This window comes from Mycobacterium sp. E2479 (genome assembly GCF_001667925.1).
Lineage (GTDB): Bacteria > Actinomycetota > Actinomycetes > Mycobacteriales > Mycobacteriaceae > Mycobacterium.
The window spans coordinates 55,646-113,316 of record NZ_LZJR01000068.1; the positions used below are offsets into that span (position 1 = coordinate 55,646).

General features: G+C 65.9%; 47 protein-coding genes, 2 pseudogenes and 1 riboswitch (1 of these 50 cut by a window edge). Of the genes and pseudogenes, 24 read left to right on the forward strand and 25 right to left on the reverse strand.

Going from position 1 to position 57,671, the window contains the following annotated elements:
* Nucleotides 1–10 precede the first annotated feature (10 nt).
* Nucleotides 11–1,126: an acyl-CoA desaturase gene (locus A5686_RS08150; protein WP_067932898.1), complete on the reverse strand. Its 1,116-nt coding sequence runs from the start codon at nucleotides 1,124–1,126 to the stop codon at nucleotides 11–13.
* Nucleotides 1,127–1,158: 32 nt separating this feature from the next.
* Entirely contained in the window at nucleotides 1,159–2,262 is a 1,104-nt protein-coding gene (locus tag A5686_RS08155) for a ferredoxin reductase (protein ID WP_067932900.1), read from the reverse strand.
* A 43-nt stretch (nucleotides 2,263–2,305) separates the two neighbouring features.
* Between A5686_RS08155 and A5686_RS08160 the strand changes: the two genes are divergently transcribed.
* Nucleotides 2,306–3,007 carry a TetR family transcriptional regulator gene (locus A5686_RS08160; RefSeq protein ID WP_197520515.1) on the forward strand — a complete coding sequence of 234 codons (702 nt, stop codon included), beginning with the start codon at nucleotides 2,306–2,308 and terminating at the stop codon, nucleotides 3,005–3,007.
* Nucleotides 3,008–3,041: 34 nt separating this feature from the next.
* Here A5686_RS08160 and A5686_RS08165 read toward each other — a convergent pair whose 3' ends face one another.
* Both A5686_RS08165 and A5686_RS08170 read right to left on the reverse strand, forming a co-directional pair.
* The gene (locus tag A5686_RS08165; protein ID WP_067932905.1) at nucleotides 3,042–3,395 is read right to left on the reverse strand and encodes a hypothetical protein; all 354 of its coding nucleotides are present in this window, start codon (nucleotides 3,393–3,395) and stop codon (nucleotides 3,042–3,044) included.
* A gap of 61 nt (nucleotides 3,396–3,456) precedes the next feature.
* Nucleotides 3,457–4,062 carry a GNAT family N-acetyltransferase gene (locus A5686_RS08170; RefSeq protein WP_067933034.1) on the reverse strand — a complete coding sequence of 202 codons (606 nt, stop codon included), beginning with the start codon at nucleotides 4,060–4,062 and terminating at the stop codon, nucleotides 3,457–3,459.
* A 51-nt stretch (nucleotides 4,063–4,113) separates the two neighbouring features.
* Between A5686_RS08170 and A5686_RS08175 the strand changes: the two genes are divergently transcribed.
* The 3 genes from A5686_RS08175 to A5686_RS08185 all read left to right on the forward strand — a co-directional run bounded on the left by A5686_RS08175 (nucleotide 4,114) and on the right by A5686_RS08185 (nucleotide 7,357).
* Nucleotides 4,114–5,211: a F420-dependent hydroxymycolic acid dehydrogenase gene (locus A5686_RS08175; protein WP_067932907.1), complete on the forward strand. Its 1,098-nt coding sequence runs from the start codon at nucleotides 4,114–4,116 to the stop codon at nucleotides 5,209–5,211.
* A 52-nt stretch (nucleotides 5,212–5,263) separates the two neighbouring features.
* Complete coding sequence (locus tag A5686_RS08180) at nucleotides 5,264–5,965, forward strand: GAF and ANTAR domain-containing protein (protein WP_067932909.1); 702 nt, start codon at nucleotides 5,264–5,266, stop codon at nucleotides 5,963–5,965.
* 96 nt (nucleotides 5,966–6,061) lie between these two features.
* A complete protein-coding gene (locus A5686_RS08185; protein ID WP_067932911.1) occupies nucleotides 6,062–7,357 on the forward strand; it encodes an acyl-CoA dehydrogenase family protein in 1,296 nt (431 codons plus the stop codon).
* 93 nt (nucleotides 7,358–7,450) lie between these two features.
* Here A5686_RS08185 and A5686_RS08190 read toward each other — a convergent pair whose 3' ends face one another.
* Nucleotides 7,451–7,906 (reverse strand): MaoC family dehydratase, encoded by a 456-nt coding sequence (locus A5686_RS08190; protein ID WP_067932913.1) that lies wholly within the window; start codon nucleotides 7,904–7,906, stop codon nucleotides 7,451–7,453.
* A gap of 145 nt (nucleotides 7,907–8,051) precedes the next feature.
* On the opposite strand from A5686_RS08190, the pseudogene A5686_RS28390 reads away from it, so the two are divergent.
* A pseudogene (locus A5686_RS28390) lies at nucleotides 8,052–8,228 on the forward strand (alpha/beta hydrolase); the annotation flags it as partial.
* Between the two features lie 336 nt (nucleotides 8,229–8,564).
* Here A5686_RS28390 and A5686_RS08200 read toward each other — a convergent pair.
* Genes A5686_RS08200 through A5686_RS08210 form a run of 3 tightly spaced genes read right to left on the reverse strand, consistent with a single transcriptional unit; the run spans nucleotide 8,565 to nucleotide 9,987 of the window.
* Nucleotides 8,565–8,966: a DUF302 domain-containing protein gene (locus A5686_RS08200; RefSeq protein ID WP_067932918.1), complete on the reverse strand. Its 402-nt coding sequence runs from the start codon at nucleotides 8,964–8,966 to the stop codon at nucleotides 8,565–8,567.
* A 52-nt stretch (nucleotides 8,967–9,018) separates the two neighbouring features.
* Entirely contained in the window at nucleotides 9,019–9,633 is a 615-nt protein-coding gene (locus A5686_RS08205) for a hypothetical protein (RefSeq protein ID WP_067932920.1), read from the reverse strand.
* 33 nt (nucleotides 9,634–9,666) lie between these two features.
* The gene (locus A5686_RS08210; protein WP_067932922.1) at nucleotides 9,667–9,987 is read right to left on the reverse strand and encodes a metal-sensitive transcriptional regulator; all 321 of its coding nucleotides are present in this window, start codon (nucleotides 9,985–9,987) and stop codon (nucleotides 9,667–9,669) included.
* 232 nt (nucleotides 9,988–10,219) lie between these two features.
* Between A5686_RS08210 and A5686_RS08215 the strand changes: the two genes are divergently transcribed.
* From A5686_RS08215 to ag85C, 7 genes are all read left to right on the forward strand, one after another.
* Nucleotides 10,220–10,651 (forward strand): MmpS family transport accessory protein, encoded by a 432-nt coding sequence (locus tag A5686_RS08215; protein WP_067932924.1) that lies wholly within the window; start codon nucleotides 10,220–10,222, stop codon nucleotides 10,649–10,651.
* Nucleotides 10,648–13,560, forward strand: coding sequence for an RND family transporter (locus tag A5686_RS08220; RefSeq protein ID WP_067932925.1), 2,913 nt, complete (start codon nucleotides 10,648–10,650; stop codon nucleotides 13,558–13,560). Before A5686_RS08215 ends, A5686_RS08220 begins: the two co-directional genes overlap by 4 nt.
* A gap of 24 nt (nucleotides 13,561–13,584) precedes the next feature.
* On the forward strand, nucleotides 13,585–14,100 hold the full coding sequence (locus tag A5686_RS08225) for a metallophosphoesterase (RefSeq protein ID WP_067932928.1): 516 nt from the start codon (nucleotides 13,585–13,587) through the stop codon (nucleotides 14,098–14,100).
* A 44-nt stretch (nucleotides 14,101–14,144) separates the two neighbouring features.
* Entirely contained in the window at nucleotides 14,145–14,597 is a 453-nt protein-coding gene (locus A5686_RS08230) for a MarR family winged helix-turn-helix transcriptional regulator (protein ID WP_067932929.1), read from the forward strand.
* Nucleotides 14,594–15,424 carry an ATP-binding cassette domain-containing protein gene (locus A5686_RS08235; protein ID WP_067932931.1) on the forward strand — a complete coding sequence of 277 codons (831 nt, stop codon included), beginning with the start codon at nucleotides 14,594–14,596 and terminating at the stop codon, nucleotides 15,422–15,424. The genes A5686_RS08230 and A5686_RS08235 overlap by 4 nt, the downstream gene beginning before the upstream one ends.
* Nucleotides 15,414–16,232, forward strand: a complete 819-nt coding sequence (locus A5686_RS08240) for an ABC transporter permease (protein WP_067932933.1) — start codon at nucleotides 15,414–15,416, stop codon at nucleotides 16,230–16,232. The genes A5686_RS08235 and A5686_RS08240 overlap by 11 nt, the downstream gene beginning before the upstream one ends.
* Nucleotides 16,233–16,467: 235 nt before the next feature.
* Nucleotides 16,468–17,481 (forward strand): diacylglycerol acyltransferase/mycolyltransferase Ag85C, encoded by a 1,014-nt coding sequence (gene ag85C / locus A5686_RS08245; RefSeq protein ID WP_067932935.1) that lies wholly within the window; start codon nucleotides 16,468–16,470, stop codon nucleotides 17,479–17,481.
* Nucleotides 17,482–17,555: 74 nt separating this feature from the next.
* Here ag85C and A5686_RS28395 read toward each other — a convergent pair.
* From A5686_RS28395 to A5686_RS08260, 4 genes and pseudogenes are all read right to left on the reverse strand, one after another.
* Nucleotides 17,556–17,719 (reverse strand): annotated as a pseudogene (locus A5686_RS28395) (DUF1275 domain-containing protein); the annotation flags it as partial.
* An 86-nt stretch (nucleotides 17,720–17,805) separates the two neighbouring features.
* Nucleotides 17,806–19,155, reverse strand: coding sequence for a maltokinase (locus tag A5686_RS08250; RefSeq protein ID WP_067932937.1), 1,350 nt, complete (start codon nucleotides 19,153–19,155; stop codon nucleotides 17,806–17,808).
* A 148-nt stretch (nucleotides 19,156–19,303) separates the two neighbouring features.
* Nucleotides 19,304–21,076: a maltose alpha-D-glucosyltransferase gene (treS, locus tag A5686_RS08255; RefSeq protein WP_067933036.1), complete on the reverse strand. Its 1,773-nt coding sequence runs from the start codon at nucleotides 21,074–21,076 to the stop codon at nucleotides 19,304–19,306.
* A gap of 121 nt (nucleotides 21,077–21,197) precedes the next feature.
* A complete protein-coding gene (locus A5686_RS08260) occupies nucleotides 21,198–22,274 on the reverse strand; it encodes a S1C family serine protease (RefSeq protein WP_067932939.1) in 1,077 nt (358 codons plus the stop codon).
* 173 nt (nucleotides 22,275–22,447) lie between these two features.
* On the opposite strand from A5686_RS08260, the gene A5686_RS08265 reads away from it, so the two are divergent.
* Both A5686_RS08265 and A5686_RS08270 read left to right on the forward strand, forming a co-directional pair.
* On the forward strand, nucleotides 22,448–22,864 hold the full coding sequence (locus A5686_RS08265) for a TIGR03668 family PPOX class F420-dependent oxidoreductase (RefSeq protein WP_067932941.1): 417 nt from the start codon (nucleotides 22,448–22,450) through the stop codon (nucleotides 22,862–22,864).
* Between the two features lie 143 nt (nucleotides 22,865–23,007).
* Complete coding sequence (locus A5686_RS08270; RefSeq protein WP_067932942.1) at nucleotides 23,008–25,167, forward strand: elongation factor G-like protein EF-G2; 2,160 nt, start codon at nucleotides 23,008–23,010, stop codon at nucleotides 25,165–25,167.
* A 6-nt stretch (nucleotides 25,168–25,173) separates the two neighbouring features.
* Here A5686_RS08270 and A5686_RS08275 read toward each other — a convergent pair whose 3' ends face one another.
* Nucleotides 25,174–26,766 carry a FadD7 family fatty acid--CoA ligase gene (locus A5686_RS08275; protein ID WP_067932944.1) on the reverse strand — a complete coding sequence of 531 codons (1,593 nt, stop codon included), beginning with the start codon at nucleotides 26,764–26,766 and terminating at the stop codon, nucleotides 25,174–25,176.
* A gap of 239 nt (nucleotides 26,767–27,005) precedes the next feature.
* On the opposite strand from A5686_RS08275, the gene oxc reads away from it, so the two are divergent.
* On the forward strand, nucleotides 27,006–28,748 hold the full coding sequence (gene oxc / locus A5686_RS08280; RefSeq protein ID WP_067932946.1) for an oxalyl-CoA decarboxylase: 1,743 nt from the start codon (nucleotides 27,006–27,008) through the stop codon (nucleotides 28,746–28,748).
* Here the strand turns inward: oxc and A5686_RS08285 are convergent.
* The gene (locus A5686_RS08285; protein WP_067933039.1) at nucleotides 28,732–29,664 is read right to left on the reverse strand and encodes a LysR family transcriptional regulator; all 933 of its coding nucleotides are present in this window, start codon (nucleotides 29,662–29,664) and stop codon (nucleotides 28,732–28,734) included. The genes oxc and A5686_RS08285 overlap by 17 nt on opposite strands.
* A 395-nt stretch (nucleotides 29,665–30,059) precedes the next feature.
* On the opposite strand from A5686_RS08285, the gene A5686_RS08290 reads away from it, so the two are divergent.
* Both A5686_RS08290 and car read left to right on the forward strand, forming a co-directional pair.
* Nucleotides 30,060–30,815, forward strand: coding sequence for a L,D-transpeptidase family protein (locus A5686_RS08290; protein ID WP_067933041.1), 756 nt, complete (start codon nucleotides 30,060–30,062; stop codon nucleotides 30,813–30,815).
* A 142-nt stretch (nucleotides 30,816–30,957) separates the two neighbouring features.
* A complete protein-coding gene (gene car, locus A5686_RS08295; protein ID WP_231986319.1) occupies nucleotides 30,958–34,539 on the forward strand; it encodes a carboxylic acid reductase in 3,582 nt (1,193 codons plus the stop codon).
* A gap of 10 nt (nucleotides 34,540–34,549) precedes the next feature.
* Here the strand turns inward: car and A5686_RS08300 are convergent, their stop codons facing one another.
* Complete coding sequence (locus tag A5686_RS08300; protein WP_082947533.1) at nucleotides 34,550–35,164, reverse strand: hypothetical protein; 615 nt, start codon at nucleotides 35,162–35,164, stop codon at nucleotides 34,550–34,552.
* Between the two features lie 180 nt (nucleotides 35,165–35,344).
* Between A5686_RS08300 and A5686_RS08305 the strand changes: the two genes are divergently transcribed.
* Complete coding sequence (locus A5686_RS08305; RefSeq protein ID WP_067932949.1) at nucleotides 35,345–36,286, forward strand: NADP-dependent oxidoreductase; 942 nt, start codon at nucleotides 35,345–35,347, stop codon at nucleotides 36,284–36,286.
* Here A5686_RS08305 and A5686_RS08310 read toward each other — a convergent pair.
* Both A5686_RS08310 and A5686_RS08315 read right to left on the reverse strand, forming a co-directional pair.
* Entirely contained in the window at nucleotides 36,278–38,077 is a 1,800-nt protein-coding gene (locus A5686_RS08310; RefSeq protein ID WP_156750004.1) for an NRAMP family divalent metal transporter, read from the reverse strand. The two genes, A5686_RS08305 and A5686_RS08310, sit on opposite strands and share 9 nt — an antisense overlap.
* 114 nt (nucleotides 38,078–38,191) lie before the next feature.
* The gene (locus tag A5686_RS08315; protein ID WP_067932952.1) at nucleotides 38,192–38,404 is read right to left on the reverse strand and encodes a hypothetical protein; all 213 of its coding nucleotides are present in this window, start codon (nucleotides 38,402–38,404) and stop codon (nucleotides 38,192–38,194) included.
* 234 nt (nucleotides 38,405–38,638) lie between these two features.
* A riboswitch (M-box (ykoK) riboswitch) is annotated at nucleotides 38,639–38,811 on the reverse strand.
* A 112-nt stretch (nucleotides 38,812–38,923) separates the two neighbouring features.
* Between A5686_RS08315 and A5686_RS08320 the strand changes: the two genes are divergently transcribed.
* Nucleotides 38,924–39,583 carry an O-methyltransferase gene (locus A5686_RS08320; protein ID WP_067932954.1) on the forward strand — a complete coding sequence of 220 codons (660 nt, stop codon included), beginning with the start codon at nucleotides 38,924–38,926 and terminating at the stop codon, nucleotides 39,581–39,583.
* Nucleotides 39,584–39,586: 3 nt separating this feature from the next.
* On the opposite strand, the gene A5686_RS08325 is transcribed toward A5686_RS08320, so the two are convergent.
* The 8 genes from A5686_RS08325 to A5686_RS08360 all read right to left on the reverse strand — a co-directional run bounded on the left by A5686_RS08325 (nucleotide 39,587) and on the right by A5686_RS08360 (nucleotide 51,229).
* The gene (locus tag A5686_RS08325) at nucleotides 39,587–41,581 is read right to left on the reverse strand and encodes an acyltransferase family protein (protein WP_067933047.1); all 1,995 of its coding nucleotides are present in this window, start codon (nucleotides 41,579–41,581) and stop codon (nucleotides 39,587–39,589) included.
* Between the two features lie 238 nt (nucleotides 41,582–41,819).
* Nucleotides 41,820–43,247 (reverse strand): aldehyde dehydrogenase family protein, encoded by a 1,428-nt coding sequence (locus A5686_RS08330; protein WP_067932956.1) that lies wholly within the window; start codon nucleotides 43,245–43,247, stop codon nucleotides 41,820–41,822.
* Nucleotides 43,248–43,262: 15 nt separating this feature from the next.
* A complete protein-coding gene (locus tag A5686_RS08335) occupies nucleotides 43,263–44,975 on the reverse strand; it encodes a thiamine pyrophosphate-binding protein (RefSeq protein ID WP_067933049.1) in 1,713 nt (570 codons plus the stop codon).
* Between the two features lie 43 nt (nucleotides 44,976–45,018).
* The gene (locus tag A5686_RS08340) at nucleotides 45,019–46,161 is read right to left on the reverse strand and encodes a CaiB/BaiF CoA-transferase family protein (RefSeq protein ID WP_067932958.1); all 1,143 of its coding nucleotides are present in this window, start codon (nucleotides 46,159–46,161) and stop codon (nucleotides 45,019–45,021) included.
* 13 nt (nucleotides 46,162–46,174) lie between these two features.
* Entirely contained in the window at nucleotides 46,175–47,125 is a 951-nt protein-coding gene (locus tag A5686_RS08345; RefSeq protein ID WP_067932960.1) for an SDR family NAD(P)-dependent oxidoreductase, read from the reverse strand.
* Nucleotides 47,122–48,969, reverse strand: coding sequence for an NAD(P)/FAD-dependent oxidoreductase (locus A5686_RS08350; protein ID WP_067932961.1), 1,848 nt, complete (start codon nucleotides 48,967–48,969; stop codon nucleotides 47,122–47,124). The genes A5686_RS08345 and A5686_RS08350 overlap by 4 nt, the downstream gene beginning before the upstream one ends.
* A complete protein-coding gene (locus A5686_RS08355; protein ID WP_067932963.1) occupies nucleotides 48,966–50,366 on the reverse strand; it encodes an SRPBCC family protein in 1,401 nt (466 codons plus the stop codon). Before A5686_RS08355 ends, A5686_RS08350 begins: the two co-directional genes overlap by 4 nt.
* The gene (locus tag A5686_RS08360) at nucleotides 50,363–51,229 is read right to left on the reverse strand and encodes an SDR family NAD(P)-dependent oxidoreductase (protein ID WP_067932965.1); all 867 of its coding nucleotides are present in this window, start codon (nucleotides 51,227–51,229) and stop codon (nucleotides 50,363–50,365) included. Before A5686_RS08360 ends, A5686_RS08355 begins: the two co-directional genes overlap by 4 nt.
* A 219-nt stretch (nucleotides 51,230–51,448) precedes the next feature.
* Here A5686_RS08360 and A5686_RS08365 point away from each other — a divergent pair, with 219 nt between their 5' ends.
* The 5 genes in view from A5686_RS08365 to A5686_RS08385 are tightly spaced (at most 35 nt apart) and all read left to right on the forward strand, a layout consistent with a single transcriptional unit that may run on beyond the window.
* The gene (locus A5686_RS08365) at nucleotides 51,449–53,071 is read left to right on the forward strand and encodes an SMP-30/gluconolactonase/LRE family protein (RefSeq protein ID WP_067932966.1); all 1,623 of its coding nucleotides are present in this window, start codon (nucleotides 51,449–51,451) and stop codon (nucleotides 53,069–53,071) included.
* A complete protein-coding gene (locus A5686_RS08370; protein WP_067933050.1) occupies nucleotides 53,071–53,820 on the forward strand; it encodes a GntR family transcriptional regulator in 750 nt (249 codons plus the stop codon). Before A5686_RS08365 ends, A5686_RS08370 begins: the two co-directional genes overlap by 1 nt.
* A gap of 1 nt (nucleotide 53,821) precedes the next feature.
* Nucleotides 53,822–55,426 carry an AMP-binding protein gene (locus tag A5686_RS08375; RefSeq protein WP_067933054.1) on the forward strand — a complete coding sequence of 535 codons (1,605 nt, stop codon included), beginning with the start codon at nucleotides 53,822–53,824 and terminating at the stop codon, nucleotides 55,424–55,426.
* 35 nt (nucleotides 55,427–55,461) lie between these two features.
* Complete coding sequence (locus A5686_RS08380; RefSeq protein WP_082947534.1) at nucleotides 55,462–56,244, forward strand: SDR family NAD(P)-dependent oxidoreductase; 783 nt, start codon at nucleotides 55,462–55,464, stop codon at nucleotides 56,242–56,244.
* Nucleotides 56,241–57,671: the 5' portion of an AMP-binding protein gene (locus A5686_RS08385; protein ID WP_197520516.1), read on the forward strand. Its footprint extends 42 nt past the window's final position; 1,431 of the gene's 1,473 nt are visible here — the first part of the coding sequence; it begins with the start codon at nucleotides 56,241–56,243; its stop codon lies off the right edge, out of view. The genes A5686_RS08380 and A5686_RS08385 overlap by 4 nt, the downstream gene beginning before the upstream one ends.

Consider the following 57,671-nt stretch of genomic DNA (forward strand, 5'->3'; position numbering starts at 1 on the left):
ACCGCGGGGATTAGGCGGCGATCAGCTCGGGCTCGGGGGTCTGCTCGGCGATGGATTTGCGCGCCCACGAGTCGGGGAAGGTCAGCCGGACGATCTTGCGGACGACGGTGCCGAACTGGCGCAGCAGCGGACCACGGTTGTAGGGGATGCCGTAGCGTTCGCAGATCTCCTGCACCTCGGGCGCGATCTCGGAGTAACGACGGGCCGGCATGTCAGGGAACAGGTGGTGCTCGATCTGGTGCGACAAGTTGCCGGACAACAGATGAAAGAACTTGCCGCCGGTGAGGTTTGCCGAGCCGAGGACTTGGCGGAAGTACCACATGCCGCGTGACTCGTCCCTGGTTTCTTCGACGGTGAATTCCTGGGTTCCGTCCGGGAAGTGGCCGCAGAAGATGATCATGTACGACCACACATTGCGCATCAGGTTTGCGGTGAGGTTACCGGCGAGGACGAACGGCGCAAAGGGACCGGCCAGCAGCGGGAAGGCGACGTAGTCCTTGAGGGTCTGCCGACGGGTCTTTTTCCAGATGGCCCGGAGGACATCGCGCTTGTCCTCGAGCCGGATCTCGCCGGAGCGAATGCGCTCGGTTTCCAGTTCGTGCAGTGCGACGCCGTACTGGAACAAGACCATCAGCAGGAAGGCGTAGACCGGGTTGCCCAGGAAGTACGGCTGCCACCGCTGATCTTCGCTCATCCGCAGAATCCCGTAACCGATGTCACGGTCCATCCCCACGATGTTGGTGTGGGTGTGGTGCATGTAATTGTGCGAATGCCGCCATTGATCGGCCGGGCATGCCGTGTCCCACTCGAAGGTGCGACCGGAGATCGCCGGGTCGCGCATCCAGTCGTACTGGCCATGCATGATGTTGTGGCCGATCTCCATGTTGTCCATGATCTTCGACAGGCCCAGCATCGTGGTGCCCGCCAGCCACGCCGGCGGCAGGAACCCGGCGAACAGCAGCGCCCGGCCACCGACTTCCAGCGCACGCTGCGTCTTGATGACGCGGCGGATGTAGTCGGCGTCCTGTTCGCCGAGCTCTGCCATCACGCGTTCCTTGATGGCGTCGAGTTCACGGCCGAATGCGTCGGCCTGTTCGCGTGTCAGGATGATTTTGTCGTTCGACATTGGTTGTCCTCCAAGCGTTTCGTGATGGCTTTTTAAAGCGACAGGTCGACGTCACCGACCGGAACGGACACGCAGATCTGCACGTCCTCGTCGGGAGCGGTCGAGACCGCGCCGGTAACCAGGTTGCGCACGGTGCCGGTCGTCTTGCGGCGCGTGCAGGTGTGGCAGATGCCCATCCGGCATCCATTTTCGGGTGACAGGCCCGCAGATTCGGCCTGTTCCAACAGCGAGCGCCCGTCGTCGACGATGTCAACACCACTGTCGGAGAACGTGACTCGTCCCCCCGACGGTTTCTCCGGCGGCTCGAAAACCGGTGGCACGAAGCTCTCGGTGGACACGTTGTCACACTGCGATCGGACCGCCTCGACCAGAGGCGTTGGCCCGCAGACGAATACCGCATCGGGTGATGGCATCGCGGCGGCCAGGTGCTCTGGGCCGAACCGCCCGGTGAGGTCGCCGTCGTGTGATCGGGTATAGCCGTGCAGCACCCGCACCGACGACATGGCGGCCAATTCGTTGCGGTAGCACGCCTCGGCCGGCGTGCGAGCGTAGTGGATGAAGGCGATCTCGCCCGAATGCCCCTCGGCGAGCAGGGTTCGCACCATCGCCATCACGGGAGTGATGCCGCTACCCCCGGAGATGAAGAGGATGCGCTGCGGGCGCTGTGGTCCACGCGCCGGCAGCGTGAAGTCGCCGCCGGTGCCCGTCAAACCCACCACCATGCCGCGGTGCGCGTGTTCGTACAGATAGTTCGAGACCAGGCCGCCCTCGTGCCGACCGATGGTCAACTCGAGGTTGGGCGTCCCTTCGGCATTGGCGGGCGAATAGCAGCGGGTGTGCCGGCGGCCGTCGATTTCGACGGTGAGGTTGACGTACTGGCCGGCCTTCGGCGGGTGAGCGGACAGGAAGGTGTCGTTGGGGGTCAGGGTCAGGGTGACACTGCGCGGCGTCGTCCGGCGCACGTCGGTCACTTTGGCGCGAGCTTCGCCCAGCGTCCAGGTCGGCGCCACCAGTTCGGTGTACCGATCGACGCCGTGCGGACCGGTCAGCAGGTCTAACAGCTCTGAACCCAAGACGCGCTGCCGTAGGGTCCGCGCGAAAGCGCGGCCAGAAGTCTGAGCGGTTTGAGTGAACATATGTACACCGTGCAACCCCGGCGCCCGTGCAGTCAAGGGTTTAATGCCTGGCTGTGGTAGGGTTCACACAGTGAACAGCCGTACTCCTAGCTCACGCGGGCGCGGCTCAAGCCGCGAGCGCTCGCGCGACAGCCAGTCGCGGGAGGAACGCAAGGAGGCGACTCGCCGGGCCATCATCGCCGCGGCCCTCAAGCTGCTGCAAGACCGCAGCTTCTCCAGCCTGAGTCTGCGCGAGGTGACCCGTGAGGTCGGCATCGTTCCGGCGGCGTTCTACCGGCATTTCGATTCGATGGAAGCCCTGGGCCTCGTCTTGATCGACGAATCGTTCCGGAGCTTGCGCGACACCCTGCGCGATGCGCGTGCCGGCAAGCTCGACCCGAACCGTGTGATCGAGTCCTCCGTCGAGATCCTGGTCGCCAGCGTTGCCGACAGGCGCGAACACTGGCGGCTCATCGGCAGGGAGCGCAACAGCGGCCTGTCGGTGCTGCGGTACGCGATTCGCACCGAGATCCGGTTGATCACGTCCGAACTGGCCACCGACCTGGCGCGATTCCCCGGGCTGAACAAGTGGACCACCGAGGATCTCAACGTGCTGGCCACCCTGTTCGTCAACGCCATGATCGTGATCGCGGAGGCTATCGAGGATTCGCAGAGCACAGAGGCGACCGACGACATCCGCCGGCTCGCGGTCAAGCAGTTGAGGATGATCGCAACCGGCATCGCCGGCTGGCGAAGCACTCCTTGATTACGTCGACTGGAGTAAACAGCCGAGCACTGACTTACTCGTCGACGACGTCGTACAGCGAGTCGCCGTCCTCCGGCGTGCCGTCGATCTGGCCTCGATGGGCGCGCCGAGGGGTGTCGTCGACGGGCTCGATCGCATCGGGAACGTCGGGTTCCTCGGCGGCCAACCGGGCGTCGAGGGATTCGCCCTCACGTTCTTCCCTGGCCGTCACGCCGAACTTGTTGGCCTCGCTCCAGCCCTCGGGAGGGTCGACCACGATGTCGCCGTCGTCGTTGCGCAATTCGTCCGAGTCGGTACCTTCGCTCGCGTTCAAGGTGTCACCCGGGCCGCCCTCTTCGGGGAAGTCCGCGGGATCCACCTGTTCGTCGGCTTGGGGGTTATCGCTCATGCCGAGACGGTTGCCCGCGTATTCAGGGGGTTAAACGCGGGCGCGGAGCCGTCAAGCGCGGCTACCGCGGCGGGCGCCACATGGCCCACAGGCTCGGACCACCGTCGGGCAGCACGATCTCGCGGGTGACCGTGAAGCCGAATCGCTCGTAGTACGGCACGTTTTCGGGCTTGCTCGACTCGAGATAGGCCGGGCAGTACTCGGCGTCGCAGCGGTCCAGCCGCGACCTCATCAGCGCCTGACCGAATCCCGTGCCGCGGACGGCCGGATCGCTTCCGATCACGGCCAGATACCAGTGTGGTTCCTCGGGGTGCAGGCTCTTCATCAATTCCTGTATCGCGCGTCCGCGCATCGAGCGCACGCCGAACACCCGAATGAAGGTCGGCGTCATGGCCAGCTGCCCACCGGTTGTCTCCCGCCACTGGTTGGGCGGATCCCACAGCGCCGCCGCGCCGATACCCGCGTCGACGTGGGCTATCTCCACGCCCCCGCGTGCCAGGTGGTGGTGGCGCGTCATCGTCGCGAACAGTCGGGACAGCTGTGCGGTCCGCTTGTCCTGATCGGGAATCAGCCAGATCGTCACCGGGTCGTCGTGGAACGCGCGCGCCAGCGTGCGGGAAAGTTCGCGGATATCAGCCTTGACTGCCGGTCGGACCTGCGGGGTCATCAGCATCAGGCTAGTGCGTGTGAGCCCCGGCGGGACGGGTATGCCGATCCGGTGACCGGCATCTCGCGGCGAGCATTCGGGCGGGTGGCAGCCGGCGCGGGCGTGCTCGGATCGGTCGGACTGGCCGATGGATGCGCGAAACCGGCTGGCGAGCATGCCACGTCCCGCGGTCCAACGCCGGCGCCGGGCAAGGGCGTGGGCTTCGTGCTCTCCCACGAGCAGTTCCGCACCGATCGGCTGGTGGCACAGGCTCAGGCGGCCGAGGAGGCCGGCTTTCGGTACGTGTGGGCCAGTGACCACATCCAGCCCTGGCAGGACAACGAAGGCCACGCGATGTTTCCCTGGCTGACGCTGGCGCTGGTCGGCAGCAAGACCAGTCGCGTTTCGTTCGGAACCGGGGTCACGTGTCCCACCTATCGCTACCACCCGGCGACGGTCGCCCAGGCCTTCGCCTCCCTGGCGATCCTCAACCCGGGCAGGGTGTTTCTCGGCGTTGGCACCGGCGAGCGGCTCAACGAACAGGCCACCACCAACACCTACGGTAACTACGCCGAGCGCCACGACCGGCTGGCCGAAGCGATCGACCTGATCCGCCAACTGTGGAGTGGGTCGCGAATTTCCTTCTCGGGGCGGTATTTCCAGACGAATTCGCTGAAGCTCTACGATGTCCCGGCCACGCCCCCGCCGATTTTCGTGGCCGCCGCCGGCCCGAAGAGCGCGCGACTCGCCGGACAGCGCGGTGACGGCTGGATCACCCAGGCCCACGATGTGACGGATCCAAAACTGTTGGCGGCCTTCGCTGCCGGCGCGCAAAAGGCCGGCCGTGATGCCGGAACGCTGAGCAAGCGTGCCGAACTGTTCGCCGTCGTCGGCGACAACGCCATGGCGACCCGGGCCGCCACACTGTGGCGTTTCACGGCCGGGGCCGTCGATCAGCCCAATCCCGTCGAGATCCAGCGCGCGGCCGAGTCCAACCCCGTTGACAAGGTGTTAGCGGGCTGGACCGTCGGCACCGACCCAGCCACGCACATCGAGGCCGTGCAGCGTGTACTGGACGCCGGTGCCATCCCGTTCCTGCACTTTCCCCAGGACGATCCCGTCGTCGCCATCGACTTCTACCGCGCGAACGTTTTACCGAAGCTGCGCTGAACGCGACCGCGCGGTTACGCGCGGTCGGCGAATCATGCAGAATCGGGGTCCTATGGACGTTTCGGACCCGGGTTTCCACCACGCGCTGGCGGTGCGGATGGCCGAGCTCGCCCGCGGGCTGGCCGCGCCGCGCCGCCTCGAGCAGGTGCTTGGCGACGTGACCGCCATGGCGGTGGAGGTGATACCGGGAGCTGACGTCGCGGGTGTGCTGCTGGTGAAAAAGGGCGGCGACTTCGAATCGCTGGGCGAAACCGACGGCCTGGCCGCGCAGCTCGACAAGCTGCAGCACGACTTCGGTGAGGGGCCGTGTGCCGAGGCCGCCCTGCAGGAGACGATTGTGCGCAGCGACGACCTGCGTAGCGAGTCACGCTGGCCGAAATATGCGCCCGCCGCGGTCGAGCTCGGTGTGCTCAGCAGCCTGTCCTTCAAGCTGTACACCGCGGATCGCACGGCCGGCGCACTGAACCTGTTCGGCCACCAAACCAATGTGTGGGACACCGAAAGCGAAACCATCGGGTCGGTGTTCGCCGCGCACGCCGCCGCGGCGATCCTGGCCGGAAGCCATGCGGAGCAACTGTATTCGGCGGTATCGACTCGGGACCGCATCGGTCAGGCCAAGGGCATCATCATGGAACGCTTCGGCGTCGACGACGTCCGGGCCTTCGAGTTGCTGCGGATGCTCTCGCAGGAGAACCAGATGAAACTCGTCGACATCGCCCAGCGGATCATCGAGACCCGCGGCGAGCGCGAATAGGTCCTTGCCGGATACGAGCTGAAAGCCCCGCTCTAGGATGGGGTGGCTTCATCAACGAGTCCGGCGCGCCGTTGCGCCGGGGATTGGTTGGCCACCGTGTGGGACTTCGAAACAGACCCCGAGTACCAGGCAAAGCTGGACTGGGTCGAAAAGTTCATGGTCGAAGAGCTGGAACCGCTCGACCTGGTCGCCCTCGACCCCTACGACAAGCAAAACGCCGAGATGATGGCCATCCTGCGGCCGCTGCAACAGCAGGTGAAGGACCAGGGACTGTGGGCCGCTCACCTGCGCCCCGAGCTCGGCGGGCAGGGCTTCGGTCAGGTCAAGCTCGCGCTCCTGAATGAGATCCTCGGGCGTTCCCGTTGGGCGCCTTCGGTGTTCGGCTGTCAGGCACCGGATTCCGGCAACGCCGAGATCCTCGCGCTGTTTGGCACCGATGAGCAGAAGGCGCGCTACCTGCAGCCGCTGCTGGATGGCGAGATCACCTCGTGCTACTCGATGACCGAACCGCAGGGTGGTTCGGATCCGGGGATGTTCGTGACAACCGCGACCCGGGACGGAGACGACTGGGTCATCAACGGGGAGAAGTGGTTTTCCAGCAATGCCAAGCACGCGTCGTTCTTCATCGTGATGGCGGTGACCAAGCCGGATGCGCGCACGTACGACAAGATGTCGCTGTTCATCGTCCCGGGCGAGACACCCGGGATCGAGATCATCCGCAACGTCGCCGTAGGAGGCGAATCGGGCAGGCACGGCTCGCACGGATACGTCCGCTACAACGATGTGCGCGTCCCGGCCGACCATGTGCTCGGTGGCGAAGGCTCGGCGTTCATGATCGCCCAAACCCGACTCGGTGGTGGCCGAATCCATCACGCTATGCGAACTATTGCGTTGGCGCGAAAGGCTTTCGACATGATGTGCGAGCGCGCGGTCTCGCGCCAGACCAGGCACGGGAAACTGGCCGACTTCCAGATGACCCAGGAGAAGATCGCCGACAGCTGGATCCAGATCGAGCAGTTCAGGCTGCTGGTGCTGCGCACCGCGTGGTTGATCGACAAGCACCACGACTATCAGAAGGTCCGACGTGACATCGCGGCGGTGAAGGTGGCCATGCCGCAGGTGCTGCATGATGTCGCCCAGCGAGCCCTGCACCTGCACGGCGCGCTGGGCGTCTCCGACGAGATGCCGTTCGTCAAGATGCTGGTAGCCGCCGAATCGCTGGGCATCGCCGACGGGGCCACCGAGCTGCACAAGATGACGGTCGCGCGCCGAACCCTGCATGAATATGAGCCGGTGACAACGCCTTTCCCCTCCGCCCATATCCCGACCCGGCGCGCCGAGGCGCAGGCGCGACTGGCCGAGCGGCTGGAACACGCGGTCGCCGAGTTTTAAGGCGCGCCCCCCGTCGCGACACATAACCTGCGCACCCGACTCGCCGAGAAGAATATGCGTGGTTTATGTCTCGTGGCTGAGGCGCTGACGGCGTCAGGCGACGAAACGAACCACGCTTTCGGCCACACACGCCGGCTTGGCCGAGCCCTCGATCTCGACCGTGGTCGAGATGGTCGCCTGCACGGCGCCGTTACCGACGTCATCGACGCTGACCAACGAACTCTGCGCGCGCACCCGAGAGCCGACGGGGACCGGGGCGGGGAACCGAACTTTATTGAGGCCGTAGTTGATTGCGAGCTTGATTCCGTTGACGGTGTAGATCTGGTGCTGCAGCCGCGGCAAAAGCGCCAAGGTCATGAAGCCGTGGGCGATGGTCGTGCCGAACGGACCCGACGCGGCCCGTTCCGGATCGACGTGGATCCACTGGTGATCGCCGGTCGCATCGGCGAACAGGTTGACGTCTTCCTGGGTGATGGTGACCCAGTCGCTGTGCCCGAGGTCTTCGCCCGCGGCAGCGGCGAGTTCGGTGACTGATTCGAAGGTGCGCATTGAAGTTTCTCCTTGGTTTCGGCTGCTAACAATAGCGCCGGGCATCGATGCCCGGGCATCCGGCCGAGGCACCGACCGGTTTGTCCGAAGCAGCCGCGGGTAGTAGCCGGTGGACACAACCTCCAACCGCACGGAAGGCCACCGCATGCCCGACGTGACCGCGCACCACGGCATCTTCAAGGACACCTACCTGCACGTCGACGACACCGGCGGCGCGGGTTCGCCGCGCAGCGACAAGCCCCTCACCGGGTACACCTACGAGAACCTCACCAAAGACCTGCACTCCCTCATCGAGCCTCTCGAACTGCGGGATATCACGCTCTCGGACCGCCATGACCGCCGCCCAGTCGGCCCACGGGGGGCCGGGGCTGAGCAGCACGTCGAACAGCCGCCAAACGTGCATAAACGCGGCGGTGAGCACACCAAGTGAAACCAGCCTGCCGCCGACGTACGCGACGCTGGACACACACGGCCGCCCATGGTGAACGAGCAGCACCAACGACACCACCATGGGCACGGACGAAAGCGCGACCACCATCGCAGGTGCAGTCAACTTCTGCAGTACCAGCCCTGAAAGCGCCGGCAGGTCAACACCTTTCAGGTGAACTGGGCGCCGCGAGCGCGATGTCCGGGCGACACCGGGGGATGCGGCAGCGGGCTAGGCTAGCGCGCTAATCGCCGCCTTCAGCTTGGCGGTGGCCTGGTCCGCCACGTCCTGCAGCGCCCCCGCCTCCTCGGTCACCTTGACCATGACTTGGGGGTCCATCGCCTCGACCAGTATTGCGTCGCCGTCGCCGGCGGGGTCCGACCGCACCACCACGTTGCACGGCAATAGCTGGCCGATCTGGCGGTGGATGCCGAGCGCGCGATGCGCCAGCACCGGGTTGCAGGCACCCAGGATGAGATAGTTCTCCATATCCTCGCCGAGCTTTTGCTTCAGCGTGGCTTTCACGTCGATCGTGGTCAGGACGCCGAATCCCTGCTCGGCCAGTGCCTTTGTCGTCCGATCCACCGCGTCCTCGAACGAGGTGTGCAGCGTGGTGGTCAATCCTGATGTCATCTTTTCCTCCTCATTTCAGCGTTGAACTACCCCGGATTCCGCCCGATAGCAGCTAGGCCGCGGTGCGCGGCCGTTGCAGCTGGGCGAACTGCGGGGTTGCGGCCAAGCTGGCGACCGCGTCGAACACCGCGGTGGCGTCCTTCGCGGCCGGTACACCGGTGAGAACCGGCCCGAAAAACGTGTGTCCATCGATTCGCAGAATCGGGCTGCCGCCCATCTCACCCAGCGCGTCCTGCGCCGCTTGATGTTGCAGCCGGATCGACGCGTCCAACGATTCGTCCGTAACCGCGGCCGCCGTGGCGCCGCCGACCCCCGCCGTCATCAAAACGTGCGCAACAAGATTCGCATCGACGGGCTCGGAATGCTCGAAATACCGCTCGCCGAAGGCGAAATACGCGGCGGTCCATCCGTCGGTGCCGCCGTCACGGGCGATGGCTACCATCAGTCGGCCGACCTGCTGCGAGTCACGCATCCGGGCCTGCTGCGGGGGCGGCAGTTCGCGTCCCTCGTTGAGGACCGCCAGGCTCATCAGTTGCCAATCGATGCCCATTCCCGTCCGCTCGGCGACGGCACGCAACCAGCGTGCGGTGTTCCACGAGAACGGACACACCGGGTCCAGCCACAATGTCACCTGCGGTCCGGTCTGATCGCTTCGGGTGAAAGACATCTGCCCTTTCCTCTTCTCCTAGCAGCCGGGCGGTCAGGCCAGGCTCAGGAACAGCTTTTCCAGCTCATCCATCGACGGCGGTGACGCACCGGCCGGCCGGTCTTCTGATGACGTGATGCAGTCCCGCAGGCCGGAGGCGATGATCTTGAATCCCGCGCGATCCAGGGCTCTCGATACCGCCGCCAGCTGGGTGACGACGTCCTTGCAACTGCGTCCCTGCTCGATCATCGAGATGACACCCCCGAGTTGACCCTGCGCTCGGCGCAACCGGGCAAGGACCGCATCGATGTCACCTCGGTTATGCCCGGCGACGCCACCATTAATCGCTGCGTCGCCGCGTGCTTCCTTTGCCATACCTCCTTCATACCATACCCGGCGGGGTATACCACGGCGGTTGGCTGATACCCCCGGGGGTATAGTATTAGTTGACCTACGGTTCACGCTGCGGCTTGCCGGTACGTAGCACGCGATCCCCGCGAGGTATGCCTGCCGACCCAAGGCGGGGGCCAAATGGCTCTATTGGCTGCGCCGATGCGGGTCGAGACTCCGTACCAGAAAGACCAGGTCACGAGAGAAAGGAAACTCAATGTCCACGTTTCTCAAACGGGCTTGGGTGCCGCTCGTCGTCGTGGTGGCGGTTGCCCTCGGCGGTATTGCCGTCGACCGGCTCCGCGGTGTTTTCGGGTCCGACGCGATCTTCACCGCAACCGGCAGCAGCGCCGAACCTCTTGAGGCCTCGCATGTCAAGCACGTCACCTACGAGGTCTACGGACCCAGCGGCACCTCCGGAAGCGTGAGTTACCTCGACAAGAACGCGCAGCCGGAACAAGCGGACTTCACCACCCTGCCCTGGACCTTCACGGTCACGACGACCGTGCCGGCCGTGATCGCCAGCGTGGTGGCACAAGGCAACAGCGACGACATCGGATGCCGCATCACCGTCAACGGCGAGGTCAAGGACGAGCGATCCACAGCCGGGCGCCACGCCCAAACTTCCTGTCTGGTCAAAGCCGGATGAACACCGGCACCGACGCTCGTCCGAGGTTCATGCGGTTCGTCCGCAGGTTCGCCTGGCCCATCATCCTCGGATGGCTACTGCTGACCGTCGCACTGAATGTCCTTGTGCCTCCGATCGAGTCGGTCGCACGCAACCACGCGGTGACGATGTCGCCGCAGGACGCGCCGGCGATGATCGCCGCCAAGCGCATCGGCGCAACCTTCCACGAGTCGGACTCCGACAGCACCGCGATGATCGTCATGGAGAGCAGCAGTCCACTAGGTGACGAGGCGCACCGGTACTACGACGTCTTGGTGACAAGACTGCAAGCCGACCCCAAGCACGTGCAGCATGTCCAAAACGTCTGGGGCGACCCCCTGACCGCCGCCGGTGTCCAGAGCCGGGACGGCAAAGCCGCTTACGTCCAACTCAACCTGGCCGGCAACCAGGGCAGCACCCTGGGCAACCAGTCCGTGGACGCGGTGCGAAGGGTCGTCGACAAGTCAGAGCCCCCCAAAGGGCTCAACGTCTACGTCACCGGTCCCGCCCCGCTGACCACGGACATGAACGAGGCCGCCGACAAGAGCATGTTCAAGATGATGGGAGTCACGAGCGTGGTCATCATGATCATGCTCTTCATCGCCTATCGTTCCATCAGCACAGTGCTTCTGGTCCTTGTCATGGTCGGGTTCGAGATGGGTACGGCCAGAGGGCTTGTCGCACTACTGGGGAACAACGAGCTGTTGGGATTTTCGACATTCGTCGTGGCGATGCTGTCCTCGTTGGCGATCGCAGCGGGTACCGATTACGCGATTTTTCTCATCGGGCGTTACCAGGAGGCGCGTCAGGCCGGCCAAGATCGAGAAGCCGCCTACTACACGATGTTTCGTGGAACCTCGCACATCATTTTAGGCTCCGGGTTGACGATCGCCGGGGCCACGTTCTGCCTGCACTTGGCGCGGCTGTCCTACTTCAAGGCGCTCGGGATCCCGTCCGCCCTGGGATTGCTCGTCGTCGTGGCGGGAGCGATGACCGCCGCCCCCGCCGTCGTTGCGGTGGCCACCCGGTTCGGCTTGCTCGAGCCCAGACGGATGATCAAGACGCGCGGGTGGCGCCGCATCGGCACAGCCACCGTCCGCTGGCCCGGTCCGGTCTTCGCGGCCTCTCTGGTCATCGCGATCGTCGGCATCCTGATCATGCCGAGCATGAAGGTCAGCTACAACGACCGCTTCTACATACCCCACAACCTGCCGTCGAACGTCGGCTATGCGGCCGCCGAGCGCCATTTCAGCGCCGCCACAATGAATCCCGACATCCTCATGATCGAAGCCGATCACGACATGCGCAACAGCGGCGACATGATCATCCTGGATCGAATCGCCAAGAACGTCTTCAATTCGCCCGGAATCGCAATGGTGCAGAGCATCACCCGGCCGCTGGGTGGTCCAATCGAGCACACGTCCATACCGTTCCAGATCAGTGCTCAATCGATTCCGATCCGGCAGAACATTCAGTTCATGAAGGACCGCTCGGACGACATGCTCAGGATGAGCGACGACCTCGGCGCTTGGACCACCTCGATGCAGCGGATGCAGGGCCTGCTCGGGCAGATGAGCGGCGCGACCCATCGCATGGTCGGCGACATGCACGAGATGCAAGCCACACTGGACGAGATGCGGGACCACCTGGCGGATTTCGACGACTTCGCGCGGCCGTTCCGCAACTACCTGTATTGGGAGCAACACTGCTTCAACATCCCGGTGTGCTGGGCGTCGAGGTCGGTGTTCGAGGCGATCGACGGTGTGGACAAGTTCAGCGAGAACATGAGCACGCTCATCAAGGACGTGAACAACGTCGACGCGATACTGCCCCAGATGCTCGCCGAACTCCCGCCGATCATCGCCGTCGCCAAATCCATGCAGGGGACGCTGCTAACCATGCACAGCAGCTTCTCCGGTCTGATCACGCAAATGTCCCAGATGACCGACACGGCCAGCGCGATGGGCCAGGCCTTCGACGCCTCGCGCGGTGGCGACTACTTCTACCTGCCGCCGGAAGCGTTCCAGAATCCTGACTTTCAGCGCGGTCTGAAGCTCTTCTTGTCGCCGGACGGTCGGGCCGCGCGCTTCATCATCACCCATGACGCCGACCCGGCGACGCCTGCGGGCATCTCCGCGGTGATGCCGGAACTGACCGCCGCCCATCAAGCGGTCAAGGGGACGACCCTGACCGGCGCCACGTTCTACCTCGCCGGCACCGCGGCCATCTATCGCGACATCCAAGCGGGCTCCCATTACGACCTGCTGATCGTGGGACTCGCGGCGCTGACGCTGATCTTCGTCGTCATGCTGATCATCACGCGTGCGTTGGTCGCATCCCTGGCGATCGTCGGCACGGTGCTGCTGTCACTGGGTGCCGCCTTCGGCCTGTCGGTCTTGGTCTGGCAACACCTGTTCGGTCTCGAATTGAACTGGATCGCGCCGGTTTTCGGGTTGATCATTTTGCTGGCGGTCGGATCCGACTACAACCTGCTGCTGGTGTCGCGGTTCCAGGAGGAGATCGGGGCGGGGCTGAAAACGGGCATCGTCCGCTCGATGGGCGAGACCGGCGGGGTGGTCACCTCGGCGGGCCTGGTGTTCGCCTTCACGATGATGTCGATGGTCGCCAGCGACCTGCGCTCGATCGGCCAGGCCGGCAGCACGATCGGTCTTGGCTTGCTGTTCGACACGCTGATCGTGCGCTCGTTGATGACACCGTCGATCGCGGCGCTGCTCGGGCGGTGGTTCTGGTGGCCGCAACGGGTGCGGCCACGCCCGGCCAGCTCCATGCTCCGGCCCTTCGGTCCGCGTCGCCTCGTTCGCTCGCTTCTGCTGGGTGAGCCCGCGGACGCCCCAAAGCCCTTAAAAGCCCTGGCGCCGTCGGCGAGGTGACAACCGCGGGCGCAAGATGGGGCTGTGAGGCTTCTGCTGATTGCCGACACCCACATCCCCAAACGCGCCCGCGACCTGCCCGCGTCGGTGTGGGATGAGGTGGCCGAGGCCGATGTCGTCGTGCATGCCGGCGACTGGATAGCGCCGGAGTTCCTCGACGAGCTCGAGGAACGGTCGGCCCGGCTGGTGGGTTGCTGGGGAAACAATGACGGCCCGGCCGTGCGCGCGCGGTTGCCCGAACGAGCGCACGTGAGCTTGGCGGGGGTGCGGTTCACCGTCGTGCATGAGACCGGCGCCGCCAGCGGACGCGACGCCCGGATGTCCCGGCTCTACGCCGGCAGTCAGGTGCTGGTCTTCGGGCACAGCCACATCCCGTGGGACACCACCACGGCTACCGGCTTGCGCCTGCTCAATCCCGGGTCGCCGACGGATCGCCGCCGACAACCGTTCTGCACCTACATGACCGCGCGCATCGACGGCGGCGAGCTGACCGACGTCGTACTGCATCGCCTCGGTAACGGGTACATACCTCACACATAGCTTCCACATAGATAGCTCGGCTACAGAGGTATTATGGGGGCAATATGAAATCGCGCACTGATGTGGCGGGCGAGCTGTTCGGTGTCGTCGGCAGATTCCGCCGACAACTCCGCAGGTCGGCCGGCCGCGGGTTCGATTCGTCGCGGCTTTCCGAGTCTCAATCGGAGCTGTTGTGGCTGGTCGGGCGTCGCCCGGGGATATCGGTCAGCACCGCGGCCGCCGAGCTCGGGCTGGTGCCCAACACCGCCTCGACCCTGGTCACCAAGCTGGTGTCCGGCGGGCTGTTGCTGCGAACGGCCGGAGACACCGACCGTCGGGTCTGCCAACTGCGGCTCGCAGAGCCCGCCCAGCAGGTCGTCGACGCGTCCCGCGCCACCCGGCGGGCATTGTTGGCCGAGGTGATGGATGAACTCGACGACGACGAAATCGAGTCTTTGACAAAGGGATTGGAGGTCCTCGACACGATGACCCGAAAACTGCAAGAGCGTCGATCATGAGCGGATCACTGCCGATGGCGATCGACGGCCGAAACCTGACGTATCGCTACGGTCAGTTCACCGCCGTCGACGATGTGACATTGCAGGTACGGCCCGGCGAAACCATGGGCCTGCTGGGGCCCAATGGCGCCGGCAAGACGACTATGGTCCGGATGCTGACCACGCTGACCCCGGTGCAGCACGGCGAGCTGCGTATCTTCGGAATGGACGCGCGCCGCCAAACAACCGACATCAGAAGCAACATCGGCTATGTGCCGCAACAGCTTTCGATTGAGCCCGCACTCACCGGCCGGCAGAATGTGGCTTGGTTCGCGCGGCTGTACAGCGTAGCCCGCAACGAGCGCGCCGAGCGGGTCGATCAGGCGCTGGTCGCCATGGATCTCATGGAGGTGGCCGACCGGCTGGCGTCGTCATACTCCGGCGGCATGGTGCGCCGCCTCGAGGTGGCGCAGGCGCTGGTCAATCGCCCGTCGCTGCTGGTACTCGACGAACCAACCGTCGGACTGGACCCGATCGCGCGCGACGGTGTGTGGGCACAGGTGCACAAGATGCAGGCGCGGTTCGGCATGACCGTGCTGCTGACCACCCATTACATGGAGGAGGCCGACGCGCTGTGCGATCGGGTCGCGCTGATGCACCGCGGGCAACTGCGGGCCGTCGGCACCCCTGAGAAGTTGAAGGCGACGGTGTCGCCATCGGCCACCCTCGAGGATGTGTTCCGCCGTTACGCGGCATCGGGTCTGGATGACGAAGAGGATCCGTCGGAAGCGGGCGGATCCATTCGCGAAATCCGATCCAGCAGAAAGGTGGCGCGTCGTGTCGGTTGATAACGCCGTGGCCGGTCCGCTGATCCGCGCCCCGCGTGGCCGGCAACGAATCGGCGCGCTGTCCAGTCGCATCGGAGCATTCGCGATCGTCGAATTGCAGAAGCTGCAACACGACAGGGCCGAGCTGGTCACCCGGATGGTGCAGCCCGCGCTGTGGCTGTTGATCTTCGGGACTACGTTCAGCCACCTGCATGTCATCCCCACCGGATCGGTGTCGTACCTGGCTTTTCTGGCGCCGGGGATCATCGCCCAGTCGGCGCTGTTCATCTCCATTTTTTATGGGATACAGATCATTTGGGATCGAGACGCCGGCGTACTAGCCAAACTCATGGTGACTCCGGCCCCGGCGTCGGCGCTTATCACCGGCAAGGCGTTCGCAGCCGGCGTCCGTTCGGTGGCCCAGGTGGTGGGCGTACTGGCGCTGGCGTATGTGATGGGTATCGGCCTGACGGTCAACCCGCTACGGATCGTGTCCGCAATGGCCATCGTCATGCTCGGCGCCGCGTTCTTCGCGTGTCTGTCCATGACCCTGGCCGGTCTGGTGCGCAGCCGCGATCGTCTGATGGGGATCGGCCAGGCGATCACGATGCCGCTGTTCTTTGCGTCCAACGCGCTGTACCCCGTCGACGTGATGCCGACGTGGCTGCACGTGCTGAGCAAGGTCAACCCACTGAGTTACGAGGTGAACGCACTGCGTGGCCTGCTGATCGGCACCCCTTTCAACCCCGTGGACATCGTCGTGCTGGTGGTGGCGGCTGTTCTTGGAATCGTCACGGCATCAACGCTTTTACGCCGCCTGGTTGCCTGATGCTGTTGCCGATGCGATAGTGCATGCGCTATCGCATCGCAAGGTGGACGGATGATTTCGAGAGTCGATCGTGACCCGGCTGTGACGATTTCTGGGCGAGGCTCAATCGTTAGCTAACCGCGATCTGTCATCGCGGCCGCGACAGTCGGATTCGGCGCTCCCGCTGTGTTTCACTCCCCGAGAACAAATTCGACCGCACCGTGCGGCAGATGCAAGTTGGGATGGGTAGAGAGCTATGTCGTTCTTCGAAAAGTTGCGTGGCGCAGCGGCTATCATGCCGCGCCGACTGGCGATCGCGGCTATGGGTGCCTCCCTGCTGTCCGGTCTCGCGGTAGCCTCCGGCGGCTCCCCCGTCGCGGGGGCCTTCTCCAAACCGGGCCTTCCCGTGGAATACCTTGAGGTGCCCTCGCCGTCGATGGGCCGCAACATCAAGGTCCAGTTCCAGGGCGGCGGATCGCACGCCGTCTACCTGCTCGATGGCCTGCGGGCGCAGGACGACTACAACGGCTGGGACATCAACACCCCCGCGTTCGAGGAGTTCTACCAGTCCGGCCTGTCGGTGATTATGCCGGTGGGCGGCCAGTCCAGCTTCTACAGCGACTGGTACCAGCCGTCGTCGGGTAACGGACAGAACTACACCTACAAGTGGGAGACCTTCCTGACCCAGGAGATGCCGTTGTGGATGCAGGCCAACAAGCAGGTTTCCCCGGCCGGCAACGCGGCGGTGGGCCTGTCGATGTCGGGTGGCTCCGCATTGATCCTGGCGGCCTACTACCCACAACAGTTCCCGTACGCCGCCGCACTGTCGGGCTTCCTCAACCCGTCCGAGGGCTGGTGGCCAACGCTGATCGGGCTGGCGATGAACGACGCGGGCGGCTACAACGCCAACAGCATGTGGGGCCCGTCCAGCGACCCCGCGTGGAAGCGCAACGACCCGATGATCCAAATCCCGCGGCTGGTCGCCAACAACACCCGCATCTGGGTCTACTGCGGTAACGGCACCCCCAGCGATCTCGGCGGTGACAACATGCCGGCCAAGTTCCTGGAAGGCCTGACGTTGCGCACCAACCAGCAGTTCCAGAACAATTACGTGGCCGCGGGCGGACGCAACGCGGTGTTCAACTTCCCGGCCAACGGGACGCACTCGTGGCCGTACTGGAATCAGCAGTTGATGGCCATGAAGCCGGACATGCAGCAGGTGCTGCTGGCCAGCGCCACCACCGCGCAACCAGCACAACCGGCAACCTAAGAACCGGCAACCTAAGAACCGGCAGGCCAGCATCGGCAGTAGCGCACCGGTCAGCGCTACTGCCGATGCTCTTTTCACGCCTCGTCGAGCAGGCCCGGGCGATCGGAGTCGAATAGGTGTAGCCGGCCGTCAGCCCGCACACGACGGTCGCCACCACCAACATCCCCGTCCCGGTGACCAACGTGCTGACGAAGCCGCCGACCGTTGCGCCCACCGTGAAGCCGGCGAACAGCAGGAATTATCTTTCGATCACCCTGGCGCTCGCAGGGCACGTCCGATGGCGGCGACCTGTTGCGCCCGGCCCCGCCACGCCCGCGATCGCGACTAGGCGGCGGTCAGACGAGCGATGGAGCGCAACGGAATTGGCAGCCAACCCGGCCGGTGCCGCGCCTCGTAGCCGGCCTCGTAGACCGCCTTGTCCAGCTCGTAGGCGGCCAGCAGCTGCGCCGAGTCGCGTGGGTCGGTCCCGGAGGCGGCCGCGTAGCCGTCGCAAAACGCCGTCCGGTTGCGCTCGACCCACTCCCGGGCGCGCGCCGCCAATTGCTTGTCGTCCGCCTGGTCGACCAACGGTCCGTAGGCGGCGTATTCGAAGGACCGCAGCACGCCGGCCACGTCCCGCAGCGCAGAGTCGGGCGCGCGGCGTTCCTCGAGCGGCTGCCCCGGTTCGCCCTCGAAATCGATGAGCAACCAGCGCTCCGGCGTGCGCAGCACCTGGCCCAGGTGCAAATCGCCATGGATGCGCTGCACGGTGATCGTCTCGCTGACCAACTTCTGGTATCGCTCTTCGATCGTCGCCGCGTGCTCTTTGAGCGCGGGAACCAGGGCCACCGTCGAGGACAGCCGCGATAGCACGTTGTCCACCGGGAAGGCTGCCTGCGAGGTACCCAACGTCTCGGCCAAGGTGGCGTGCACCGACGCGACGGCCTCGCCGAGCCGGTAGGACTCACCGGCGAAGTCGCCGCCGACCTCGTACGCGTACAAGTCGCCCTCGGCGAACAGGTCGCGGATGCTAGCGGTGGCCATCGCCCAACCTTCGGCGGAATTGGCGGCGAACTCGGTCACCATGCCCAGCGGCCACGCCGCGTCGGCGCCGCCGTCCGCACCCGCCATTTCGTATGTGCCCAGCAGCCGCGCGACGTGCGGGTTACCCGCCCGGCCCAGTACGCGGTTCAGCTCTATGTCGGGGTTGATGCCGCTGCTGATTCGGCGGAACACCTTGAAGATGGCGTCGCGGTCGAAGATGACGCTGGTATTGGACTGCTCGGCATCGGATACGTGCGCCATCGCCTCCAGCGGCAGCGTTGCATCCGGTTCCTTGACGAAGTTCACCTCGGTGCCCGACCCGCTGCGTGAGGCGGACGAGTCGATCAGCGAGAGCAAAAACCGCGGCGCATCGGCGTCATACAGGGCGTCGAAGCCGGTCCGGTCGTCCGCGGCGCCGATGGTGGCGACGTGGCTGTATTCGGAGACCGGGGCGGCGTCCCACCGCACGATCACCTGATAGCGATGCCGGGAACCGTCGACGTAGTCGGCGTCGACGAGCACCAGGTCAAGACCATCGTCGAGCGGGACGACCACGCTGGCCTCGGCGCTGGACAGTTCGCGGTTGCGTCCGGCGTACCACCGTTGCTGCGGAAGCCACTCAGACCAAGGCAGCTTGGCCGGCTGAGTCATTTGTGCCACTCCTTCTCATCGACTCCGCTTTGCATCTCCCCGCAAACGGAAGGTGCCCCCACCTCATCGCTTCGCTCTGCATCGTCGCCGCGTGAGTCATTGGCGCCGCTCCTCCTCATCGCTTCGCTCTGCATCGTCGCCGCGCGAGTCATGCATCCTCCTCGCATCCCGCCAGCTGGAACCAGTAGAACCCGTGTCCCGGCAGGGTGAGTAGGTAGGGCAGGTGACCGATACGCGGAAACTCGACCTGCCCGGTCAGCTCGATAGGCGTGCAACCGCTCCAATGCTGCAAGTTCAGCTCAATCGGCTGAGGAAAACGCGACAGGTTGTTGACGCACAGCACGGTGTCACCGTCGTGAGAAACCTGCCGCACGAAGGCCAACACCGACGGGTTCGAGCCGCCCAACTCCTCGAAGGTCCCGATCGCGAAGGCCTCGTGGCGGCGCCGCACGGCCAGCATCGTCCGGGTGAAGTTGAGCAACGACGTGGAGGTGTCGCGTTGTGCCTCGACGTTGACCGCCTGATAACCGTAGACGGAGTCCTGGCTGGGCGGCAGGTAGAGCCGGCCCGGGTTGGCCTTGGAGAAGCCCGCGTTGCGGTCCGGGGTCCACTGCATCGGGGTGCGCACGCCGTCGCGGTCACCCAGCCAGATCACGTCGCCCATGCCGATCTCGTCGCCGTAGTACAGCACCGGTGATCCGGGCAGCGACAGGAGCAGCGCGGTGAACAGCTCGATCTGATTGCGGTCGTTATCAAGCAGCGGCGCCAACCGTCGACGGATCCCGACGTTCGCCTTCATCCGCGGATCCTTGGCGTACTCGGAGTACATGTAGTCGCGCTCTTCGTCGGTGACCATTTCCAGCGTCAGCTCGTCGTGGTTACGCAGGAAGATCCCCCACTGCGCCATGTCGGGGATCTCAGGCGTCTGGGCCAGGATCTCCGAAATCGGGAAGCGCGATTCCCGGCGCACCGCCATGAAGATCCGCGGCATCAGCGGGAAATGAAAAGCCATGTGGCATTCGTCGCCGCCGGTGGTGGCGTCGCCGAAGTACTCGACGACATCGGCCGGCCACTGGTTGGCCTCGGCCAACAGCACCCGGCCGGGGAATTCGTCGTCGATGACCTTGCGGACCCGCTTGAGGAAGGCGTGCGTCTCGGGCAGGTTCTCGCAGTTGGTGCCCTCGCGTTCGAAGAGGTAGGGCACCGCGTCCAGGCGAAAACCGTCGATACCCAACTCGAGCCAGAACCGGAGCACGTCGATCATGGCTTCCTGCACGGCCGGGTTGTCGTAGTTCAGGTCGGGTTGATGGGAGAAGAACCGGTGCCAGTAGAACTGCTTGCGCACCGGGTCGAAGGTCCAGTTCGACTCTTCGGTGTCGATGAAGATGATCCGCGCGTCGGTGTACTTCTCGGCGGTGTCGCTCCACACGTAGTAATCGCCGTACGGGCCATCTGGGTCGTGCCGCGACTCCTGAAACCAGGGATGCGAATCAGAGGTGTGGTTCATCACCAGGTCGGTGATGACCCTGATGCCCCGCTCGTGCGCGGCGTTGAGCAGCGCGACGAAATCCTCGACCGTCCCGAACTCGGGCAGCACCTTGTAGAAGTCCCGGATGTCGTACCCGCCGTCGCGCAGGGGCGAGTCGTAGAAGGGCGGCAGCCAGATGCAGTCGATGCCCAGCCATTGCAGATAGTCGAGGCGCCCCAGCAGACCGCGCAGGTCGCCGGCGCCGTCTGCGTTGGCGTCGAAGAAAGCCCGAACCAGCACCTCGTAGAAGACCGCGTGCTTGAACCAGGTTGGGTCGGTGGGCAGCGCGGCGGCGTTGTTGAAGTCCTCGGCGTCGGGGTGCTCGACGACGCCGTCCTGGACGTGACTGCCCCCCTCGGGATGGTGCTCGACAGCTTCTCTTGCGTCGTTCATCAAATCCACGATGCCACGTGTACCCTGGGCGCGACTTTCGGAATCACGCCCCCACGCTTACGCCGAAACCCGCCCGGTCGCAAACGAATTGGCCACCGGTCGGGTCGCGTCGGTGCGGGTGTCAGGCCGGCGGTCCCTCCGCCAGGGTGATGTTGACCGTGCGATCACCACCGCCACCGGACCGGTAGTGCACCGCGATGTTGTCCCCGGGGTGATGCGGGACGAGCACCTCGGTCATGGACGTCGCGCCGTTGATCGCGACGTTGTCGACGCCGGTGATGACGTCGCCGGGCGCGATCCCGGCGGCCGCGGCGGGCCCGGAACTGACCACCCGCTGTACCCGCGCGCCGTTGCCGTTGTTGTCCATCACACCCAGGCCGAGGAAGGCGGTGGGACCGATGTGGACCGTGTTCGAACCGGCGCCGGACCGGATCTGCCCGGCAACGGCCATCGCGCGCCCGATAGGAATGGCGAAGCCTTGCCCGCCGGACATCTTGTAGCTGTCGGTGGCGGCGGTGTCCACGCCGATCACCTGCCCGGCGCTGTTCACCATGGGCCCACCGGAGTCACCGGGCTTGATCGGGGCATCCGCCTGGATCAGGCCGCCCAGGCTCTCTTGCGCGCCGGTCAGCGTGTCGGTCGCGGAGACGCTCTGGTTGAGCGCGACGATTTTGCCCGTCACCGCGTTGGGCGTGCCGCCCTGGCCACCGACGTTTCCGAGCGCGACGATGGGTTGCCCCACGGTGGCCTCGCCGCCGATCGCGGCGGTGGGAAGTCCGGACGCGCCGCGAAGTTGAAGCACCGCGATGTCCTGCGTGCGGTCGTAGCCGACCACGTCAACGGCATAAGTCTGGCCGTTGCCGACGTCGAACGCGCTGATGTCGGTAGCGCCGGAGATCACGTGATTGTTGGTCAACACGACGCCGTTGGGATCGATCACGATGCCGGTTCCGGCGCCCACCGCGTCGTTGTAGCCGAATTTGGTGTCGATGTTGACCACCTGCGGCCCGACCTGACCGACCATCGCCGACGGGTCGATTGGGGCCTGAGGACTAAACCGATCCAGCGCCAGGTTGGATGGCGCCGCCGACGCCGGAGCGAGGGCCACGCCCGACCCCAGGCCGAGGCCCAGTCCGACCACGGTCAGCACGCTGACCAACCATGACCACAAGACCGGGCGGCGGTGCGGTTTGCTCATCGGTGTCAGCCTCCTGCTTCGCGGTAGAGAACAACTGTCCCGGCCTCAGGCTCTTGGCGGCACATGTGTGTGTATATAACCGTAATCCAGGTAGCTATGCACGGCCTGTGTCAGGTTCTGACCAGCCTCAGCGGCTTTCAGGCCTTGGCTACCGCGCGTCCTAAGCTGACACGGTGGGTGAATTCGACCCCAAGGCCTGCTTCAGCCGGGCCCGGGTGGCCCGCCTGGCCACTGTCGCGCCCGGCGGCCTACCGCACCTGGTGCCGGTGGTCTTCGCGGTCGCCCCCCACGGGAGCGAATCCGTCTACACGGCCGTCGACGCGAAGCCGAAGACGACCCGGCGGCTGCGCCGCCTGGCCAATATCGACAGCAACCCTCTGGTGAGCCTGCTCGTCGATCACTACGCCGACGATTGGACCCAACTGTGGTGGGTGCGCCTCGACGGAGTCGCCACCGTCCACACCGACGACGACACCGTTGATCTCGCACGCCGCCTACTGCGCGCGAAATACCCTCAATATCAATCGGTTTCGCTGGACGGCCCGGTGATCGAGGTCGCGGTGCGGCGGTGGTCCAGCTGGCATTACTGAGCGGTGACCCGGCGGCGCCGCCCGGCGCAGTGGCGGCTGTTCTGGCCCGACGGTCTTGTGGTCGACCGAAGTTGGGTGAATGGTAGCTAGAAAGGTGCTGGCTAGGTCAGCAACGGCGCGCCCGGGCAACCTGGAGGAAGGTCATGGCCGACAGGACAACCACTTCCCAAGGAGCGGGCAACGCTCCTACCGCCAACGGTCCAGACGAAATCCGCAACGTGGTACTGGTGGGCCCGTCAGGTGGCGGCAAGACCACCCTCGTAGAGGCCCTGCTGGTCGCCGCCGGCGTGCTGACCCGGAGCGGCTCGATCGCCGACGGCAGCACGGTTTGCGATTACGACGATGCCGAGATCCGCCAACAGCGGTCGGTAGGCGTCGCGGTGGCATCCCTGTCGCACGACGGTGTCAAAGTCAACCTGGTCGACACTCCCGGATACGCCGACTTCGTCGGCGAATTGCGGGCCGGGTTACGCGCCGCGGATTGCGCCCTGTTCGTCATCGCGGCCAACGAAGGCGTCGACCAGCCCACCAAATCGCTATGGCAGGAATGCGACCAGGTCGGTATGCCCCGCGCCGTGGTGATCACCAAGCTCGACCACACCCGGGCGAATTACGCCGACGCTCTGGCTGCCGCGCAAAATGCTTTCGGCGACAAGGTTTTACCACTCTACCTGCCCACCGACCTGCCCTCCTGCCACGGCCTGATCGGGCTGTTGTCGCAGACGCGTTACGAATACACCGACGGCAAACGCACCGTACAGCCACCGAACCCCTCCGACGCCGAGCAGATCGAGGAAGCGCGCGGCGCCCTGATCGAGGGGATCATCGAGGAGTCCGAGGACGAATCGCTGATGGAGCGCTATCTCGGCGGCGAGGTCATCGACGAATCCGTGCTCATCCAGGATCTGGAGCGGGCCGTCGCCCGGGGGTCGTTCTTTCCGGTGATCCCGGTCTGCAGCAGCAGCGGCGTGGGCACCCTGGAAATACTGGAAGTCGCTACCCGCGGCTTCCCGTCTCCGATGGAACACCCGCTGCCGGAGGTCTTTACCCAGCTCGGTGCGCCGCACGCCGGTTTGAAGTGTGCCGTGGACGCGCCACTGCTCGCTGAGGTGGTGAAGACGACGTCGGACCCGTACGTGGGCAGGGTCAGCCTGGTCCGGGTGTTCTCCGGGACCATCAGGCCCGACACGACGGTTCATGTGTCGGGCCACTTTGCGTCGTTCTTCGGCACCGGCAACGGCAGTGGCCACGCGCACCCGGACCACGACGAGGATGAGCGCATCGGAGTGCTGTCCTTCCCGCTGGGCAAGCAGCAGCGCCCGGCGCCTTCGGTGGTGGCGGGTGACATCTGCGCGATCGGCAAACTGAGCCGCGCGGAAACGGGTGACACGCTTTCGGACAAGTCGGAGCCGTTGGTCTTGAAGCCCTGGACCATGCCCGAACCACTGCTGCCGGTGGCGATTGCGGCCCACGCCAAGACCGACGAGGACAAGCTCTCGGTGGGGCTGGGACGGTTGGCCGCCGAAGACCCGACACTGCGGATCGAGCAGAACCAGGAGACCCACCAGATCGTGCTGTGGTGCATGGGGGAGTCCCACGCCGGCGTGGTACTCGAGGCGCTGGCCAACCGGTACGGCGTCACAGTCGACACCGTGGAACTGCGCGTCCCGCTGCGAGAAACGTTTGCCGGCAAGGCGAAAGGCCACGGGCGCCACGTCAAGCAGTCTGGCGGGCACGGCCAGTATGCGGTGTGCGACATCGAGGTGGAGCCCCTGCCCGAGGGTTCCGGGTTCGAGTTCGTGGACAAGGTGGTCGGCGGAGCGGTGCCGCGCCAGTTCATCCCGAGCGTGGAGAAGGGGGTGAAGGCCCAGATGGAAAAGGGCGTGCACGCGGGCTACCCGGTAGTCGACATCCGTGTCACGCTGCTCGACGGGAAGGCGCACAGCGTCGACTCGTCGGACTTCGCGTTCCAGATGGCGGGGTCGCTGGCGTTGCGGGAGGCCGCCGCGGCGACGAAGGTGGCGCTGCTCGAGCCCATCGACGAGATCTCGGTGCTGGTGCCCGACGACTTCGTCGGTGCGGTAATGGGTGATCTGTCCAGCCGGCGCGGCAGGGTGCTCGGCTCCGACACCGCGGGCAACGAGCGCACCGTGGTCAATGCCGAGGTGCCGCAGGTGGAGCTGACCCGCTACGCCATCGACCTGCGGTCCCTGGCCCACGGGGCCGCGACGTTCACCCGGTCGTTCGCCCGCTACGAACCCATGCCGGAATCCGCGGCCGCCCGGCTGAACACCGCCGTCTAGAACCCGTCAGCCCTTGCGGCCGAACTGCTCGGCCACCGCGCGCCGGTCCAGCGAACCTTTCGCGGTATGCGGCAACTCACCGGCCTGCTGGAACTCGGCCGGCACCTCGAAGGGCGCCAGGCGGTCACGGCAGAACGCCGTCAGTTCCTCGGCCGTCGGCGCGGCGGATCCGCGCGCGACGATGACCGCCGCCACGGTCTCGCCGTACAACTTGTCCGGCATGCCGAACACACCCGCCTCGAGGACGTCGGGGTGGGTGGCCAGGACACCCTCTACGCGCTCGGGCGAGATCTTCTCCCCGCCACGGTTGATGAGCTCCTTGATTCGGCCGCGGATGACCAGGTCGCCGGCCGGCGACACGGTCCCCAGGTCACCGGTGTGCAACCATCCCTCGGTGAAGTTGGCTGCGGTGATGGATGGGTCACCGAGGTAGCCGCGCACCACCGTCGGGCCGTGCAGCCAGACTTCGCCGACCGTCTCCGCCGGAAGCGTCTTGCCGTCGGGACCGACGATCCGGATTTCCGGTCCGGTCGACCGGCCGACGAGACCGGGTGTGGCACCAGGGTTTTCACTCCTGCCCGCCCCGCCGATCGCCGTCGTCGCCACCTGGTGCGTCGACTCGGTCATCCCGAAGGCACATACCACCGGCGCCGAGAAGGTGTCGTGCAGTGCCTGCGCGGTCTCGGCGGTCAGCGGCGCGCTGCAACTGCGGATGAAACGCAGGGCGGGTGCGCCGCCTGGCTGCTCGGTGCGGGCGCGCTCCAACAAGATCTGATGGATCGTCGGGACGGCGGTGTACCAGGTGGCCCCCACGGCCTCGATGTCATCCCAGAATGTATGCGCCGAGAACTTTCCACGCGCGGGCAGCAACACCGCTCCCCCGGACACCAGGGTGCCCAGCAGCGCGGCGAGCAGCCCGTGCCCGTGGTAGAGCGGCATCACCGCCACCGTCGCGTCCTGCGAACCGAGCCCGTAGCCGTCGATGATCGCGGCCACCGAGCGGGCGATGTTGAGGCGCGTCCAGGGAACCATTTTGGGCGCTCCGGTGGTTCCGCCGGTGAACATGATCATGGCGTCGTCGTCACGCAGCCCCTCCGGGGTCGACACGTCACGCCGGGGTGCCGCGGTGACGTCCAGGCTGACCGCCGCGGCGGTGCCGTCGACGGTGACCGCGACCGGCCACGACGGCAAGCCGTCCGATGCACCCGTGTCGTTTTCGGCGTCGGCGCGCTGGTCGACGAGCACGGCCCGAGCGCCCACCGCCGCACCGCGGGCACGTTGCTCGGTGATGGGTAGGGCCGGATCCAGCGGAACCACAACAAGATCCGCACGCGATGCAGCCAGCAGCCCGACGACGAATTCGGCGTTACTGCCAGCACGCAGCGCGACCCGGTCGCCGCGCAGCAGTCCAGCGGCCGTCAGCTGCGCGGCCAGATCGTCGACCAGCCGGAGCAAATCGCGATAGTCGACCGGTATGCGCTCGGCGGTGACCACCAGGGCCCGTGCCTCCGGCGACCGGCGTGCGGCCGCCTCGACCAGATCGGCGATGCGCGGGCCGGCGGTTTCCGGCGACTCCTCGCCGCCCTCAATTGACCCCATCGCCGAACTCCTTTCATTTCCGCTACCGATGCCACCCTGCCGGTCGGCTTTCAGGTGCGTCCAATATCGATTCGCTCACGATCGATAATTGGCGGCTATTGAATCGTGGTAACAGCGCGCTGACATGGCACGATAGACAACGCAAATCGCCGGATAGCGCCCTGGTCTTGGACACGTGGCGTGCGCACGGGCGACAGTGATGGCGAAGGCAGTACCCGCAACACCGGAGGAGTCGCCACATGTCCACAGCTTCGGCATCTCCGACACGCCAGATCGATGGGTTTCACCTCGTGGTGGACGCGCTGAAAGCCAACGACGTAAGCACCATCTACGGGATTGTCGGCATCCCGATCACCGACCTTGCCCGCGTCGCGCAGGCGTCGGGAATCCGCTACATCGGGTTCCGGCAGGAGACCTCGGCCGGCCACGCCGCGGCCGCCGCCGGATTCCTGACCCGGCGGCCCGGTGTTTGCCTCACGACATCGGGACCCGGTTTCCTCAATGGCCTGCCCGCGCTGGCCAATGCCACGACGAACTGCTTCCCGATGATCCAGATCTCCGGCTCCAGCAATCGGGCGCTGGTGGATCTGCAGCGCGGCGACTACCAGGACCTCGACCAGCTCAACGCCGCGAAGCCGTTCGCGAAGGCCGCGTATCGGATCAATCGGGTCGAAGACATCGGGCGTGGCGTCGCGCGCGCTATTCGCGCCGCGGTCTCCGGGCGACCCGGTGGCGTCTACCTGGATCTGCCCGGTGAGGTGCTGGGCCAGACCATGGACGCCGACGCCGCGGCGGACACGGTCTGGCGCGTCGTCGACCCCGCGCCCCGACAGCTGCCGGCGCCGGACGCGGTTCATCGCGCGCTGGGCGTGCTGGCTCAGGCGCAACGACCGTTGATCGTGCTCGGCAAGGGCGCCGCGTATGCCCAGGCCGACATCGTGATTCGGAAGTTCGTCGAGGTCACCGGGATACCGTTCCTGCCCATGTCGATGGCAAAGGGCCTGCTGCCCGATTCGCACCCGCAGTCCGCCGCTGCCGCCCGCTCCCTGGCGATCTCGCGTTCCGATGCGGTCCTGCTGGTCGGTGCACGCCTGAATTGGCTTCTGGACCACGGGGATTCACCGAAGTGGAGCCGTGCGGCCAAATTCGTGCAAGTGGACATCGCCGCGACCGAGTTCGACAGCAACCAGCAAGTCGTGCCGCTGGCCGGAGACATCGGCTCGGTGATGTCCGCGCTGTATGACGGCGTGGCCGCCCGCCCGATCACGGCGCCGCCACAGTGGACCGGCGAGCTGGCCGAGCGCACGACACGCAACGATGCCAAGATGAGCGAGCGTCTCGCCGAAAATCCGCACCCCATGCGGTTTTATAACGCCCTTGGGGCGATTCGCGCTGTGCTGCAGGACAACCGGGACGCGTACGTGGTCAACGAAGGAGCCAATGCGCTCGATCTGGCCCGCAACGTCATCGACATGGAGCTGCCACGACACCGGCTGGACACCGGAACCTGGGGCGTGATGGGCATCGGGATGGGCTATGCCATCGCCGCCGCCGTCGAGACCGGGAAGCCGGTGGTTGCGATCGAGGGTGATAGTGCGTTCGGCTTCAGCGGCATGGAGATCGAGACCATCTGCCGCTACCGGCTGCCGGTCGCCGTCGTCATCCTCAACAACGGCGGCGTCTACCGCGGCGACGAGGCCACCCCCGGCACGGCGGCGATGGGATCGGATCCTGCTCCGACAGTGTTGAACGCTCGCGCGCGCCACGAGCTGCTCGCGGAAGCGTTCGGCGGCAGGGGATATCACGTCGCCACTCCGCCGGAGCTGCGTGCGGCGCTGACCGAAGCGATCAGCACCGGTGAGCCGTCGATCATCGACTGCGAACTCGACCCGGCGGCGGGCGTGGAAAGCGGGCATCTGTCCAACCTGAACCCGGCCAGTACCGCCGCCCCACCGCCGGCCGCGGTCAGCGCCGGCGGGTAAGCCCCAACAGCTGCGCGTCGAAAAACTCGTTCAGCGCCAGCTGCCCGGCGGAGGTGCCCAAGGCGCGGGCGATCGGCGTTCCCGGTCCGTTCGAGTTGGTAGCCAGGGCCACATCGGCTTTGAGCACCGGGTCGACCATTTCGACCGCCCGGATCGCAGGCCCTAGCGGCGAAGCCCACAGCCATGTGTGCGGCACGATGGAGGCCCAGTTGCCCGCCGACACCTGAGCGAATAACGATGCAACGGAATCCGTTTCGACCTGCGGGCCGACCATGATGGAATGGTCGGCGAAGGCTCGATCGATGATCTGGCGATCACGCATTTCCGGGGTGAGCAACGCCAGCGGCAGCTGCGCAACCTCCGCCCACGTCATCGTCGCCGTACCCGATCCGACCATGTCCGCCGCTGCCAGCAGCACATATCGCTCCTGGTACAGCGGGACGAGGTTGACGTCGTGAGCCTCGTCGGACGCCGCATGCACGATGGCGGCATCGATTTCGAACTCGCGGAGCCGCCGGTATAGTTCGGTGGCCGCCAGGCGAGAGAGGATGTGCACCTTCACCAATGGGTGCGCCGAACAGAACGCCGAGAGCACCAGCGACGCGGTCGTGGAGGCGGTGGGAACGGTTCCCAGCCGAAGGGTCCCCGTGATGCCAGAGCGCACGGCGTCCACTTCGGACTTGAACGCGTCGTGTTCGGCGAGAATCCGCCTGGCCCACACCACCAACCGCTCCCCCTCAGGGGTGAGGCCCTCGAAGCTGTGGCCGCGGTTGATCAGCGTGACGTTCAGTTCTCGTTCCAGCTTGGCGATCGCGGTTGAGAGCGCCGGCTGGGAGACAAAGCATTTCTCGGCCGCCCGGGCGAAGTGCCGCTCGGAGGCGACCGCCACGAAGTACTCCAGTTGGCGGAAGAGCACCCGCACTCCTCGGGTTCGGCTGGGCCTTTGGGCACCGGTCCCGCTGAGGCTAGCGCGTTGCCGGCGCGGGCCCAAGCCGAAGTTTGCGCCTCCACCGTGGCGGTTACCCCTATGAATTCGGCCTACCGGGCAGACCGTAACCTCGCGTCCGCGAAAAAACCGGTGCATGGGCGCCGCTTTCACGCAACCGCGGCTCGAACTTGCGTAAAAGTCACGGGTCGCCGGCCGAGGATCGGCACCCAGTCGGCTGCGCTGCGCGCGGTTGAACTCAATCGGTGATCGAATCGTTACCGTGACGACCCAGCTGGCCTGTCATTGTTTGCTGAAACCGGTGGTCAATGGGTAACCAGTAGGATATCGGTGTGTTAGTCACACCATCTCGAAGGGTGGACGCCATGCGTCGGGGTGTTCGTTATCTATTTGTTATGGTCACGATCACCGCTGTGAGCCTCGTCGTGCCGGTCGGTCGCGGCACCGCCGCCGTGCCGCTACCGCAACCCAGCCCGGCAGTCGCCTCGATTTTGCCCGCTGACGGCGCCGTGGTGGGCGTGGCCCACCCGGTCGTGGTGACCTTCACCGCTCCGGTGGCCGATCGGGCCGGGGCCGAACGGTCCATCCACGTCACGTCGCCCAGCGGCGTCCCCGGACACTTCGAGTGGGTCCACAACACTGTCGTGCAGTGGGTTCCCAACCAATATTGGCCCGCCCACACCCACGTGTCGGTCGGCGTGCAAGCCCTGACGACAGGCTTCGATACCGGCGAGGCGCTACTCGGTGTCGCCAGTATCTCCAAACACACCTTCACCGTCAGCAGGGACGGGGAGGTGCTGCGCACCATGCCGGCGTCGATGGGCAAGCCCAGCCGGCCCACCCCGATGGGCAGCTTCACCGCGCTGGAAAAGCAGCGCACCGTGGTGATGGACTCGCGAACCATCGGCATTCCGCTCAGTTCGCCCGAGGGATACAAGATCACCGCTCAGTACGCCGTACGCGTTACTTGGAGCGGCGTTTACGTGCACTCGGCACCATGGTCGGTTGATTCCCAGGGCAACGCCAATGTCAGCCATGGCTGCATCAACCTCAGCCCCGACAACGCCGCCTGGTACTTCAACCAGGTCAACGTGGGCGACCCTATCGAGGTCGTGGCGTGAGCGCTGCCAACATATCCCTGGCCTGACGCGGGCGCCCCGGCGTGCGCCCACACGGTGTGACAACCGTCACAGCCGTTGAACGGAAGCGCGGCCCATGGGGGTTCGTTCAGGTAGGCGAGTGATCTCCAACGAGAGGCGGGCCATGACCGTTGAGGCGAAGCGCGCGAAAGTTAGCTCTACAGGCCCGATCAGCGCGGCGCGCCAACAGGTAGCCGAACGCATCCGCCACTTGGACGCCCACGACGAACAGTTTCGGACTACGAAGCCCGATCCGGCCCTGCAGCACGCGGCACGGCAACCCGGCCTGCGACTGCCGCAGATCCTGGAAATCTTTGCCCAGGGTTACGCCGATCGCCCCGCGGTGGGCTGGCGCGCCCGCTCGTTGAACACCGATTCAGCGACCGGCCGAACCGGCACCCAGGTGCTGCCCCGGTTCGACACCATGACCTACCGCGAACTATGGGACAACGTCCGCGCTATCGCCGGCGCATGGCGACACGACGCCACCAATCCCGTTGCGCCCGGGGACTTCGTCGCCACCGTCGGTTTCGCGAGCGCCGAATATCTCACCATCGATCTGGTGTGCGCCTACCTCGGGCTGGTCACCGTGCCGCTGCAGCACAATTCGACGGCCGCACGGCTGAAGCCGATCGTCGAGGAGGTGGAGCCGTCCGTATTGGCCGCCGGTGTCGATTATCTCGACCTCGCCGTTCAAGCGGCACTGGGCATTTCATCGTTGCGGCGGGTCGTGGTTTTCGACTACCGGCCCGAGGTCGACGAGCACCGCGAGAGCGTCGATCGCGCGCGGGCGAACCTGGCGAGTGCCGGCATTGCGGTGATCATCGAGACTCTCGATGACGTGATCGCACGCGGCCGAAGCCTGCCGCCGGAGCCGATGTTCACCGGCGACACCGACGAGCGGCTGGCCATGATCATGTACACGTCGGGCAGCACGGGATTGCCCAAGGGCGCCATGTATACCGAGCGGATGCTCTGCAAGCTGTGGACCACCGAATTGATGCCCGACTTCGCGGACACGCCGGTGATCAACGTGAATTTCATGCCCCTGAATCACCTGGGCGGCCGGATACCGCTGTCGACGGCGTTCCAGGCCGGTGGCACCAGTTACTTTGTCCCGGAGAGTGACCTCTCGACGCTGTTCGACGACTGGAACCTGGTGCGTCCCACCGAAATGGGACTGGTGCCACGGGTGGCGGAGATGTTGTACCAGCGCTATCAGAGCGCCGTCGATCGATTCGAGGCTTCCGGCGCCGACACCGCCGCGGCGAAGGCACAGGCGCAGGCCGAGCTGCGCGAGCAGATACTCGGTGGACGCATCGTGACCGCCTTCTGTGGCACCGCTCCCCTTGCAGCGGAGATGCGCAGTTTCATCGAGTCCTGTTTGAGCGTGCACGTTCTCGATGGTTACGGCCTCACCGAGGTCGGCATGGTGACCAAGGACGGGCGTATCAACCAACCCCCGGTGCTTGACTACAAGCTGATCGATGTTCCCGAATTGGGGTACTTTCGCACCGACAAGCCCTATCCACGAGGCGAATTGTTGGTCAAGTCGCTGACCGCCACCCCCGGATACTTCAAGCGGCCCGATGTCACCGCCAGCGCCTTCGACTCCGACGGCTATTACCGCACCGGTGACGTGATGGCCGAGCTGGAGCCGGGCCGGCTCGCTTATGTCGACCGCCGCAACAACGTGCTGAAATTGGCCCAGGGAGAGTTCGTCGCCGTGGCGCGCCTGGAAGCGGCGTTCTCCAGCGCGGCCCTGGTGCGCCAGATCTTCGTGTACGGCAACAGCGAGCGACCGCACCTGCTGGCCGTCGTCGTCCCGACCGACGATGCCGCGCAGAAGTTCGCCGAAGACGACGACGGACTGAAGGCTGCGCTGAGCGAATCCCTGCGCCAGTCGGCCAAACTCGCCGAGCTGCAGTCCTACGAGGTGCCCGTCGACTTCGTCGTCGAGCCACAACCGTTCAGCGAGGACAACGGCCTGCTCTCCGGGGTAGGCAAGCTGCTACGGCCCAAGCTCAAAGAGCACTACGGCGCTCGGCTCGAACAGCTATATGCGCAGCTTGCCGAAAATCGGGTGACCGAATTGCGTGCTTTGCGCGAGGGCGCGGCCGACCGCCCGGTGATCTTCACGCTGACCCGCGCGGCCGAGGCGTTGCTTGGCCTGGCCGGCGGGCCGCCGGCACCCGACGCCCTATTCATTGAGCTGGGCGGCGATTCGCTATCGGCGCTTACCTTTTCCAACCTGTTGCGGGACATCTTCGACATCGAGGTGCCCGTGGGGATGATTACCGGACCGGCAACAGACCTCGGACGGATCGCGCAATACGTTGAATCTGAACGTGAATCGGGTTCGCGGCGACCAACTTTCGCAACGGTGCACGGGCAAGGAGCGACGCAGGTCCACGCCGCGGACCTCACCTTGGACAAGTTCATCGACCCGTCCACCCTGGCCCAGGCCCCGGCGCTGCCGCGGGCGACCGGCAGGCCGCACACCGTTCTGCTCACCGGCGCGAACGGCTACCTCGGGCGGTTCCTGCTTTTGGAGTGGCTCGAACGGTTTGCCGAAACCGGCGGAAAGCTCATCGCGATCATCCGCGCCGCGGACGCCGCGGCCGCCACCAAGCGACTGGAGGCCGTCTTCGATAGCGGCGACCCGCAATTGCTGCAGCGGTTCCGAACGCTTGCCGCAGACCACCTCGAGGTCATCACCGGCGATATCGGTGTGCCGAATCTTGGTTTGGAGCCGGATATTTGGGAGCGCCTCGCCCAGAGTGTCGACCTGATCGTGCACCCGGCCGCGCTGGTCAACCACGTGTTGCCATACGACCAACTGTTCGGCCCCAATGTGGTTGGCACCGCAGAGTTGATTCGGCTGGCGATAACGACGCGAATCAAACCGGTCACATACCTGTCGACGGTCGCGGTGGCCCTGTCGGTCGATCCGGCCACGTTCGTCGAGGACGGCGACATCCGCACCGTCAGCGCGTTGCGGCCGGTCGATGACAGCTACGCGAACGGGTACGCGAACAGCAAGTGGGCCGGCGAGGTGTTGCTGCGCGAGGCGCACGACCTGTGCGGCTTGCCGGTCGCGGTCTTCCGGTCCGACATGATCCTGGCGCACAGCCGGTATGCCGGACAGGTGAACGTGCCAGATGCGTTCACCCGCTTGATCTTCAGCTTGCTGACCACCGGTATCGCACCGGCCTCCTTCTATCAAACGGATGCGCACGGGAACCAGGCGGTGGCCCATTACGACGGGCTGCCTGCCGATTTCGTGGCCGAAGCGGTTACCGCGCTCGGTGCGCAAATCGCCACACCCGCCGCGGATTCCGGAGACTATCGGTCGTTCGACGTGATGAATCCGCACGACGACGGCATATCCCTGGATGTGTTCGTCGACTGGCTGATCGCCGCCGGGCACGACATCCGGCGCATCGACGACTACGACGAATGGCTGGACCGGTTCGCCACGGCCCTGCGGGCCTTGCCGGACAAGCCGCGCCAGCATTCGGTGCTGCCGTTGCTGGACGCCTACCGAAAGCCGGAGACGCCGTTGCGCGGCGCGCCAGCCCCCACCGATGTGTTCCGCAGCGCCGTGCGGGCAGCGAAAATAGGTCCACGCAAGGATATTCCGCATCTGTCGACGGGGTTGATCGACAAGTACGTCGCGGATCTGCGCTTGCTGGGCTTGGTGTGAGCACGCTGAGCTAGCGGGGTAGCCCGGCCTTTATCGCGGCGTCCTGCTTGCGCGCTATCTCGAGAGCGACGGCGGGATCGACCGGCTCGTTGGGCGGATTGTCGAATTCCAGCGTGACCAGTGCCTTGCCTTCGGTGAAGACCAAGACCGCCATCGCCTGGGTGTTGTCCGGTGTGGTACCCGAGATCGTCACCCCGTTCGCGCCGACGGCAAGCGGTTGCCAGCTGCCATTCACCTTGCCGTTGTAACTTCCTTGGGTGGAAGCCAATTCGGCGGCGGCCGCCGCAGGATCGGAGGCGACCACGATGGTGTCCCACAGCCGATGGCTGCTGTCGCCGTTGGCGAACAGCTGAGCAACACCGGGCGCATTGTTGGGATTCAGCATGGGCGACTGCGGCGCGGTGAGGCCCCCGCCGACGTCGTTCGGCTTGATCAGCAAGTAGCCGTAGTCCGAGGGCTGGACCGACGGCGGGCCGGTGACCGCGCTCGAAATAGACGAAGCGGGGGATTTCGACGTCGACGACGGCGAGGCGGATCTGTCAGCGCCGCCGCATCCGGTGCTCGTGGCGCCGATCACGACGAGGGCAACGGCCCAGCCGGCCATGCCGATCCGATCAACTTCCACGCATGTTCCTTCCACGTGTCATCGGTATCCGGCTTTCACCGCGGCTCCCGACGCCGCCGGCGAAACACTGGGGTAAACCAGGCTTGCTACGAACATAGGCCCACTCGGCGTCCGGTGGGTAGCACTTTGACATGCCTATGCTGACGTGGGTGACACGTCTCGTGTTGGAAGGAGATCGGTATGACGGCTGCAGCGCGCGCGGTACGGTTCGACCGTTACGGGGGACGTGAGGTGTTGTACGTCGCGGACATCGAGATGCCCTCCCCCGGACCGGGCGAGGTCGTCGTCGAAGTGCGTGCCGCGGGGATAAACCCCGGGGAAGCCGGTATCCGCGTCGGAGCGATGCACGAGATGTTCCCGGCCACCTTTCCCTCCGGGCAGGGTAGCGATCTGGCCGGCGTCATCACCGCAGTGGCACCCGGGGTCACCGAATTCTCGGTCGGCGACGAAGTCTTGGGATTCAGCATGCGCCGGTCCAGCCATGCCACCCACACGGCGGTCCCGGTCAACCAGTTGATCCGTAAACCTTCCGAACTCGGTTGGGAGGCAGCGGGTTCGCTGTACGTGGTTGGGGCGACCGCTTATGCGGCCGTCCGCGCGGTGGCGCCCCGACCCGGTGAGACGATCGCCGTGTCGGCCGCCGCGGGTGGGGTGGGCAGCCTTGTCGTGCAGCTGCTGGCCTTGCGCAAGGCGCGGGTGCTCGGCATTGCGGGCCCGGGCAATGCCGACTGGCTGCGCGCGCATGGCGTCAGCCCGATCACCTACGGTGACGGACTCGCCGCGCGGCTACATGACGCGGCGCCGGATGGCATCGACGCGTTCATCGACCTGTTCGGTCCGGACTACGTTCAGCTGGCCGTCGATCTGGGCGTGGCGCCCGAGCGTATCGACACCATCATCTCGTTTCAGAAGGCGGGCGAGGTGGGCGCCAAGGCCGAGGGCAGCATGGAAGCCTCGACGCCCGAGGTGCTCGCGGAGATGGCCGCCCTGATCGTCTCGGGCGCCATCGAGTTCGACATCGCCGCGACCTACCCGCTGGACCGGGTAGCTGACGCTTATGCCGAACTCGAGCAGCGGCACACGCACGGGAAAATTGTTCTGCTGCCAACCAACTCAGAATGAGGCGGCCGGCCCGACAACACCGGCCTGCATGATCTTGATGATGACGAAAACTACCGCCACCACCAGGTAAACCCGCAGGGTCATCAGCCCCGCCCGGCGCATCGGTGACATCGTGGGCCGATCGAGCAGCGCGACGTTGGGGGTTTGCCAAGCCGACCGGTCCTGGCGCCGTACCGCCCGTCTCTCGGCACGCGTCAGCGACGAAGCGTCCTCGAGTTCGTCGACCTCTTGCGGGTCCAGGCCGCCACCGAGCGTCCGCGCGATGGCTTCGGCCTCGGTCAGGTGCCGGTGTCGTGTACCCATGATGATCAGCGCGGCACCGCCGACGATGCCGAGCGCCGCGCCGGCCGCGAGACCAGCCTCGATGGTGGTCGTCGACAGATCGGGGAAGAAGGTGGCCGCCGTCAGCGCTAGCGACAGCAGCACCAGACACCACACGATGCTCCACGCAATGATGTTCTGTCGCACCGTGTTCACCCACGGCCCCAGCACCGCTCGGTCATTGCAGAGCAGCACCAGGAATACGGTGGCCGAGGGGAGCAGCACACCGGCGAGTGCCTGTACGCCCTGGGTCACCAGGCCCAGGACGTGGTTGGGACTGAAGGAGATCGCCGCCGACACCGCGAGCAGTATCGCGTAGCCGCCGTAGAACAGCGGGGCCTCGCGGATCTTCCAATGCAACGAGTGCCGCTTACCCATAGCATCACCGACCGCATAGGTGGTCGCCAGGCCGACGGCGTTGGCGCCGATCAGCGACGCGTCCAGCAGGATGATCGCGAACAGCACCCCCACCGCGCGACCCAGATGCTTCGACAATCCCGCCGCGACCGCGCCCGCATCGGTGAAGTGACCCGCATCGGCGGTGCCGGTCAATCCGAACGCCGCCACGGCCATCAGCGCCGTCGCGCCGACCATGACCACAACGATTCCTATCGCCAAATCCGCTCGGCCGTAAGGGATCCAGCGGGCGGTGATGCGCTTGTCCACCACGTTTGACTGCTGGAAGAACAGCTGCCACGGCGCGACCGTCGTACCCACGATCGCGACCACCAGCAGCAACACCGTCGAGTTGAGACCGCCGGGGAATTGCGGGATCAGGCCGGCCACGGTTGCTTTGGCGGTCGGATGCACCAGGAACACCATCGGAAAGATCAGCACATTCACCGCGATCAGGAGGAACATCAACCTCTCCCAACGGCGAAACGAGCCGCCGGCCACCACGGCGAACAGCAGCACGGCGGCGGCCGGGACGGCGATGATCTTCGGGCAACCCAGGAAGCCGAGAGCCAATGCGACACCGATGAATTCGGTGACGATCGTCAACGCGTTCAGGACCAGCAGATCACCAACGCTGAAGGCGCCCCAGAACTTGCCGAACCGCTCGAATATCAAGCGCGCGTGCCCAACCCGGGCCACCGCACCTAGCCGCAGTACCATCTCCTGGTTCACGTACAGCACCGGGACCAGCAGTGCCAACGTCCACAACAGGCCCATGCCGTAGTTCTGGCCCGCCTGCGCGTAGGTCGCGACGCCACCGGCGTCGTTGTCACCCACCATGACGATGAGCCCGGGCCCGGTGATCACGGCCAACGTCCGCAGCCGCCGCCAGCGTCCACTGGACGCGCCGTCCCCGTCGCGCCGGATGCGCCCGAACGCGCCGACGATGTCGCCGACGTGCGCGGAATCCACCACGGCCGGGCGTCGGGCCGGCAAGGATGCGCCCTCCGGCGCGCCAGAGGTCCCGCCGACCACCGGGGTGCGGCGGCCGCCGCCGGTGTCGATCGAAGTCATTGCATTCTCGCTATCTGGGGCGATTCTCACGTCGCGGGGACGCATTGGTGATGCGGCGTTCAACGAGCCTGGGGCGACGGGCGCCGCTGGGACGCCCGCCGCCCAGGCAGTGGTTCAACGGTGGTTACTGTCGGAACCCGCGACGTGGCCACCCAGCGATGCGGTGACCATCGCGATCGGCATCCGCGAGACGTACAGGTTGGCCCGCTCCTGCGGGGTCAAGCTGGCCCGCCGGTGAAACCTGTTGGCCACCAACCGGCCTGCCCGCAGCATCGACCGTCCACGCTCGGATGCCGCAGAAAAACGGTGCGTGACGACAAAAGCCATGATCTTCTCCTGACAGGAGCCCGATTGGCGTCGGCACGGGTGTCAACCGCGCAAGACCAACGAGGTCAGGCGGTGAAAGAAATGCCGGAACCGGATCGGGACAAGACGGATTTCGGATACGGACTATCGCCAGGACTCATCTCGCCCTCACCTCCTCACGGCCAAGACACACGCGGGTGTCGCCACATTCACCTGAACGAAAGAGGTTGGAAAGACCCACGACACAAACCGCGGGCCGCACCCCTCTCGTCGGAGCTTCGGCACTGCACGGCGTATCCGTAACATTCCGGAAGCCACTTGGGCTCAACCCTTGGGTCCGGGAAGAGCTGTCCTGACCCGGGGCGTCTCTCGACGTTCGGGGTCAGTGGCCTGTATCCATGCAGACGCCTCACCTACCGAGGTGCTTGCGGGGTCCATAGTGACACCGGTGCGCGGCGTCGTCAAACCGCTTAGCGGATCCCTGACACCCTCCGCGGCTCTCCCAGCGCCCGCTAAGGACGCGCGCCTAGGCTCGGTGCCATGACCACTACGTTGCAGGACGCCCGGGTCGCTTCGACGCTCGACCGCATGTATGCGGAGGCGAAAAACCAGATGGCGCTGTTGCGCGAGCGGCGCGGCGCGTTCGACCGGCCGATGACCACGCAGGAACGCACCGAGGCGATGAGCGAGTTCTACATCCCGGTGACGCGGGACGCCGGCCGGCTGCTGTATTCGCTGGTGCGGGCCACCCGTCCGGCCACCGTCGTCGAATTCGGCATGTCGTTCGGCATCTCTGCGCTGCATCTGGCCGCCGCGGTGCGCGACAACGGCGCCGGCCGGGTGGTGACCACCGAGCTGAGCGACACCAAGATCGCCGCGGCCAAGCAGACGTTCGCCGAGACCGGCCTGGACGACGTCATCACCATCCTGGAAGGCGACGCGCTGTCCACGCTGGCGGACTTGGGGGGACCGGTCGATTTCGTGTTGCTCGACGGCTGGAAAGACCTGTACTTACCCGTGATCGAGATGCTGGAGCCCCGCCTGTCCACGGGTGCACTGGTCATCGCCGACAACGCCAGCTCGGCCGACCTGGCGCCCTATCTCGATCGCGTGCGCAACCAGGACAACGGCTACGTCAGCTTCAACTTCCAGGTCCGCGAGAGCGATAGCATGGAGATCAGCTGCCGCACAAGCGATTAGGGTCTAGCGCAGCGATTCCTCGAGCCACGGCGTGAGCCACTTCACCCCTTCGGGGGTGAGGTGAACGCCATCGCTGCGCACCTTGATGCCATCGACCTTGGGGGTATAAACCCCGTCGGGGCACAGCTTCTTGTTCAGATCGAGGATCGCGACTCCTCGATGGTGGCTCACGGTCTTGCGCAACATGGTGTTCCACAGGTTGACCCGATCCGGCTGGTCCTCCGGATACAGCCGGCCGTCCGGCTTTTCACCGCCCCGGCTGTAGGGAACGGTAGCAACCACCACGCGGACACCGGTAGCGCCCACGATGTTCAGCGCCCGTTCGAGCTCACCGTTGAGGTAGGCGTCGAAGGTCGGGTCGCCGATGTGAGTCCACTGGCCCTCGTTGACCCGGTCCACCGTCTCCCAGCGGCCGATGACGAGCAACGCGACGTCTGGCTGGTCGCGGCTGACCTGGGTCGACCAACGAATCGGCCAGCCGTCGCACTCGGACCGTTGCTCCAGAGTCTGGCCGATGTAGCGGTACGGCGTGCCACGCACCAGGCTGCATCCGATGACAGTGTGGTCGAGGAACGTGAACCCGGGCGTCGGGGGCAGGTAGTGCATCCAGGTCCACCCGATCGAATCACCGAACACCGAGACGGTGAACGGCCGGTTGGCGTCTCGAGGCCGGCTCGCGCCGGGCGGCGACGGCGAGACCGCCGCGACGGCCGAGACGCCGGGCGGTAGCCCGGTCTCCCGCAGGCCGGGCCCGGTGCCCACCGGAATCACCAACAGAGTCACCGCGGCCGCACTGGCAACGCTCGCGGCCGCCAGCGGCAACAGCGGCACTCGCGCCGGGCGCCATCGCCGAATGGGTTGTTCGAGCAGCCAATACGACGTTGCGGCAATCAACAGCGTGGCGCCACACCGGGCAGCGAATAGCGGCAGACCCGACCATCCGGTGCGTTCGCCGTTCAGCGCCAAGAAGATTGGCCAATGCCACAGATAGACCCCATAGGAGATGGTTCCCAGCCCCACCAGTGGGCGCAACGCGAGCGCGTGCGCGACGACTCCGCGCTGCTCCAGGGCGACGGGTGCGATGACGATCACCGCCGCAATCGCGACTCCAATCAGCAAGCCGTGGCGGAATTCTCCGCCGGCCCCGGTGGCGTAGTGCGTCGCCGCGGCCAATCCGGCCAAACCCAACAGCGGCAGAACCCGGGCGACCCGGCGCCCCCACCGCGTGCGGATCATGCACCAACCGCGGTTCATCGACGGCCAGTCCCGCACCAGCAGGGCGGCGGCCGCGGCACCGATCAGCAACGCCTGCGCGCGGGTATCGGTGCCGAAGTAGATCCGGTCGCGGGTGCCATCCGACGCCGAGACGATGGCCAGAGCCGCCGAAGCCAGGGCACCGAGGGTGGCGATCAGGAACGTGGCGAAGCGCACACCACCGACGGTGGCCCGGGAACAGCGGCGCCTCGCGCGGGCGGCGAGCAGTAGGGTGACCGCGATGAGCAGCACCGGCCAGACGAAGTAATACTGCTCCTCCACCGCGAGTGACCAGGTGTGCTGCAGGGGCGAGGGTGGAGCGCCCTGGGTGAAGTAGTCGGTCTTCTGGGCGACGAATCGCCAGTTCGCCATCCACACGAAGGCGGCAATCGCGTCGTCGCGCAGGCCGGTCAGCGACCGGTCGGGCAGCAGCTGGCGGGCGGCGGCCACGGTGAGCACCATGAGCACCAGTGCGGGCAGCAGCCGGCGCGCGCGCCGGATCCAGAAGCCGGTCAACTCGATACGACCGCTGCGTCCCAGCTCGTCCAGGAGCAGCGAGGTGATCAGGAATCCGCTGAGAACGAAAAACACGTCGACGCCGATGAATCCGCCGCTGACGCCCGGGATGCCGCCGTGCCCGATGAGCACCAGCGCAACCGCGATCGCGCGCAGCCCGTCGAGTGCCGGGATTCCACTGGCCCGCTCCGGCCGGTCCCAGATCGCCAACCGGCCAACCCGGCGCACCGGGGCCACCCATCGGGGCCGAGTACGGCGAGCCGGCGCGGGGTGAGACCCGCCCGGCTCTGTGCTTGCTGTCAGCGCGCCGTAACTACCATTTCGCCCGGCGCCATGGTTGATGCCGATACGTCGCTGCTCCTCCTGTTGAGTTCAGCAAGCCAGCCTAGAGGCGGGCGCACAGAATCAGGTGGAGGACACGCGAGGTGTTTTCCGCCGTGCAGCGTGGGGATTTCGGCCTGACGCGTCAGGTCTTGTCGGGCGCGTAACCCAGGGTGCTTTTGACCTCCAGATACTCGTGGAAGCCGAACTCGCTCCATTCTCGACCATTGCCGCTGCGCTTGTAGCCGCCGAATGGGGCGTTCAGGTCGAACGCGTGATTGATGGTCACCCATCCCGCGCGGATCTTGCGGGCGATCTCGCGTGCCGTGTCGAGGTCGGCCCCCGAAACATAACCGGCGAGGCCGTATTGCGTGTCATTGGCGATCTCGACGGCATGGTCGAGATCGTCATAGCCGAGGATGCACAGCACCGGCCCGAAGATCTCCTCGCGGGCGATCGTCATGTCGTTGGTGACATGCGCGAAGACGGTGGGCTTGACGTAGTAGCCCTTCTCCAGCCCCGCCGGCCGGCCCGGGCCTCCCGCGACCACGGTCGCGCCCTCGTCGATGCCTTGCTGGATCAGGCGCTGAACTTTTTCGAATTGTGCCCTCGACGCGACCGGACCGATGGCCTTCGCTTCGCCGCTGCCCACGGGAACCTGTTCGGCGACCTCACGCGCGATGGTGATGGCCTCGTCCATCCGGGAATTCGGGACCAGCATGCGCGAGGGGGCATTACAGCTCTGCCCGGAATTGGGCATCATGTTGGCCACGCCGGCGCTGACGGCTTGGGTGAAGCCGCCGTCATCGAGGACGATGTTGGGGCTCTTGCCGCCGAGCTCCTGGGTCACTCGTTTCACGGTCGCGGCGGCGTTCGTGGCCACATCGACGCCGGCGCGGGTGGATCCGGTGAACGACACCATGTCGATGTCGGGATGGCTCGCCAAGGCCACACCGACCCCCGCGCCGTCGCCGTTGATCAGGTTGAACACCCCGGCCGGCACGCCCGCGGCATCCAGGATCTCGGCGAAGATGTAGGGCGAATACGGGGCTACCTCAGAGGGTTTCAGGACGACGGTGCAGCCGGTCGCCAGCGCCGGGTAGACCTTGACCGCGACCTGGTTGATCGGCCAGTTCCAGGGGGTGATCAAACCGCAGACGCCGATCGGCTCCTTGGTGATCAGGGTCGCCCCTTTTTGTTCGGAGAATTCGAAGTTTTTCAGCGCGTCGATGGCCGTGGTCAGGTGACCGATGCCGAGGAAGACCTGCGGCCCGGCGGCGAGCGAGGGCGGCGCGCCGATCTCTTCGGTGACCGCCTCGGCGAGGTCGTCCGCCCGCTTCTGGTATTCGGCGAGGATGGCCTGCAAGAGGTCCAGACGCTGTTCGCGGGTGCTCTGCGACCAACCGGCGAAGGCTCGCCGGGCGGCGTTGACCGCCACGTCGACGTCGGCCGCCGACCCCAGCGAGATCTTCCCGGAAACCTGTTCTGTCGCCGGGTTCTCGATGTCGAAGGCATTGGGGCGCACCGGGTCGACCCACTGGCCGTCGATGTAGAACTTCAGGTATTCGCGCATGACATCGTCCTTTTCTTACTGGGTGCCTTCGGCGTACCACGTCCGGAATCGGTCGTACTTGGGCATCTCCTCGGAGTTGGCCTTCGGATCGATGCACACGTGCACTACACCGACTTTGCCACTGGCGTAGGCGCGAGCGATCGCCGGGCCCATCTCCTCTTCCTTCTCGACGTACTCACCGTGGCAGCCGAAGCCCTCGGCAACCTTGTCCATCCGGACGTCCTTGCTCCAGTGCACACCTGGCTGCGGTGACGGCTGGGAGAAGGTGCGCTTGTACACGCCCACCTCAAGACCCCACTGGTGGTCGACGCCCACCACGCACACCAGCGGAAGGTTTTGCCGCGCAGCGGTTTCCAACTCGGCGATGTGGAAGAGGAACGCCGAATCGCTGGTCAACAGCATCACCGGGCGCTTGCCCCCCTCGGCGACGGAGGCTCCGACCGCGTACGGCAGGCCGGTGCCCAGGTGGCCGAAGTTCTGGTTCCACATCACGTCGCGCGGCTTGGACTGCGAGTAGGTCCACTGGAAGATCACGGTGGCGCCGCCATCGCGCACGAGAATCCCGTCCTCGAGTTCGTTGAACGCCTTGGTGGCCTCGACGACGTAGCGGGCCGGATGAATCGGCGAATGCCCGGACGGTGCCGATTCCGCCATATCCGCAAGCTCTTTCGTATCCTTTTCGATCAGGACCTGCAGCGCGGGTGCGGGTTTGCGTGGGGAATCCTTGAGCGCGTCGACCAGCTGCGGCACCACGCCGCGCAGATCGCCGACCAGCGCCACGTCGACCGGGCGGTTGACGCCGATGGCGGTTGGGTCCTGCTCGACGAGCACCCACTTGCGGTTCGCGTTGTTGGCGGCCCAATGCTGGGTCCGGCCGTAGTGCATCGGCTCGCCGAGCTCGGTTCCCAGTGCGACGCACAGGTCGGATTCCTCGACGGCCTCGTTGGCGGCCGGGGAGAACAAGTAGGGGAACGTCCGGTCCTGCAGTCCCGGAATGAACGAGGTGCCGCCGGAGGTCTGGATCACCGGGCAGGCCATCAGCTCCGCCAGCTCCTTGACCTGTTGCTGGGTGCGGGAGGTGTGCACGCCGTGGCCGACCAGCAGAACCGGGCTCTTCGCTTCGCGGATCAGCTCGACGGCCTCGGCCACCTCGCGGGTGCCTGCGCCCTGCTTGACCAGCCGGTAGGCCGACGGTGGCGGCGCGGCGTCGACGTCGAGCTCCTCCAGGATCACGTGCGACGGGAATTCGACGTAGGACGGGCCCGGGGTTCCGGACATCGCCCTGCGGATGGCCTCGTGGATGATCTCATCCGTCTGGTCGGCGTACTCGATGGACGAGCTGTATTTCACCGACGCGGCGAAAAGCGGCTCCTGCTGGATGAATTGGATACGCCCGCGGCGTACCCGGCGCTCGGTGACGCGAGCCCGCTGCCCGCCGAGGAAAATCACCGGCGAGTTCTCGACAAGCGCGCACTGGATCGCTCCGGCAATGTTGGCCATGCCCGGGCCGAGCGTGCCGACGCACAGGCCGGGGTTGCCCGTCATCCGCGACGCCGCCTCGGCCATGAATCCCGCGCTCAATTCGTGATGCGGTGCGACCACGGACCACCCGCGCGCGTCCGCCTCGGCGAACATGTGCACGAAGTTCGGGTCAGGAATGCCGAACAGGGTGTTGACACCCTCGGCCTCGAACAGGTCGAGGATGCGTTTGTAGACGGGCACGGCCATCGTGGGGAACTCCTTCACTGGCAATCTGTCTCGTTGGCAACCGTTATCCAGGGTTGGCGTCGACCGCCAGCCCCAGCTCGTCGAGGATCTCTGCGGTATGGGCACCGAGCTCGGGCGCCGGCCCGGCAACGCGGCCGGGTGTCTGGGAGAACCAGGTGGGCACCCCCGGGAAGCGCACCGGGCCATGCGGACTGTCCACCGTCTCGAACATGCCGACGGCGTTGAGATGCGGATCGTCGAACAGAGCGCCGGGCGTGTTCAGCGGCGCGGCCGGAATCTCGAGTTCGTGCAGCAACTCCAACCACTGGGCGGTGGAACGCTCTTTCATGGTTTTGGCCAGCAGTCCGTAGACGGTGTCGATCTCGCGGGCGCGCTGTTCCAACGTCGAATACACCTCGCTGGCCCACGGTGGTTGCACGGCTTTCATGAAGGCGTCCCAGTGCTTGTCGTTGTAGATCAGCGCTGCGATGTAACCGTCGCTGGTGCGATACGGGCGGCGGTTCGGCGCCACGGTTCGTGGATACACCGCGGGGCCGAGGGGAGGGTCGAACAGCGCGCCGTTGGCGTGTTCGACGAGCATGAACGAGGCCATCGTCTCGAACATGGCGACCTCGACTTCTTGTCCCTGTCCGGTGCGTTCGCGATGGAACAACGCCATCGTCGTCGCATACAGTGCGGTCAGTCCGGCGATCTTGTCAGCCATGATGGTGCCGACGTAATCGGCCTCGCCGGTCAATTGCTGTTGGACCGCGGGCAGCCCGCATTCGGCCTGGATGGTGTCGTCATAGGCGGGGCGGTCGCGGTCGGGCCCGCGACGCCCGTATCCATAGCAATTCGTGTAGATGACGGGGGGATTGATCGCGGCGACATCATCGTAGCCGAAGCCGAGTTTGGTAATTGCTTTGGCGCGCATCGAGTGGATGAACACGTCGGCGGTCTCGGCGAGAGCGCGTAATGCGCGGGCTCCGGCGTCGGTTTGCAGGTCCAGCACGATGCTGCGCTTGCCGCGGTTGACGTTGACGAACACCCCGCTCATGCCCGGGGCCGGGCCCACCGAGATGTAGCGGGTGTTATCACCTTGTGGTGGTTCGACTTTGATCACGTCGGCGCCCATGTCGGCCATGATCTGTGTGCAATACGGCCCCATCACCATCGCGGTGAGGTCGATAACCCGCATACCGGCCATCGGGCCCCTCGGGCTAGCCATTGGGCGCTCCCTGGTCCGCGAAGCGGTGCGCCAGCTCGAAGCTGTAGCGGATGTGCTGATTGTGTCCGTCGGGGACAACCGGAAAGATCAGTGGCGCCTCGACGTGTCGGATCGCATCCAGATGGCTCCCGACTTCCTCGATCGTCCATGACGATCGGCACACGCCGGGGCTCTCCGCGATCACCGCCCGCGCCACGCGACCCGCCAACGCGATGAACAGTTCACCGGTCACCGAGCACGACTCGTGCGAAAGCCAGCCCACCACGGGTGCAACGAGTTCGGCGCCCATCGGGGGATAGGACGACGTGTCGATGCCTTCGGCCATACGCGTCACCGCGGCCGGCACGATCACGTTGCACCGCACGCCCTCCGCGGCGCCTTCGAGCGCGGCGACGTTCGACAGCCCGATCACGCCGGCCTTGGCCGCCGCGTAGTTTGCCACGTTGTGGTTGCCGTACAGGCCGCCGATCGACGACGTCAGCACGATGCGACCGTAGCCCGCCTCGCACATGACCGGAAATGCCGGCCGCACAACGTTGAACGCGCCGCGTAAGTGCACGTCCAACACGGCCTCGAAATCCTCGTAGCTCATCTCCTTGAGCGACCCGCGACGGACGTTGCCGGCGTTGTGAATCAGAATGTCAATGCCGCCGTAGCGCTCCTGCGCCGCCGCGATGATGGACTCGCCGCCTGTGCGGGTCGCAACTGACACGCTGCATGCCACGGCCTCGCCCCCGGCCGCCGCGATCTCCGCGACCACCCGTTCGGCCGGACCGGCGTCCACCCCGTCGCCGTCGAGGCCGCCGCCGGCATCGTTGACGACCACCTTCGCCCCACGCGAGGCGAGTAGCTTCGCGTAGGCGCGACCCAGTCCGCGGCCTGCGCCGGTCACCACGGCTACACGGCCATCGAATCGCAGTTGCGCTGAAAGGGTTTTGCTCAAGTGCCGAGCACCAACCCGTCCAGGTCGCCCTTGTCGCGCCACACCCGCAGCAGGTCCTCGAAGGCGTAGAAGCCGGGTCCATACGGCTCGCCCAGGTGTGACCGGATTCCTTCTCCACCGCCACCGCCTTCGTTGTTGTAATAGCCGGGCGTGCACTGGGCGTCGAACGCCGAGTTGTCGATCGCGGTGTCCCGGATCGTCGCGCACCACTGTTCTTGCGCTGCTCGGCTGGGCTCCACCGTGGTCGCCCCCCGCTTCAGCGCTTCGGCGATGATGTAGGCGATGTGCTCGCCCTGCAGCTCGTAGTTGGCGGCGATGTTGGCGGAGATGCCGACTTGGGTGAAGCCGGTATAGAACTGGTTCGGGAATCCACGGCTGGTCATCCCGTGCAGCGTCTTGTAACCGTCGCTCCAGTGGTCGAACAATGACAGGCCGTCGCGCCCCTCGATCGTCTCGATCGAGTACCGGCGGCTGATCTCAGTGGTGATTTCGAAGCCGCTGGCATAGATGATGCAGTCGACCTCGTACTCGATACCATTGGCGACCAATCCCTTCTCCGTCGCCCGCTCGACGCCTTTGCTCGAGGACACGTCGACCAGCGTGACATTCGGACGGTTGAAACTGGGCAGGTAATCGTCGTTGGAACAGGGCCGCTTACACAGGAAGCGGTAATAGGGTTTGAGCGCTTCGGCGGTCGCCTCATCCTCGATCAGGGTGTCGATGCGGCGGCGCAGCCGCTCCATGATCTTGTAGTCCTCTTCCTCCCGGATGGCCATGAACTCCTCGGGGGTCATCGCAGCGGGGTCGTCCAGGGCGAGCACCCGAGCCGCGGTGTTGCGACCGAGCTCGGTCCAGAAGTCGCACACCAGATCCGGTTGGCCCAGGGCCATGCCCTCGAACGTCCACGAGTGGAAGTTGCGTTGTCGCTCCCGCTGCCACCCGGGCCGCAGCGTCTTGACCCAGGCCGGATCGGTCGTGGTGTTGTTGCGCGCGTCGACGGTGGACGGCGTCCGCTGAAATACGTAGAGATGCTTGGCATCACGGGCGAGGAAGGGCACGATCTGGATGCCGGTGGCGCCGGTGCCGACGACCGCGACGCGCTTGTCGGCCAGCTTGTGCAGGTTGCCGCTGACGTCCCCGCCGGTGTAGTCGTAATCCCATCGCGACGAATGAAAGCTGTGTCCGCCAAACGCTTTGATGTCAGGGATGCCGGGCAGTTTCGGCCGGTGGAACGGGCCCGACGCCAGCACCACGAACCGGGCGCGGATGTCGTCGTCGCGGTTGGTGCTGATCCGCCACCGCTTGATCTCCGCGTCCCAACGCAGATCGTGTACCTGGGTGGACAAGATCGCCGAATCATATAGGCCGAAGTGCTTGCCGATGTTGCGGCAATGCTGATAGATCTCGGTGCCGTCGGCGAACTTCTTCGAAGGCATGAAATCCAGCTCTTCGAGAAGAGGGATATAACAGTAGGATTCGTTGTCGCATTGGATTCCCGGATACCGGTTCCAGTACCACACGCCGCCGAAGTCGCCGCCGAGCTCGATGATCCGGACGTCGTCGACGCCGGCCTTCTTCAGGTGGGCGGCCGACAGCAGCCCCCCGAAGCCACCGCCGAGCACCGCGACGTCGATGTCCTCGGCAATCGGCTCGCGCGGCGTCGCGGGGGTGTAGGGATCGACTTCGTAGTAACCGGCGAAGTCGTCCTCCAATTCTATGTACTGCTTGGATCCTTCCTTGCGCAGCCGCTTTCCTCGCTCGTGAGCGTATTTCTCGCGCAGCGCGGCGATGTCGATGTCATCGGGCGTCTGTGTGGGCCCGCAACCGTCCTGGTACATCGTCATGCCCGTGAATGCTCCTCACCTGAAAGTTTCCGCGGTTCACCGGCGCCCATATACTTCGACAGTTGGTAGTGCAGATTGACGGTGCTGCGCTCGCGATACGGATTGGGCTTGGTGCCGGGGAAGCCCAAAGACTTCATACCCTGCTGCACGGCGGCCATGTTGGAGAAGTCCTGCGGCAGCACCGAGCGCCACCTGGGGTCGCCGACCGGTGTGTACTCCCAGTGTGTCTGCGGCTCCTGGCCTTTCGGATACAGCTCGAAGACGGATACCTCGAAGATGCACCTGTCCGGGTTATAGCTGGGATGCGGGCGCGCGCCGTAGCACAGCGCGCTGGTCAGACCCTGGCCGATCTGGAAGTTCGGGAAGATCTGCCATGCGGTGCCGGCCTGCCCGAGGATGTCGGCGGGGATCGTCGGCCAGATCACCCCGCGGGCTTCGTCGTCGCGGCGCGCAGACGCCAGCCAGTGCTCGAGAACCTTGTCGGCCGGTGTCCCCTCGGGCAATTCGTGAACCAGTCGCTTGGCGGCGTTCACCAGCGTCTGGGTGGTGGTGGCGTTGGTTTCCTCCATCGTGTACACCTGCATCTCCGCAGTCGAGACACGAGGATCGGCGCCGGTGCCAAGGCGGATCTTGGACTTGGTCGCTTCCATCTCCTCGGGCGCGTCGTAGCCGATATGACTGTGCTTGCCTTGGGCTTTCGCCCATCCCTTGAACTCGCCGAACTTGTTGAACTCCGGATGGGTGGTGTAGACATGGTAGGTCTCGTTGAACGCCTCCAGCGCGACCTTCCAGTTGCAGTCGAAATCCAGCCACCTGCGCCATTTGTAGCGCATGTTCTCCAGCCCGAATGGGTCCAGAATCTTCGCGGCGGGGAACAGGTAGTCGCCCAGCGGCTCACAGTCGGGGTCCATGTTGATCCACAACCAACCGCCCCAGGTGTCGACTCGAACGGGTCGAAGGTGGGTGTTGTCGGGCGTGAGGGCGTCCCGCCAGTCCTGTTGTTCGCGGATATGGGTGCACGTGCCGTCCAGGCCGTAGGTCCAGCCGTGGAAGCCGCAAACAAACGACTTTCGGGTTCGCGCACAGGCGTTCTTGGCGCCCGCGGGGGTGTCGATCAGGCGGCGGCCGCGGTGCATGCAGACATTGTGGTGTGCGTGGAATTCCCGCTCGCCGGTGCGCACGACGATGATCGAGTCGTCGAGAATGTCGTAGGTCAGGTAACTGCCGACCTCGGGCAGCTCCTCGACGCGGCCGATCTGCTGCCAGACCTTGCGCCATAGCTTGTCGCGCTCGGCGCGGGCATATTCCTCCGAGATGTATGCCTCGACCCCGATCGTCATCGGCTGCGAGAGTTCCTCGCCCGCTTCGGGATTCAAGCCCTTGTCCAGGTCGGTCATCGGATCCTCCTAATCGCCGCGCGGAAGGATTCGTCTTTGAGGAACAACGACGTGTTGTCGGCGCCGAGGTGACTCCACTTGAGGTCCAGGCCGCCGTCTACGAGCAGCGTCTGGCCGGTGATATAGCTCGACATCTCCGAAAGCAAAAAGAGGATGGCGCGGGCCTGCTCCTCGGGACGCCCACGGCGGCCCATCGCGATCGCCTGCCGGTCTCGCTCGGGGTCCTCGTCGACGTAGGTGCGCGAAGCCGCCGTCTCGGTGACACCGGGCGCCACAGCGTTGACCCGAATCCCGGCCTGCGCCAACTCGAGGGCCATGGTGCGGGTCATCGCGGCGATCGCGGCCTTGGCCGTTCCGTAGGCGATGTGGAAAGGCGCGGTGTTCATGCCGCTGATCGAGGAGATCGACACGATCGACCCATGCTGTTGCCGCGCGACGAGTTCATTTGCCACGGCCTGGCTCATGAAGAACGCGGTTTCGAGGTTGTCGGCGAAGATCTTGCGCCAGTCGCCGCGCGCCACCCGGGTCGACGGCATCCACGTCGACGGCTCCGCGCCGCCGGCCACATTGACCAGACCGTACACACTGCCGTCCGTTTGGCGCGTGTGGTCGATCACCGTGGCGATACCCTCATCGGTCGAAGCGTCGGCGGCGACGGGCACCACCGCCAGCCCCTGCTGCGCCAGCGGAGCGATGTGCTCGTCGAGGTTCTCCTTGGACCGGCTCACCGCGATCACGGTGGCCCCGGCCCGGGCGGTCATGGCCGTGACGGTCGTGCCGATGCCGCCCCCGCCGGCGCCGGACACCACCACGACGCGACCGTCGAGCCCCAAAAGGTTCACGTGATCATCGTGATCGGCCATGACCTGCTTTCCCCCGCCGCCGACGCGGCAGCGTCCGCAGCGGGATCGGCTAACTTATTTGTCCGGACAAAATATTGCGTTCTGTCCATTGGAGAACACTATTCCCATCGCTGGACTGCGCTGTCAAGGTCGGCCCGGCCTGCGTCGGCGGCTATTGTCTGGACTAAGAGGAGTTGATAGCGTCCAGCGCAAACGGCTGACGGAAGGACCTCGGCGAGCATGTCCAACTCAGGGGCCATCTCAGCGCCGCCCTCGCGGTATGCGCTGCCGCAGCCCATCGACGTCGCCGAGGGCTGGGAGCTCGAACGGGTCACCGCACCCAGCCGGCTGTTCGGCGCCAACGGTCTGCGCACCGGCCCGGACGGGCGCATTTACATCGCCCAGGTGACCGGCAGTCAGATCAGCGCGCTCGATCACCGCACCGGGGAACTCGTCATCGCAAGCCCCAAGGGCGGCGACATCGTGGCGCCCGACGACGTCGCGTTCGACGACCGCGGCAATCTGTATGCGACCGAGGTGATGGACGGCCGGGTCAGCGTGCGCGACACCAACGGCCGGACGCGAGTGCTGCGCGACGACGTGCCGTCCGCCAACGGCATCACGTTTCACCAGGGCCGGTTGTTCATCGGCGAATGCCGAGACGGTGGGCGGCTGCTGGAATTCGACCTGGCGGGCGGACCGCCACGGGTGCTCTTGGAGAACGTGCCCTCGCCGAACGCGATGGAGGTCGGCCCGGACGGCCTGTTGTATTTCCCCGTGATGGGCGCAAACGAGATTTGGCGCGTCCACCCCGACGGCGGCGAGCCGCAGTGTGTCGCAACCGGTCTCGGCGTGCCCGACTCGGTGAAGTTCGACGCGCAGGGCTACATCGTCTCAACCCAGGTGGCCACCGGTCAGGTGCTGCGCATCGATCCCCGCAGCGGCGAACAACGCCTGCTCGCCCAATTGAGCCCGGGCCTGGACAACTGCACCTTGGTCGACGACCGGCTGTTTGTCTCCAACTTCACCGGCGAGATCACCGAGATATCGCCGGACGGCACAACGCGATCCGTGTTGGCCGGCGGCCTCAACTGGCCCATGGACCTGGCGGTGGGCCACGACGGGCAGCTCTACATCGCCGACGGCACGTACTTCTACGCCGCGCAGCCGGATGGATCCCTGCGCACCGTGGCAATGTTGTTCACCCCCGGCTATCCCGGGTTTCTGCGCGGCCTCACGCCAAGCGGCCCCGGCGAGTTCGTCGTCACCACGTCCGGCGGCCAGGTCGCCCGTTACCGGCCGGGGGCGAGCGAAACCGAGGTGCTGGCCGACCGTTTCGACCAGCTCTACGGTGTCGCCCTGAGCGGCGGCGGCGCGGTGTTCGCGGAGTTGGGCACCGGACGGGTGCTGTCGCTGCAATCGGGTGGCGTTCAGGTGCTGGCGAAAGAGTTGCGTGAGCCGGTCGGGGTGGCGGTCGACGCGGACGGGCTTTGTCTGGTGGCAGAGGCCGGTGCCGGCCGGGTGATCCGCGTGGGCGGGTCGAGGATCGAGACCGTGATAGCCGATCTGCAGCGCCCGCAGGGCATTGTGGTCGACGGCGGTGTGCTCTACGTCGTCGACGCCGGAGCCAAGGAGTTGATCGCGTTCGATATGACCACCGAGGCACGGCGGACGATCGCGTCCGGGCTGCCCATCGGCCCTCCGCCCGGCGTCACGCCGAAGCCACTGCGCGGCATGCCACCGTTCTCGGGCCCACAGGGGCCCTTCGCCGGCATCGCCGCAGCGACCGACGGAACGCTCTACCTCTCGGCTGACGGCGACGGCAGCGTGCTGGCGCTGCGCCCGAGCGCGGGCGGACCATGATGGTCCAGGCGATCGCGGGCGACCACCGCTACCTCCAGATCGCGCGCACCCTGCGCAAGGAGATCGTCGACGGCGTTTACCCCGTGGGTTCGCAGTTGCCCACCGAACACCAACTGTGCGAGCGTTTCGCGGTCAGCCGCTACACGATCCGCGAGGCGCTGCGCCGGCTGCGCGAGGACAACCTGGTGGCTTCCCGCCCGCGGGCCGGCACCCGGGTGGTTCCCCGGCCGGCGTCGAGTTCCTATGCGCAGGACGCGATGTCCATCGATGACCTCCTCGCGTTCGCCGCCGGGGCGCAGCTGACAATCGAATCCAACGCGATGGTGATAATCGACGACGAGCTCGCCGGCCGGACCGGCCTGGAGGTCGGCACCCAGTGGCTGTCGGTCCGCGGCTACCGGCAGGCCGACGGCGCGTCGGTTCCGCTGTGCCGGACGGAGTACTACATCAACCGGAGTTTCGCGGCGGTGGGCAGGCTGTTGCAGCGCCATGCCGGCCCGATATTTCCCTTGATCGAGGACCTTTTCGGTGTGAGCATCGCTCAGCTGCACCAGGAGATCGCTGCCGTCCTGCTCTCCGACGAGATGGCAAATGGCCTCGGCGCCGAAGCGGGCACCGCCGCGTTGCAGATGCGGCGCACCTACACGACCTCCGACGGCGAGGTGGCCCAGGTGACGATCAACACCCACCTGTCGTCGAGGTTTCGGTACGCGATGACGATGCGTCGCGTGGATGGTCAGGCCGGCTGAGATGATCGCCCGGGCCGGCACGGGGCATGCGGCGGAGGCATACCGGCGCGGGTGGTGGGTACACACGACGCTGGCTGATGCACTACGCGCGGCCTTGGAATCATCGCCTCAGCGAACGCTTTTGGTGGACAAGGACACAAGACTGGACTGCGCCGCCCTATCCAGTCAGGCCACCGCGCTGGCCAGCGCAATGCTGGCACGCATGCCGCCGGGCGGCACCGTGTCATTCATGTTGCCGAACTGGCACGAGAGCGCCGTCGTTTACCTCGCCGCCACCCTCGCCGGGATGGTGGTGAACCCGATCCTGCCGTCGCTGCGCGACCACGACCTGCGTTACATCCTCGAAGACGCCGGGACCGCGATGATTTTCGTCCCGTATCAATACGGCGGCCACGACTATGTGGCGATGCTCGAACGCGTGACGACCGCGATGAGCCGCGCGCCGGAAGTGGTGGTGCTTCGCGGTGACGCCGGGCAGCACACGGCGTACGCGACCCTCTTGCAGCAGGCGCCGGGCCCCGCGACGCTTCCGCCGCTGGATCCCGATGACGTGCGATTGATCCTCTACACCTCCGGCACCACGAGCCGGCCCAAAGGCGTCCTGCACACGCATAATTCGGTGCACGCGCTGATCCGTCAGATCCGTGACCCGTGGATGATCGCGCCGGGAGACACGTTCCTGGTGCCGTCGCCGGTCGCCCACATCGGCGGCTCGATATATGCGTTCGAGTGCCCACTGCTACTGGGCACGACCGCGGTGCTGATGGATCGCTGGGATGCAGATAAGGCGGTCGCGCTGATGCGCTCGCACCGGTGTACCCACATGGCCGGCGCCACACCGTTTCTGCAACAGCTGATGTCCGCCGCGCAGCGCGCCGGTACCCGCATGCCCGACCTGAAGATGTTCATCTGCGGTGGTGCGTCGGTGTCGCCGACGCTAATCCGCAGCGCCGCCCGGTATTTCGATCGTGCGGTGGTCACCCGGGTGTATGGCTGCACGGAGGTGCCCGTCGCGACGGTCGGCGCCCCCCGGCCGGAGGAAGCCGATCGCGCGGCGGAAACCGACGGCAGGCCAGGGATCGCCGAGATCAAACTCGTCGCGCACGAAGCCGCGTCGGACGGCGATGGGGAGATTTGCGTGCGCGGTCCGCAGATGCTCTTGGGATACCGTCATGCCGATGACGGCACCGAAGCATTCGATGCCGCAGGGTTTTTCCGCACCGGGGACCTCGGGCGCTGGATCGATGACGAGTACCTGGTCGTGACCGGCCGCGCAAAGGATGTCATCATTCGCAGCGGCGAGAACATCTCGGCCAAGGAGGTCGAGGACCTGCTCGCCGACCATCCCGGCATCGCCGAAATCGCGATCGTCGGGCTGCCCGACGAGCGCACCGGAGAACGCGCCTGTGCGGTAATCGTTTGCGCGGGTGCCGAGACCCCGGATGTTGCGAGCCTGCTCGCGTTCCTGGTGAGCAAGGGGGTCGCCAAGTTCAAGGCCCCGGAAAAAGTGGTGATCTGGGACGCCCTGCCGAAGAACGACGCGGGCAAGATACTCAAGCATCAGATCCGGGCGTCGCTGATACGTGGCGATCGCGAGCGGGGCTAAGCCGGGCGCGGCGGGTCGGCGCGCAGAGATTAAGGATGGGTGAGATGCAGGTCGCAATCGTCACGGGAGCAAGCAGCGGCATCGGCCTGGGGTGCGCCACCAAGCTCGCCGAGGCGGGTATGGCGATCGTCGGCACCGGTCGTGACGAGGGACGGTTGACCGAATTGGAAAGGGCGGTCGATGATCCGGATCGGATCGCGACACTCTCCGTGGATCTCACGGACGATGACGCGCCGCGCCGCATCGTGGACCTCGCGGTCGGCCGGTGGGGTCACATCGACTTTTTAGTCAACAACGCCGGAGTGGGCAGCCCGAAGCCGCTACACGAAACCGACGACGAAACCCTGGACTACTTCTTGGGCCTGATGCTGCGCGCACCGTTTAGGCTCGCCCGCGAGGTGCTGCCGCACATGGCGCCCGGCTCGGCGATCATCAATGTCACATCGACGTTCGCGGTCGTCGGCGGGCTGCGCGGCGGCGCCTACTCCGCCGCCAAGGGCGGGCTCACTGCGCTGACCACCCACATCGCCTGCCAGTACGGCGCATCCGGCATCCGCTGCAACGCGGTCGCGCCGGGGGTAACGGTGACGCCGATGGTCGAAAAGCGTTTGAAAGATGAGCGCTTCCGCAAGATCAACACCGAGATGACGCCGCATCAGCGGTTGGGCCGCATCGAAGACATCGCCAGCACCGTCGCCTTCCTGTGCTCGCCGGGCGGGAGTTTCATCAACGGCCAAACGATCGTGGTCGACGGCGGCTGGAGCTCGACGAAGTATCTTTCGGAGTCGGCGTTGTCGGCGCAGTGGATCGAGCGATGAACCTGTTTGCCCTCCTCGATCAGGCCGCGAGCCGCTTTCCCGATCGTGGTGCGATCTATCACGGGGATCGCCTCGTGTGCACGTGGGTGCAGTTGCGCGACCGGGCCTTACGCCTGGCCGCATCGATCCGGCAACAGGATGGTGCGGGCGCGCGGATCGCCATCGCTACCCACAACCGCCCCGAGGTCATCGAGTTGATGTTCGCGACCTGGGCCGCCGAATGCGTCGCCGTCCCGATCAATTACAAGCTGCATCCGCGCGAGATGGCGCAGATCCTCGCCGATGCGGGCGCGGCCCGAGTGTTCGCCTCATCGGCTATCCATACCGGCCTGGCACCACTCACCGGGGTACCGACGGAAGCCATTGATTCCGAAAGCTATTCGCGGCGATTCGCCACGCCGCCGACAGACCCGCCGCACACCGATCCGGCTGCGCTGGCGTGGCTGTTCTACACCAGCGGGACCACCGGCCGGTCCAAGGGTGCGATGCTGTCGCACCGCAACCTCATGGCGATGACGGTCGCGCACCTCGCCGACATCGACGCTCCGGACGAACACTGCACCCTGCTGCATGCGGCACCGATGTCGCACGGTTCCGGGCTCTATGTCCTGCCGTACGTCCTGCGCGCCGCCCGCCAGGTGGTGCCCGAGTCGGGCGCGTTCGAGCCCGACGAGTTCCTGGACCTCTGCGAACGCCACCCGGCCGTCAGCACGTTCCTGGCACCGACGATGGTGCAGCGGCTGGTGGATACCGGTCGCAGCCGTCCGGCCAATCTGCAGGCGATCATCTATGGCGGCGGGCCGATGTATGTGGAGAGCCTGCGCAAGGCGATTGCGGCGTTCGGCCCCGTCTTCGCGCAGATCTACGGGCAGGGCGAGTCACCGATGACCATCACCGGGCTGCGCCGCGCCGACCACGACTCGGCTGACGACGCGATTCTGGGTTCGGTCGGTTATGCGCGGTCCGGGATGGAGGTCGCGGTGCTGGACCCGGATGGGCGCAGCGCCCCCGTGGGCGAGATCGGCGAAATCGTCTGCCGCGGAGACGCGGTCATGTCCGGGTATTGGCACAATCCCGATGCGACGCGCACCACGCTCAAAGACGGCTGGCTCTACACCGGCGACATGGGATCGTTCGACTCCCGCGGTTTCCTCACGCTGCGGGACCGGTCGAAGGATGTCGTCATCAGCGGTGGTAGCAACATCTACCCGCGCGAGGTGGAGGAGGCTCTGCTCGAGCATCCCGGCGTCTGCGAGGCATGCGTGGTGGGGGCTCCCGACGACGAGTGGGGCGAGGTGGTGGTCGCGTTCATCGTGGGCGTGGTGGATGCCGTGTCGTTGGACGCGCATCTGTTGCGGCGCATCGCCCGCTTCAAGCGGCCCAAGCGCTACGAATTCGTCGACGAGTTACCGAAGAACAGCTACGGC

Coding starts and splice junctions, on each gene's coding strand:
- A5686_RS08235 (WP_067932931.1), top strand. CDS start 14,594: ATGAGCGGATCACTGCCGATGGCGATCGACGGCCGAAACCTGACGTAT.
- A5686_RS08215 (WP_067932924.1), top strand. CDS start 10,220: ATGTCCACGTTTCTCAAACGGGCTTGGGTGCCGCTCGTCGTCGTGGTG.
- A5686_RS08275 (WP_067932944.1), bottom strand. CDS start 26,766: ATGGGGTCAATTGAGGGCGGCGAGGAGTCGCCGGAAACCGCCGGCCCG.
- A5686_RS08310 (WP_156750004.1), bottom strand. CDS start 38,077: ATGACTTCGATCGACACCGGCGGCGGCCGCCGCACCCCGGTGGTCGGC.
- A5686_RS08210 (WP_067932922.1), bottom strand. CDS start 9,987: ATGGCAAAGGAAGCACGCGGCGACGCAGCGATTAATGGTGGCGTCGCC.
- A5686_RS08250 (WP_067932937.1), bottom strand. CDS start 19,155: ATGACTCAGCCGGCCAAGCTGCCTTGGTCTGAGTGGCTTCCGCAGCAA.
- A5686_RS08170 (WP_067933034.1), bottom strand. CDS start 4,062: ATGACCCCGCAGGTCCGACCGGCAGTCAAGGCTGATATCCGCGAACTT.
- A5686_RS08365 (WP_067932966.1), top strand. CDS start 51,449: ATGTCCAACTCAGGGGCCATCTCAGCGCCGCCCTCGCGGTATGCGCTG.
- A5686_RS08315 (WP_067932952.1), bottom strand. CDS start 38,404: ATGGCTTTTGTCGTCACGCACCGTTTTTCTGCGGCATCCGAGCGTGGA.
- A5686_RS08150 (WP_067932898.1), bottom strand. CDS start 1,126: ATGTCGAACGACAAAATCATCCTGACACGCGAACAGGCCGACGCATTC.
- A5686_RS08205 (WP_067932920.1), bottom strand. CDS start 9,633: ATGTCTTTCACCCGAAGCGATCAGACCGGACCGCAGGTGACATTGTGG.
- A5686_RS08230 (WP_067932929.1), top strand. CDS start 14,145: ATGAAATCGCGCACTGATGTGGCGGGCGAGCTGTTCGGTGTCGTCGGC.
- A5686_RS08380 (WP_082947534.1), top strand. CDS start 55,462: ATGGGTGAGATGCAGGTCGCAATCGTCACGGGAGCAAGCAGCGGCATC.
- A5686_RS08160 (WP_197520515.1), top strand. CDS start 2,306: ATGCCTGGCTGTGGTAGGGTTCACACAGTGAACAGCCGTACTCCTAGC.
- A5686_RS08360 (WP_067932965.1), bottom strand. CDS start 51,229: ATGGCCGATCACGATGATCACGTGAACCTTTTGGGGCTCGACGGTCGC.
- A5686_RS08180 (WP_067932909.1), top strand. CDS start 5,264: ATGGACGTTTCGGACCCGGGTTTCCACCACGCGCTGGCGGTGCGGATG.
- A5686_RS08370 (WP_067933050.1), top strand. CDS start 53,071: ATGGTCCAGGCGATCGCGGGCGACCACCGCTACCTCCAGATCGCGCGC.
- oxc (WP_067932946.1), top strand. CDS start 27,006: ATGTCCACAGCTTCGGCATCTCCGACACGCCAGATCGATGGGTTTCAC.
- A5686_RS08355 (WP_067932963.1), bottom strand. CDS start 50,366: ATGACCGACCTGGACAAGGGCTTGAATCCCGAAGCGGGCGAGGAACTC.
- A5686_RS08290 (WP_067933041.1), top strand. CDS start 30,060: ATGCGTCGGGGTGTTCGTTATCTATTTGTTATGGTCACGATCACCGCT.
- treS (WP_067933036.1), bottom strand. CDS start 21,076: ATGAACGACGCAAGAGAAGCTGTCGAGCACCATCCCGAGGGGGGCAGT.
- A5686_RS08320 (WP_067932954.1), top strand. CDS start 38,924: ATGACCACTACGTTGCAGGACGCCCGGGTCGCTTCGACGCTCGACCGC.
- A5686_RS08190 (WP_067932913.1), bottom strand. CDS start 7,906: ATGCGCACCTTCGAATCAGTCACCGAACTCGCCGCTGCCGCGGGCGAA.
- A5686_RS08350 (WP_067932961.1), bottom strand. CDS start 48,969: ATGACGATGTACCAGGACGGTTGCGGGCCCACACAGACGCCCGATGAC.
- car (WP_231986319.1), top strand. CDS start 30,958: ATGACCGTTGAGGCGAAGCGCGCGAAAGTTAGCTCTACAGGCCCGATC.
- A5686_RS08305 (WP_067932949.1), top strand. CDS start 35,345: ATGACGGCTGCAGCGCGCGCGGTACGGTTCGACCGTTACGGGGGACGT.
- A5686_RS08330 (WP_067932956.1), bottom strand. CDS start 43,247: ATGCGCGAATACCTGAAGTTCTACATCGACGGCCAGTGGGTCGACCCG.
- A5686_RS08335 (WP_067933049.1), bottom strand. CDS start 44,975: ATGGCCGTGCCCGTCTACAAACGCATCCTCGACCTGTTCGAGGCCGAG.
- A5686_RS08270 (WP_067932942.1), top strand. CDS start 23,008: ATGGCCGACAGGACAACCACTTCCCAAGGAGCGGGCAACGCTCCTACC.
- A5686_RS08165 (WP_067932905.1), bottom strand. CDS start 3,395: ATGAGCGATAACCCCCAAGCCGACGAACAGGTGGATCCCGCGGACTTC.
- A5686_RS08220 (WP_067932925.1), top strand. CDS start 10,648: ATGAACACCGGCACCGACGCTCGTCCGAGGTTCATGCGGTTCGTCCGC.
- A5686_RS08375 (WP_067933054.1), top strand. CDS start 53,822: ATGATCGCCCGGGCCGGCACGGGGCATGCGGCGGAGGCATACCGGCGC.
- A5686_RS08260 (WP_067932939.1), bottom strand. CDS start 22,274: ATGAGCAAACCGCACCGCCGCCCGGTCTTGTGGTCATGGTTGGTCAGC.
- A5686_RS08155 (WP_067932900.1), bottom strand. CDS start 2,262: ATGTTCACTCAAACCGCTCAGACTTCTGGCCGCGCTTTCGCGCGGACC.
- ag85C (WP_067932935.1), top strand. CDS start 16,468: ATGTCGTTCTTCGAAAAGTTGCGTGGCGCAGCGGCTATCATGCCGCGC.
- A5686_RS08340 (WP_067932958.1), bottom strand. CDS start 46,161: ATGGCCGGTATGCGGGTTATCGACCTCACCGCGATGGTGATGGGGCCG.
- A5686_RS08200 (WP_067932918.1), bottom strand. CDS start 8,966: ATGACATCAGGATTGACCACCACGCTGCACACCTCGTTCGAGGACGCG.